The sequence below is a fragment of the Rhodobacter sp. Har01 genome, from assembly GCF_020564565.1.
Classification (GTDB): Bacteria; Pseudomonadota; Alphaproteobacteria; order Rhodobacterales; family Rhodobacteraceae; genus Pseudogemmobacter.
Genome location: NZ_JAJCTD010000001.1, coordinates 945,754 through 1,001,887, shown reverse-complemented (window position 1 = coordinate 1,001,887; position 56,134 = coordinate 945,754). Strand labels below are relative to the sequence as shown.

Here is a 56,134-nt window from a genome sequence, read left to right as displayed (position 1 = left end):
GGCTTGTACTATATCGTCGAGGAAACCCCGGTCGTGACCGGCGAGGAACTGGTCGATGCCCAGCCCAGTTTCGACCAGAACGGCCAGCCGGCGGTGAGCTTCCGCTTCGACGGTGCCGGGGCACGCAAGTTCGGCGACTACACCGCTGCCAACATCGGCGCCCCCTTCGCCATTGTGCTGGACGACGAGGTGATCTCGGCTCCGGTGATCCAGAGCCACATCCCGGGCGGCAACGGCATCATCACCGGATCGTTCACGGTCGAGGAATCGACCGAACTGGCGATTCTGTTGCGTGCCGGTGCCCTGCCAGCGAGCCTGACCTTCCTGGAAGAGCGCACCATCGGCCCGGAACTGGGCGCCGATTCGGTTGCTGCCGGCAAGCTGGCGGCGGTGATCGGAATGATCGCGGTGGCGGTCTACATGGTCGCGTCCTACGGGCTGTTCGGCGTCTTCGCCAATATCGCGCTGGCGGTGAACATGCTGATCCTGATTGCGCTGCTGTCCACCATCGGCGCCACGCTGACGCTGCCCGGCATCGCCGGCATCGTGCTGACCGTGGGCATGGCGGTCGACGCCAACGTGCTGATCTTCGAGCGCATCCGCGAGGAATTGCGCGCCGGCCTGAGCCCGCCAAAGGCGGTGGAAGCCGGCTTTGCCCGCGCCCTGTCGGCCATCATCGATTCGAACGTGACCGGCCTGTTGACGGCGCTGATCATGTTCTTCATCGGCTCGGGGCCGGTGCGCGGCTTTGCGGTGACGATGAGCCTGGGCATCCTGACCTCGATGTTCACCGCGGTCTATGTGACGCGGCTGGTGGTCGAGCTGTGGCTGAACGCGCGTCGGCCGAAAACGATCGTGGTCTAGGGGGGAAGCGGCAATGGCCTGGCGTCTGAAACTGGTTCCGACCAAGACCAACATCGACTTCTTCCGCTGGCAGTTCGTGACCTTCGGCGCTTCGGTGGTGGCGGTGGTCGCATCGCTGGTGCTGGTGGCGGTGATGGGGCTGAACCTGGGGATCGACTTCCGCGGCGGCACCACGATCCGCACCGAAAGCAGCCAACCGGTGGACGTCGGCGCCTACCGGCAGGCCCTGGCGGCGCTGAACCTGGGCGATGTCAGCATCACCGAGGTGAAGGACCCCACCTTCCGCGCCGACCAGCACGTGGCGCAGGTGCGGCTGGGCGCGCGCGAAGGCGAAGAGGCGGTGACGCCCGAAGTCATCGCGCAGGTCGAGACGGCGTTGAAGGCAGTGGACCCGGCGATCAGCTTTCCAGCGGTCGAATCGGTCGGGCCCAAGGTCAGCCAGGAGCTGATCTGGAAGGCCTTCCTGGCGGTGGCGGCGGGGTCGGTGGGCATCCTCTTCTACGTCTGGATGCGCTTCGAATGGCAGTTCGCGGTCGGCACGGTGGCGGCCCTTCTGCATGACGTGATCGTCACGGTCGGCGTCTTCGCCGCGCTGCAGATCAAGTTCGACCTCGCCATCGTGGCGGCGCTGTTGACGATTCTTGGCTATTCGGTAAACGACACGGTCGTCATCTTCGACCGGCTGCGGGAAAACCTGGCCAAGTACAAGACCATGCCCTTGCGCGAGATGATGAACCTGACCGCGAACGAGACGCTTAGCCGGACCATCATGACGGCGACAACGACCTTCATAGCGCTTCTGGTGCTGTTCATCTTTGGCGGCGACGTGATCCGCGGCTTTGTCTTCGCCATGCTGTTCGGGGTGGTGATCGGCACCTACTCCACGCTCTATGTCGCCAAGAACATCGTGCTGATGCTGGGCGTGGACCGCGGCGACAAGCCGAAGAAAGACACCGGCGAATTCGCCAGCATCGAAGCCTGAAGGGCGGGCGATGCGGCTGACCGAGATCAGCTATGGCTCGGCCCGGCCCATCGAGGGGTATGGGTCGGGCTTTTTCCGGATCGGCGGGCATGTGCTGCGCGGGGCCTGCCTGATCACGCCCTGGGATGCCGGACCCTGGGGGGGGCTTGAAGACATTGCCTCGCCGCTGACGTTGGCGGGGCGGATCGACGTGCTGTTGCTGGGCATGGGCACGACGTTGGCTTACCCGCCCAAACCCTTTCGCGAGGCGCTGGAAGAGGCGGGGATCGGCGTCGAGCCGATGGTCTCGCCCTCGGCCTGCCGCACCTACAACGTGCTTCTGGGCGAAGGTCGCCGGATCGCCGCGGCGCTGCTACCGGTGGCCTGATCCGAGTTTTCGTCGAAAACTCGGGTTCGATTTTTCGACGAAAAATCGGGCTCTTGCCACGCCTCCTGCCGGTTCCAGCTGGCTGCCGGAGGTGCGCCTATCCTGAATGGTCTGTCCCGAGTGCCTCGCGGCGCTCTGGAGGGGGTTTTGCCGAAGCGTGGTTTGCGCTAGGGCTTCGGCTCATGGAACTGGTGGTCTCGGATCTGGCGGTTGAGCGCGGCGGGCTGGTGGTGCTGGCGGGTGTGAGCTTTCGCCTGGCCGCGGGCGGTGCGCTGGTCTTGCGCGGCCCGAACGGGGTGGGCAAGACCACGCTGCTGCGCACCCTTGCGGGGCTGCAGCCGGCCGTGGCGGGCTCAGTATCGGTGCCGCCGGAGAGTCTGGCCTATGCCAGCCATGCCGATGGGCTGAAGGCGGTGCTGACGGTGACCGAGAACCTGGCCTTCTGGGCCGCGGTCTATGGCACCGGGGCGGGGGCGGTGGCCGGGGCGATGCAGCGGATGAACCTGGCGGCGCTGGCCGAGCGCCGCGCGGCCAACCTGTCGGCGGGGCAGAAGCGGCGGCTGGGTCTGGCGCGGCTGCTGGTGACTGGGCGGCCGATCTGGGTGCTGGACGAGCCGACCGTGTCGCTGGACGCGGCCTCGGTCGAGCTGTTCGCTTGGGTCCTGCGCGCGCATCTGGCGAGTGGCGGTGCTGCCCTTATCGCCACCCACATCGACCTGGGCCTGCCCGAGGCCGAAGTGCTGGAACTGGCGCCGTTCCGCGCCGACGGGCCGGCGCTCGCGGTGGCCGGCGGCTTCGACGACAGCTTTGACGGGGCCTTCGGATGATCGCCCTCCTGCTGCGCGACCTGCGGTTGTCGTTCCGTGCCGGCGGCGGCTTTGGCCTGGGGCTGGCGTTCTTTCTGCTGGTCGCGGTGCTGGTGCCGCTGGGGGTCGGCCCCGAGGGCGGCACGCTGGCGAAGATCGCGCCGGGCATCCTGTGGGTGGGTGCGCTGCTGGCGTGCCTGCTGTCGCTGGACCGCATCTTCGCGCTGGATTTCGAGGATGGCAGCCTGGACCTGCTGGCCACCGCGCCCTTGCCGCTGGAGGGTGCTGTCGCGGTCAAGGCCGCGGCGCACTGGCTGGTGACGGGGCTGCCGCTGACGCTGGCCTCGCCGGTGCTGGGGTTGCTGCTGTTCCTGCCCGAGCGGGGTTATCTCTGGCTGGTCGTCTCGCTGGCCATCGGCACCCCGGCGCTGTCCATTATCGGCGCCTTCGGGGCGGCGCTGACGGTGGGGCTCAAGCGCGGCGGGCTGCTGCTGGGCCTGCTGGTGCTGCCGCTTTACGTGCCGACGCTGATCTTCGGCGCCGAGGTGGTCAAGCGCGGCGCAGCCGGGATGGAGATCGGCACGCCGCTGGCCATGCTGGCAGCGATCACCGCCGGGGCGACCGCGCTGCTGCCCTTTGCCGCGGCTGCTGCGCTGCGCATCAATTTGCGCTAGTCAGGCACATGATATTGAATTGAGCCCGCGCCCTGGGCGAAGTAACGAGAGCACATGTCGATCTGGGAATACGCAAATCCGAAGAAGTTCATGCAGACCTCGGCCTGGGCATTGCCCGGGTTGATCGTGTTGACGGTTGTCTGCATGGCTGTGGGCCTGGTCTGGGGGTTCTTCTTCACGCCTGACGACTACAAGCAGGGCTCGACCGTCAAGATCATCTACCTGCATGTTCCCGCCGCGATGATGGCGATCAATGCCTGGGCGATGATGCTGGTGACCAGCCTGATCTGGGTCGTCCGCCGCCACCATGTCAGCGCGCTTGCTGCCAAGGCCGCAGCGCCGATCGGCCTGACCTTCACCTTGATCGCGTTGGCGACGGGCGCGCTTTGGGGCCAGCCGATGTGGGGCACCTGGTGGGCCTGGGACCCGCGGCTGACCTCGTTCCTGGTGCTGTGCCTGTTCTACCTGGGCTACATCGCGCTGTGGAAAGCGATCGAGAACCCGGATACCGCGGCCGACCTGACCGCGGTTCTGTGCGTGGTCGGCTCGGTCTTTGCGCTGCTCAGCCGGTATGCGGTGAACTTCTGGAACCAGGGCCTGCATCAGGGTGCTTCGCTGAGCCTGGACAAGGAAGAGAACGTGTCCGATGTGTTCTGGCAACCGCTGGTGATCTGCATCGCGGGCTTTGTGCTGCTGTTCGTGACGCTGGTGCTGGTGCGCACGCGGACCGAGATTCGGGCGCGGCGGCTGGCGGCGCTGCTGTCGCGGGAGCGGCTGGCATGATGCCCGATCTGGGGAAATACACCTTTGCGGTGCTGGCGTCCTATGGCGCGACCATCGTGTTGCTTGTGGCCTTGGTGGCGGTGTCGTTCTGGCAGCGGGCGCGGGTCAAACGTGCGCTGGCAGAGGTCGAGGCCCGGGCGGGGAAATCCGATGGCTAGGTGGTTGCTGGTGATTCCGCCGGTACTCTTCGCCGGGCTGGCGGCAATGTTCTATGTGGGCATGCAAGGCCGCGATCCGCATGACCTGCCCAGCGTCTTCATCGGAAAGCCGGCGCCGACCTTGCCGGTGACCGGGCTGCCGGGAACGGTCCAACTGACCGACACCGACCTGCGGGCGGGCGAGGTGACGGTGGTCAACTTCTGGGCGTCCTGGTGCCCGCCCTGCCGGGCCGAGCATCCGGTGCTGGCCGATATGGCGGCGCAGGGCATCCGGGTTGCCGGGGTGAACATGATGGACAAGGAGGCCGACGCGCTCGGGTATCTGGCCGAAGAGGGCAACCCGTTCTTCGCGTTGGCGACTGATCCGGATGGCCGCAACCGGGTGGAGTGGGGTGTGACCAACCCGCCGGAGACTTTCATCGTCGATGGCGACGGCAAGGTGCTGTTCAAGTTCATCGGACCGCTGATCGGCGGCGACTACGAACGGCGCTTTGTACCCGCGCTGAAAGACGCGCTGCAGTGACCCGGACGCTGGCCGCGGCGCTGGCCTTGGCTTCGGGGGCCGGGGCGGCGATGGCCGAAGGGACGCCGCCCGAGTATTTCACCGGGGTCTATGAGCGGGTGGGGCGCGATGGTGCCACGCCGCCGGGGCTGCTGAACGACCTGGTCCGGATGAACCCAGTGCCGGGTGGCCTGGCGGTGACGCCTTGCGCCGAAGGGGCCGAGCCGCTGTTCGTGCTGGGGTTCGAGACTTTTGGCGACATCCAGAACCTGCTGGTGGCCCGGCAGAGCATGACGGTGGTCGATCTGTGGTGCCTATACGGCAACAACGGCGCCAACTATCCGCTGCTGACCTGCGCCAGCGGCATCAGCGGCGGAACGAAGTTCATGCTGTGGCCGAAACCCGAGGCGACCTGCGGCAACTGATGCGGCGGGTCAGGCCCAGAGATTAGGCCCAGAGATTAGGCCCAGAGCAGCAGCAGGATCAGCGCCGAGAACACCGTCCATTCGCCCAGCGGCAGGGCCTTTAACGGCAAGGCGAGGGTGACGCTGCGCGACTGCGGGGCAAGGGCGGGGAAACGGGTGTCCATGGCAAGGTGCCTTTCCGGGGTGCGGTCCGGACCAGCATGGCACAGGTGGGTTTAAGGGAACTTAACAAGAACGAACGTTGCTGTTTCGGTCCCGGGCCACCGCTTTCGCCCCGCGCGCAATCGAACGGGACCCCGACCGTGGGTCGGGGTCCCGTCATGGGCCGGAGGGGCCGCAGGCCAATGGATCAGCGCGTCGCCAGATCGCGCAGCACGTAATGCAGCACGCCGCCGTTCTCGACGTATTCGATCTCGATGGCGGTATCGATCCGGCACTTGATCTGGATCGTCACCTTGCGCCCGTCGCCGTAGGTGATGGTGCAGGGCACGGTGCTGAGCGGCGTGAGAGCGCCCTCCAGACCTTCGATGCTGACGACTTCATCGCCTTTCAGGCCCAGCGATTTGCGGCTGGCTCCGCCGGTGAATTCGAACGGGATGACGCCCATTCCGACCAGGTTCGAGCGGTGGATGCGCTCGAACGATTCGGCGATCACCGCCTTGACGCCCAGCAGGGCGGTGCCCTTGGCGGCCCAGTCGCGGCTGGAGCCGGCGCCATATTCGATGCCGCCGAAGATCACCAGCGGCGTTCCGGCGGCCTGGTAGGCCATCGAGGCGTCGTAGATCGAGGTCTGCTGACCGTCCGGCCCGATGGTGTAACCGCCTTCCACGCCATCCAGCATCTCGTTCTTGATGCGGATGTTGGCGAAGGTGCCGCGCATCATCACTTCGTGGTTGCCCCGGCGCGAGCCGTAGGAGTTGAACTCGCTGACCGGAACCTGCCGTTCGGTCAGGTACTTGCCGGCCGGAGTTGAGGCCTTGAACGAACCGGCGGGCGAGATGTGGTCGGTGGTGATCATGTCGCCCAGAAGGGCCAGAACGCGGGCGCCTTCGATGTTGCGGATGACACCCGGGGTCTTGGCCATGCCGCGGAAGTAGGGCGGGTTCTGGATGTAGGTGCTGGTCGCGGGCCAGTCGTAGGTTTCCGAATCGGTGACCTTGACCGCCTGCCACTTGGCATCGCCCTTGAAGACATCGGCGTATTTCTTCTGGAACGCCTCGCGGGTGACGACGGCGTGGACGATGTCGGCGATTTCCTTGTTGGTGGGCCAGATGTCCTTGAGGAACACCGGCTTGCCGTCCTTTGACGTGCCCAGGGGTTCGGTGGTCAGGTCGATGGTCATGTCGCCGGCCAGCGCATAGGCCACCACCAGCGGCGGGCTGGCAAGGTAGTTCGCCCGCACGTCGGGCGAGATCCGGCCCTCGAAGTTGCGGTTGCCGGAGAGGACGGCGGCGGCGACCAGATCGCCCTCGGCGATGGCCTTGGAGATTTCCGGCTGCAAGGGGCCCGAGTTACCGATGCAGGTGGTGCAGCCGTAGCCCACCAGGTTGAAGCCCACGGCATCCAGGTCGTCCTGCAGGCCCGCGGCCTCAAGGTATTCGGACACCACCTGAGACCCCGGCGCGAGCGAGGTCTTGACCCAGGGCTTGCGGGTCAGGCCCAGAGCGCGGGCCTTGCGGGCCACCAGCCCGGCGCCGACCAGCACATAGGGGTTGGAGGTATTGGTGCAGGAGGTGATCGAGGCGATCACCACAGATCCGTCGCGCAGCCGGTAGTCGGCACCGGCGACGGCGGCAGACTTGCGGACATCCACCGCGGCCGTGTGGTTGGGGCCTTCCGAGGCCATGTCCTTGGCGGGGGCCGTGGCGTCCACGCCGCGGTAGTCGCTGACCACCCTGGTGAACGAGGCGGCGGCCTGGGTCAGTGGGGTATAGTCCTGCGGCCGTTTCGGCCCCGAGACGGCCGGCACGATCTCGGCCATGTCCAGGTGCAGGGTCGAGGTGTAGACCGGGTCATAGTCCGGGCCGCGCCACATGCCGTTGGCCTTGGCATAGGCCTCGACCAGCGCGATCCGCGATTCGTCGCGGCCGGTCATGTGCAGGTAGCGGAGCGTCTCGTCATCGACCGGGAAGAAGCCGCAGGTGGCGCCGTATTCCGGCGCCATGTTGGCGATGGTGGCGCGGTCGGCCAAGGGCAGGTGGTCAAGGCCCGGCCCGTAGAATTCGACGAACTTGTTCACCACGCCGTGCTTGCGCAGCATCTGCACGACCTTGAGCACCAGGTCGGTGGCGGTGGTGCCTTCGCGCATCTGACCGGTCAGCTTGAAGCCGACGACCTCGGGGATCAGCATGGAAACCGGCTGGCCCAGCATCGCCGCCTCGGCCTCGATGCCGCCCACGCCCCAGCCCAGAACGGCCAGGCCATTGACCATGGTGGTGTGGCTGTCGGTGCCGACGAGGGTGTCGGGGTAGGCCACCACGGCGCCATGCTGGTCGGTGTCGGTCCAGACCGTCTGGGCCAGGTATTCCAGGTTGACCTGATGGCAGATGCCGGTGCCCGGCGGCACCACGCGGAAGTTGTTGAAGGCGTTCTGGCCCCACTTCAGGAACACGTAGCGCTCCATGTTCCGCTCATACTCGCGGTCGACGTTCATCTGGAACGCGCGCGGATGGCCGAATTCGTCGATCATCACCGAATGGTCGATGACCAGATCGACCGGGTTCAGCGGGTTGATCTTCTGTGCGTTGCCGCCCAACGCCTTGATGCCATCGCGCATCGCGGCCAGGTCGACAACCGCCGGAACGCCGGTGAAATCCTGCATCAGCACGCGGGCGGGGCGATAGGCGATCTCGCGCGGGTTCTGGCCGCCCTTGACCGCCCAGTCGGAAAAGGCGCGGATGTCGTCGACGGTGACGGTCTTGCCGTCCTCGAACCGCAGCATGTTTTCCAGCACGACCTTCAGCGCCGCCGGAAGACGCGCGAAATCGCCCAGGCCCGCGGCTTCGGCGGCCGGAATCGAGTAGTAGGAAACGGTCTGGCCGCCGGCGGTCAGGGTCTTGCGGGTTTTCTGGCTGTCGTGTCCGACGGTGACGGTCATCTTTGATGCTCCTTGGCTCGGGGCGCTCGCGCTCGGGTGGGGCGGCAGGGTCGGAAGGGGGCTTGTCGGGCTGTCAGGCGAGTCCGGGTCTTTGTATGCAATTGTATGCCAAAAATCCAGTCCCCGTTTTCGACCTGCCCCCGCCGCCGATTCCCGTTCCTGATACAGGTCTCGTGCGGCACTCGCAAAACCTTGATTGGCCGGACCGGATGCCGTTTCCTATAAGCGAAGGACGGGCTCAGGGGACCGGGAAAGCAATGATGCGACAATTGGTCAGCGCCGCTTGCGGCCTGTGGATGACCCTTGCCCTCGGCGCGCAGGCCGAAAATCTGGTGATCGTCGAGCTTTACACTTCGCAGGGGTGTTCATCCTGCCCGCCGGCGGACGAATTCGTCGAACGGCTGGCGGCAGACCCGAAGGTGCTGCCGCTGTCGCTGCACGTCGATTACTGGGATTACATCGGCTGGGCAGACAGCTTTGCCCAGGGCCGCTTTACCGATCGGCAGAAGGCCTATGCCCGCGCCATCGGCTCGCGCACCATCTACACGCCACAGTTCATTGTCGGGGGTCTGGACCGGGTCGAGGGCTTCGCGCCGGTCGAGACGGTGGATCTTCTGGAACGCCACCTGGCCGGCAGCAGCCAGGTGCGGCTGACCGTCACGCGCGAAGGCGACCGGCTGGTGATCCGGGCCGAAGCCGACCCGCCGCTGACCGAGCCGGTGCGGGTGCAGCTGGTGCGCTATGTGCCGGAGGAAACCGTGACCATCGAGCGCGGAGAGAATGCCGGCAAGACCATCACTTATTTCAACGTGGTGACCAGTTGGGAGCATGTCGCCGACTGGGCGGGGGTCGAGCCGCTGGACCTGTCCACCCCGGCGCCCGGCAGCGACCCGGCGGTGGTCGTCCTGCAAAATGAAGGCCCGGCGGCGATTCTGGCGGCGGCTCAGGCCGACTGATCAGTCTGGTGCCTTGCGGCTGCGCCGGGTCGAGCCTTTCCAGCGGTTGTGTATCCAGAACCATTGCCCCGGGTGGGCCCGCACGCGCTGCTCCAGCGCCCGGGTGATGGCTTCGGTCATGGTCCGCGGGTCGCTGTGGGGCACCGGCGCATCCAGCTCTACCCGGAAGTCCAGCCCGTCCGGCTGGCGGATGGCGAAGAACGGGATGAGGTCGGCCTTCAGCCGCAGCGCCAGTTGGGCGGCCGAAAGAGCGGTGCGGGCGGGGCGGCCGAGAAACGGCAGAAACTCGCCCGAGGCAACGTCCTGGTCGAACAAGAGGACGAGCTGTCCGCCCTCCTTGAGATGGCGCACGAAGCCTGCGGTGCCGGCGCGCCCCTGCGGGAAGACCGGGCCACCGAAGGCCTGCATGGTCTTGACGTAGTGAGCGTTGAAGTAGCGGTTCTTGAGGTTGCGGTAGAGCCCCCCGATGTTGAACCCGCGGGCGACCAGAGCGGCACGGGCGGCCTCGTAATTCCCGAAATGCCCCGAGACCAGGATGACCGGCCGGCCCGCGGCGCGCGCGGCTTCCAGCGCGGCCAGACCGGGGCCTTCGGGGACCAGCGCTGCGGCACGGGCCGTGAACTCGGCGGTGGAGTAGTTCTCGATCAGGGTGCGGCCGGCGTTTTCCAGCGCCTGGTCTGCGATCTGGCGGCGGCGCGCGGGCGGCAGGTCCGGCCAGATCAGGGCCAGGTTGTCCAGTGCCCGGCGCCGATAGCCGGCAAGCGGCCCCAGGACGCGCCGCATCAGCCCGCCCAGGAAGGCCACGCGCAGGGTATAGGGCAGGACCAGGGCCAGCTTGATCAGGCCCCGCAGAACGAGGTTGACCGCGAAGTGGTCAGGCCGAAAGGGGGGGCGGATGTCAGGGCTGCTCATCAGGACGGCGTACCGCAGCGGCGGCAAGGGTTTCGCGGTGCCAGACATAGAGACCCGCCGCCACGATCACAAGCGCGCCGAAGATGGTCCAGCCATCGGGCCATTCGCCATAAAGGGCCGCGCCCCAGACCGTGGCGAAGACGATGCCGAGATAGGCAAAGGGGGCCACGATGCCAGCCTGGGCGATGGAAAAGCTGCGGATCAGGCAAAGCTGCGCCCCGGTGCCCAAAGCGCCGATCAGGGCAAAGCGGGCCAGGTCGGCGGCCGAGACGGGCGTCCAGACGAAGGGCAGGGCCAAGGCCGCCACGAGGGTGCCGAAGCCCGCCGCCCAGATCATCGAGGTCCAGGGCGATTCCAGCGGGCCAAGGTGGCGGGTGAGCAGCGCGTTGCCGGTGTAGCTGAGCGCCGCGCCCAAAGGCAGCAGCGCCCAGGGCGTGAACAGGCCAGCACCCGGGCGGATGATGATCAGCGCGCCGATCAGCGCCACGACGACGCCGGCGATGCGGCGGGGGCCAAGCGGCTCGCCCAGGAACAGCGCGGCACCCAGCGTGATCAGGACGGGGTTGAGGTCGGTCAGCGCGGTCGCCTCGGCCAGGCCGACGTGGCCGAGCGACAGGAAGAAGCAGGCAGTGGCGCCGAACTGGAACAGGCTGCGCCAGAGGTGCAGGACGGGGTAGCGGGTGCGCGCCAGCGCGGGAGCGCGGGCGTTGAGGATCGCCAGCACGATCAGGAACTGCACCGCAAAGCGACCCCAGACGACCAGCGGCGCCGGATAGCGCTGCACCAGCCCCTTGGCCGCCGCGTCCATCGCGGTGAACAGCAGGATCGCCAGGATCATCAGGGCGATCCCGCGGGCGGGGTTCTGCTCGGCGGCCATGGGGTGTGACCCTAGGCGCGGGGCGGGGTGGCGGCAAGGGGGCGATTTCCGCGCTGAAATCGAGCGCGGAACGCCTGCAGGGCTTGCCGCCGCGCGACAGGGCCGGGATCAGCGCGGTCTTTCCGGCGGGGAAGCGGAACTCGCGTCCGGCGCCCTGGCCGGGCGCGCATCCCGGTGCGGCCCTGGCCCCGACCGGCCTGGTCCTGTTTCCCCTGCGGACGGATCTTCGCACGGGCGGCCTGCGGTCTGGCGGCCGAGGACATCGGCGCAGCCGGCCCCGGGCCGGTGATCGGGAAGCGTGTCGGTGCAGGCAGCGCCGGTTGGCGTCCGGTCCGCCGAGGTATGATCGCCGGCGAAAGTGAACAGGTGCCAAGCGACGGGATCATCCCTTCCTGGAACAGCGCCCCGTCAAGGTCACCGATGCGCTGGAAGGAAAACGGTCAATCCTCCTCGGGCTGGACCATCACCAGTTCGCCCGAGGCTTCCAGCGTGCGGATCGCGCTGATGATGACATTCATCGCCTCTTCGGCATCCTTCTCCTTGATCTTGCCGCGGCTGGTCATCTCTTCACGGATGCTTTGCGCCATGCGTTGCGAGATATTGGCCAGGACGAATTCGGTCGCGGCCTCCAGCCCTTCCTTGCCGGTGCTATAGGCCATGGCGGTGACCAGCATGGTCTGGTCGACGATGCGAATGATCTTGGGAATGTCGCGCGGGGTGATCTTTGTCGGGATGTGCGAATAGGTGAAGATCGCCTTGCGCACCTGTTCGGCGAATTTCGCGTCGGCGTCGTCCAGGCCCTTGAGCACGTCGTCGCGCGTTGCCGCGGGCGAGATGTTGAGGATCGCCCCCACCCGTTCGACCGGGTCCTGGTCGAAGGCCCGCGGCGGCTGGCTGTCCATCTGGCCCAGCACGGCAAGGCCGATGCGGTGCACGGTTTCCGGATCGACGTTGCCGGTCAGCGACACGGCATAGGCGATGCGGCGGGCCTTTTCGCCGGGCAGCTTGCCCAGGATGTCGGCGGCGCGCTGGACATGCAGCTTGGACAGGATCACCGCCGCCACCTCGACCGCCTCGTCCTCGATGATCGGGATCAGCTTTTCGATCGGCAGGGTCAGCAGCCGCTCCCACGGGTCGCCCTTGGCCGAGACGCCGGCCTTGCGGCGCAGCCTGCTGGCGGCGGTCTGCGAGATGTGACCGTCCATCACCGACAGCGCGCCTTCCAGGCCGCCCGGGAAGGCCAGGCCGACCTGATCCAGTTCGGTGACGAATTCGTGCACCACCTGGTCCAGCGTCTGACGGTCCACCAGCCGCATCAGGCCCATGGTCTCGGCCAGGGCGGCCTGCATGTGGTCGGGCAACTGCGCCAGCGGCAGCGAGGCCCCCTCGCCCAGAAGATAGCGCACGATGACCGCCGCCTTCTCGCGAGGAGACAGGATCTTGCGCAGCCCTTCCCCTGGAACCGTCATCATCCGCTGCACGGGGGTGATGCGGGCGAGGGGGAGCCGTTCCGATGCCATGGCCTTCTCCGATTCCGATGGGTCCGGATCGGAGAATGGCCGATGGCAGTTAACGCGGGCTTTCCGTCAGCTGGTCGGCTGCAGGACGCACTGGCCCTTGGCCATGTCCCAGACCATGCCTTCGGCGCAGGACGAGGCGGTGATCTCCTTCATCCCGTCGTGGCACCCGTTGGCGGCGGCCAGCGAGGGCAGCAGAGCAAGAGCAAGCGTGGCGAGGGCGGTTCTGGTCGTCATCGGTCGTCCTCCTTGGGTCAGGGTCAAAAGGTGTAGGTCAGCCCGGTCTCGATGGCCGAAGCCAGCGCGATTTCGGCCCAGGTTCCGCTGCCGCCGTTGGCCCGGATCGCGGCCAGATGAACGCGGGCGGCGTCCGGTTCGTTCATCTCGACCAGCAACTGGCCATAGTAGCTGTGGGTCAGGATGTTGCCGGGGTTGATCCGCAGCGCCGCCTCGTAGGCCGCGATGCCGGCTTCGATCTGGCCGGACTTGCGCAGGATGAAGCCCTTGTAGGTCATCACCCGGTCGGTTTCACCTTCGGTCATGGCGGCCAGCACGGTCATCGCTTCATCGTAGCGGCCGGCCCAGGCCAGTTCGCGCACGGCACCGAAGCGGGCATCGTCATCCAGCCGGGAATCCTGCGGGGCGACGCATTTCTTTGCGGTGTCGTCCCAGACCTGGCCATCCTTGCATTCGGTCGTGGTCTGGGTGGCGGTGGGCGGCGCGCTGTCGTCCGACCCGGCGGCGAAGGCCGCGAAGGGCAGGGTGGTCAGCAGAAGAAGGGGCAGAAGGCGCATGGGGGATCTCCCTTTCAATCAAGGATAGCACGAATCCGTGCGGGTCAAATGCAGGTTTCACGGTGGATGCGGAAAACCCCGCAGACAAAGGTCCTGCGGGGCGTTGATCGCATGGAAATCGGGCAGGGGCGGTTCCCGGGGGAACAGGCGCCGTCAGCCGAAGACGCGGGCGAAGATCGTGTCGACGTGCTTGGTGTGGTAGCCAAGGTCGAACTTCTCTTCGATTTCGGCCGGGCTCAGGGCCGCGGTGACCTCGGGGTCGGCCAGAAGCTCGGCCTTGAAATCGGCACCCTTCTCCCAGACCTTCATCGCGTTCCTTTGCACCAGGCGATAGGCATCCTCGCGCGAGACCCCGGCCTGGGTCAGCGCCAGCAGCACCCGCTGGCTCATCACCAGGCCTTTGAACTTGTGCAGGTTCTTCAGCATGGTCTCGGGGTAGACCACCAGCTTTTCGATCACGCCGGCCAACCGGTGCAGGGCGAAATCCAGCGTGATCGTGGCATCGGGGCCGATCATCCGCTCGACGCTGGAATGCGAGATGTCGCGCTCATGCCAGAGCGGCACGTTCTCCATCGCCGGGACCACGGCCATGCGGACGATGCGGGCTAGGCCGGTCAGGTTCTCGGTCAGCACCGGGTTGCGCTTGTGCGGCATGGCGCTGCTGCCCTTCTGGCCGGGCGAGAAGTATTCCTCGGCCTCCAGCACTTCGGTGCGCTGCATGTGGCGGATCTCGGTCGCGACGTTCTCGATGCTGCTGGCGATGACGCCCAGGGTGGCAAAGTACATCGCGTGGCGGTCGCGCGGGATGACCTGCGTGCTGATCGGCTCGGGCGTCAGGCCAAGCGCCTTGCAGACGTGTTCCTCGACCCTCGGGTCGATGTTGGCGAAGGTGCCGACGGCACCCGAAATGGCGCCGGTGGCAATCTCTTTCCGCGCGTTTTCAAGGCGTTCGCGGTTGCGCTTCATCTCGGCGTAGAACCGGGCGAAGGTCAGGCCCAGGGTGGTGGGCTCGGCGTGGATGCCGTGGCTGCGGCCGATGCGGACGGTGTCCTTGTGTTCCAGCGCACGGGTCTTCAGCGCCGCCAGCACGCGATCGACGCCCGCCAGCAAGAGGTCGGCCGCGCGCATCATCTGGATGTTCAGCGTGGTGTCCAGCACGTCCGACGAGGTCATGCCCTGATGGACAAAGCGGGCCTGTTCATTGCCGACGATCTCGGCCAGGTGGGTGAGGAAGGCGATCACGTCGTGCTTGGTCACCGCTTCGATCTCGTCGATGCGGGCGATGTCGAATTCCACATCCCTGGCCCGCCAGACTGCTTCGGCATTGGCTTTCGGGATCACCCCAAGTGCGGCCTGGGCGTCGCAGGCATGGGCCTCGATCTCGAACCAGATCTTGAAGCGGGTTTCCGGGGACCAGATGGCCACCATTTCGGGGCGGGAATAGCGCGGGATCATCACGGACCTCTGACTGGCGGGCGGTTGCGGCTGGCCTTACGCTGTGGCCGCAAGGCGTGCAAGGCGTGCAAGGGAGGCGGGCAGGCGGCCAGCGGCGGGGCAGGCGGACTTCGCGCGAAATCCGGGCACGATTTCCGCGCGAAAATCGACTGTCGGCGGTCATTTGCGCTTCGTTAACCAGCTTCTCCTAGGGTGGCCTTGTTCCGGCCGCAGGCGCCGGACACTGGCAGGAGGTCGGGGTGCGGATCGGACGCGGCTTGAGGGCAGGGGCATGACGGTGGCAGCGCTGAAAGCGCGGCTCGCGCCGGCTGACTGGATCATGGCCGGGTTCCGTGCCCTGGCGGCTGTCGGGCCGCAAGCGGTGCGGGTTGAAACCCTGGCCCGCGAACTGGGGGCCACGAAGGGCTCTTTCTACTGGCACTTCAAGGATTTGGGCGCGCTGCACCAGGCCATGCTGGAGGCCTGGGCCGAACTGGCCACGACCGCCGTCACCGCCGCTGCACGGGCGGCCGACCTGGACCCGCGGGGGCGCGTGCTGCGGTTGGTTGAACTGGTGTCGGTCCTTCCCGAGGCCGAGGTATCGGGAGGCGCACTGGAACCGGCGATCCGCGACTGGGGCCGCACGGATGCGCGCGCCCGGGCGGTGCTGCTGCGGGTGGACCGCCGCCGGATGGATGCCCTGCGCGAATTGCTGGCCGAGGCCGGGGTGTCGCCCGAGACGGCCGAGGAAGGCGCCGCCGCCTTCTACGGCGCGTTGATCGGGCTGGAATCGCTGCGCGGATCGGCCGGGGTTGCGATGCGCGGCCCGCTGAAGCGCGTGGCCGAGGCGATCCTGACCGGGCCAGCATGAGGCGTGCCGCCGCCCTGATCGTGGTCCTGGCCGCCGTGCCGGTGCTTGCGGGCTATCTGGGGACCCTGCACCCGGCGGGCGATTCCTTCGCGGTGTTTCGTCCGCAAGGGGCCGTCGTCCTGACCTTTGCCGCGGCCCTGGCGCTGGCCTTGCGCGCCCGGGCGGCGGGCCTGGCCGGGCTGGCGCTGGCCGCCTTTGCCGGCGGGCCGCTGATCGGCGCTTCGCTGGCCGAGGGATCGGCGGGTGCGTTGCGGGTCTATCAGAAGAACATGCTGTTCCGGAACGATGATCTGGCAGGCCTTGAGGCAGATGTCCGCGCCGCAGCGCCGGATGTTCTGACCCTGCAGGAAGTGTCGTCGGCGAACGAGCTGCTGCTGGCCGCGCTGTCCGATGTTCTGCCGCACCAGGACACCTGTCCGTTCTCGGCGGTGGGCGGCACCGCCATCGCCACGCGCCTGGCTCCGATTCCCGGACGGACGGTTTGCGCCGAAGGCCTGGCGGCGATGCAGGTGCAGGGCCCGGAGGGACCGCTCTGGCTGGTCTCGATCCACCTGCACTGGCCCTGGCCGCACCGGCAACCGGCGCAGGTTGATGCGCTTGTGCCGGTGCTGGAAGGCCTGGACGGGCCGGTGGTGATGGCGGGCGATTTCAACATGGTGCGCTGGTCGGTCAGCTTGGGCCGGATGATGGCGGCGAGCCGCGTCGTTCCGGCCGGCAGGGTCCTGAACACCTATGTCGGCCTGGCCCGCTGGGCCGAACTGCCCATCGACCATGTATTTTCCCCCGGCGGCGGGCAGGTCGAACCGCGCGAGACGCTGGGGTCGGACCACCGGGGTCTGCTGGCCGAAGTCTCGCTATAGGCGGCAAAGCCGATTTCCGGCGTCCTTGGCCGGTGTCAGCCCAGGAGGCGCGGGTCGAACGGGTAGCGGGTCAGGTTCTCGGCGCCGGTTTCGGTGATCAGCACCTGGTCCTCGAGCTTGATCGAGAAATCGCCGCCCTCGGGGCTGACCAGCGCCTCGACGCAAAGCACCATGCCGGGTTCCAGCACCGCATCGAAAGCGCCCGGAATCCAGCCGTCGGGGTAGTGCACATAGGGCCACTCGTCGCACAGCCCCACGCCGTGCATCTTGCAGGCGTATTTCTGCGCCCAGTATTCCGGCGCCAATTGGTGGCCGCCGAAGACCAGTTCCTTGATGCTGACACCGGGGCGCAGCCGGGCCTGATGGTCGCGGATGTGGTCTAGTGCGTGGTGAAAGGCGCTGATCATCGCGTTCGAGGGCCGCGTCTCGCCCACCCACCAGGTGCGGCTGATGTCGATGCAGATGCCGTAGGCGCCAATCAGGTCGGTGTCGAAGGCGACGATTTCCTCGGGCTGCACGATGCGCGGGCCGCATTCCTGAAACCAGGGGTTGGTGCGCGGGCCTGACGCCAGCAGCCGGGTCTCGATCCATTCGCCGCCGCGGCGGATGTTGGCGGCGTGCAACTCGGCCCAGATCGCATCTTCGCTGACGTTGCCCTTGGGCACGTTTTCTCGGGTGAAGGCCTCCATCTCGGCAATGCCGGCCTCGCAGGCGTGATGGGCGCAGCGCATTGCCAGAATCTCGTCCGGCCCCTTGATCGCTCGCGTGCGTTCGGTGACTTCCTCGCCTTCCTCGACGGTGAAGCCGGCGCTTTCCAGCGCCCGCAGCCCGTGGACCATGATCTTGTCCACCGCCAGGCGGCGGTTGGCGCCGGCGTGGGCGCGCATCACCTCATCCACCTGGGCTGCGAAGGCGCGGGCCGAAGCCTCGCCGCGGTCGCCGGTGGAATTGTAGAAGAAGGTCGCGCCCGAGCGGAGTTCCCTGACCAGCGGGTTGAACTCCACAAGGAACGGCGCGTTCTTGTATTCCCACATCACCATGTGCCCGTCGGCGCACAACAGGCAGGCGCGGAACGGGTTGTGGGTGTTCCAAAGCTGCATGTTGGTGGTGTCGGTGGCGTAGCGGATGTTCAGGGGGTCGAACATCAAAAGCCCGCCATAGTCGCGGTCGACCAGCGCCTTGGTTAGCCGCCGCCAGCGGTAGCTGCGCATCGCCTCAAGGTTCGGCGGGGTCAGCCCGGCCGCCTGCCATTCGCGAAAGGCCAGTTGCGTCGGGCCGATCTCGACCCGGTCGTTGTCGTTCGGGCTGCCGTCGCCCAACTGCGCGCCGCGGCTGGGGTCGATCTTGCGGCGGTCGCGGTGGTAGTCGGTCATGGCTGGCCTCCCCCGGGTCAGCCCGAAGGCTGGTCCGGAAGGGCCGCGAAGTCATGCCGGAAGGCGACGGGGCATGTCGCCTTCCGGCAAGGGCATCAGCCCTTCAGCGCCTCGGCCCGGGCGGCGATCACCTGATCGGCCTCGCGGCCCGCCAGAAGCTCCAGATGGTCGAAGCCGGCGGTGTAGAAGCCGACACCAAGGGTCTGCGAGCGCAGTTCGGTGATCAGCCCGTCCAACTCGCCTTCGGGGATCAGGGCCGAGACCTCGTCCCAGCCCTTCCAGCCGGTCTTGGTGTCAAAGCCCAGCAGCTGGCCGCGCCGGGCGGTGACGATGCGCTGGGCGCGCGGGGTGAAATCGGAGGGCACCGAGATGATGACCTCCATCACCGGCTCCAGCAGCACCGGTCCGCAGGTGGGCATGGCTTCCTGCATCGCCTTGGCGCCGGCCTTCTGGAAGGCGAAGTCGGAGCTGTCGACGGTGTGATAGCTGCCATCGGTCAGCACCACGCCCACATCGACCACCGGGAACCCCAGCGGCCCGCGGTCAAGCGCGGTCTCCACGCCCTTCTGCACCGCCGGGATGTACTGCTTTGGCACCACGCCGCCGGTGATCTTGTCCGAGAACTGGAAGCCCTCGCCCCGGCCGCGCGGCGCAATCTCGACATGGATGTCGGCGAATTCGCCGTGCCCGCCGGATTGTTTCTTGTGCCGCGAATGGAACGTCGCGCTCTTGCTGATCGTTTCCCGGTAGGAAACGGTCGGCTTGGCCGTCTTGACCGAAAGCCCGGCCTCGGCCTTCAGCCGAGACAGCGCGATCTGCAGGTGAATGTCGCCCTGGCCGCGCAGGTGGGTCTCGCCGGTATCGGCCGCCCAATGGGTGGACAAGGCGGGATCTTCGTCGAAGAGACGCGACAGGGCGGTCGACAGCTTCGCCTCGTCGGCCGGATGCTCGGCCCGGATCGCGATGGCCGCCAGCGGCGCGGGCGGTTCCGGCCAGTCGCTGGCTTGGGCCGCCCCTTCGGTCAGCACCTCGCCGGCCTTGACGGTGGACATGCGGCCCAGGACGACGATCTCGCCGGGGCCGGCATGGCCCTTGGGGGTGAACTTGCGGCCCAACGCAGAGGAAACCGAGCCAACGCGATCATGACCGAGGGTTAGCCCGTCCTTGACCTCGCCGCGCCAGACGCGGGCAAAGGCCGCGCGCCCGGCCTGGCCGGACTGGAACGTCTTGATGACCTGCGCCATCGGGCCGGTGCCGTCGGACAGGCCCAGCCGGGCGGCGGTGACCGCCGGGGCCGGGCAGTCGTGGCGCAGCGCTTTCCACAACCGGCGGACGCCGTTCTCGAACTCGGCCGCGCCGAAGAAAACCGGGACCACCAGGTCCTGCTCCAGATCGCGGGCGAGCGAGGCGTAGATCTCCTGAGGCGCAGGGGTCATATCGTCCAGGACCTGCTCCATGATGCGGTCGTCGAAATCGGCCAGCGCCTCGAGCAGGCCGCTGCGTTCGACGCTTTCGTCGGCCTTCACGGCCTCGGGCAGCGGGATCAGGTCCGAGGGCTTGTGAGGGTTCCAGCGCCAGGCGCGTTCGCTGACCAGATCGACCATGCCGGTGACCTGACCGCTGGCGTCGCGCAGCGGAATCTCGCGCAGGGCAAGCGGCCGGTCGGACAGCGCCTGCAGGGCGTGGAAGGTGGCGCGGACATGCGCCTCTGGCACGTCAAGCCGGTTGATGAAGATCACATGCGGGATGCGTCGGTCATCCAGGAACCGCAACAGCGGCGAGACCGCCACGGCGCGTTCCGGGAAGGGGTCGGCGACGACGACGACAATATCGGCGATGCTCATCGCGCTTCGGGTATCGGTGAGCAATTCCACCGAGCCGGGACAGTCGATCAGGGTCCAATCCTCGTCCATGAAGCGGCAGTTGGCGAGGGTCATCTCGGTCGAGATGCCGCGCGCCCGCGCCTCGGGCGAGGCATCCCCGACGGTGGTTCGGTCTTTCACGGTCCCGCGCCGGTCGGTCATTCCGGCGGCATGCAGCAGCGATTCGAAGAGCGTGGTCTTGCCGCTGCCATGCGCGCCGACCAGCGCGGCGCATCGGGTGCCGTGGATATCGTGGCTCATTTGGTCCCTCCCATGGGCCGTGGGCGGCGCTTGGGCAGGGCGGGATCCAGAGCATCTCTGGCGGCCCGTACTGCCCGGCCGCCGGTTCGGGGGTCGCTGTCCTTGCGTCCCCATGATTCATCTTTGCCTCGGATTTTCGCTGCCGTCGCGCAAAATCGACCGAACGTGGCGCAAGGTCGCGGGCGGCGATCCCGCAGAGCCGTCGGTCCCGGTCCCGGCCGGGCCGGACGCCGCGCCCTGTTTTCGTTGTCGCGGCCCGGTTTCGTGGCGTGGGGCCGCACCACCGGGATGGCAGGGGCGATTGCCTTTAGCGCCTGCCCGGCTAGGCTGGCGGCCATGACAGAGCCGCAGGCCCTTTGCCCCCGCCGATCACACAACGCCTGCCTGGCGCAAGGCTTGTCGCGCCAGGCTGTGAGGTGGGGTGGCTTGTGCGAGGCAGCGGCGTGAGCGCGCTGCGCTGTCTTGTGGTGCTGGCACATCCGGTGCCGCACAGTCTCGCTGCCCGGCTGGCAGCCCTGGTCGCGGCTCAGGCTGGTGCGGCCGGCTGGGACGTCCGGCACTGCGATCTGTACGCGCGCGGCTTCGATCCGAACCTGAGCAAGCCGGAAAGAGAAAGCTATTACAGCGACTTCCACGGTGAAGCTGCAAGAGAGCTGGAGGAGTTGGCCTGGGCTGAAGTGATTGTCCTGGTGTTTCCGACCTGGTGGTTCGGCTTTCCGGCCATCCTGAAAGGCTGGTTCGACCGGGTCTGGGCGCCCGGCCTGGCCTATGACCATGCGCCGGCGTATGGCCCGATGATTCCGCGCCTGCACGGGCTGCGGGCGGTTCTGGCGGTCACCACGATGGGTGCGCCCTGGTGGGTGGAAACCCTGGTGATGCGGCGGCCGTTGCAGCGCATTTTGCGTCTGGGGATCGTTAGGCCCTGTGCGCCGCGGGCGCGGGTGATCTGGCGGGCGCTGCATCGGGCCGAAGCGGTCGAGCCGGACCGGCTGAAGCGGTTCGAGGCCGGGCTTCGCGCCACCCTGGCCGAACTGGACCGGAGGCTGCGCTGAGCGCGTTCAGTCGACCAGTCTGCGCAGGTCTTCGCCGTTCAGATGGGCGATTCCAGCCTTGATGGCGCCATAGGGAACGGCGACGACCAGAAGCCCATATCCAAGCGCGCTGGCAAAGGCATCGCGCACCAGGGCAAGGCGTCCGGCACCCGCGGGCGGTGACGCAACCGCCGGCTCCGTCGACGTGTCGGCAACGCAGGGCACCTCGGGCAAAGAAAGGGCCGGCGCCGGATCCATCAGGGCGCGGATTGCCACCAGTTCAGCATCGGCAGGGTCTTCGCTGCGCAGGGCGGCTTCGGCGGCAGGGGGCAGGCGGCGCACCGGCCGCGGCGCCAGCGGGGCGGCGTGAAAGATCGACGGCGCCACCGCCTCGGGGTTTGGCCGGACCACGCGCGCGGTCCGTTCCAGCAGCGCCGCGCCTTCGGTCACCGCCTGGCCGACGCGCCGGTGCGAGGGCAGGTAGCGACCGGTGCGGCCCAGCCGGTCTTCCGGGATGCGCCAGAGCCCGCCGAAGACGGCGCCGCCAAAATCGCGGGCCGAGCCGGCGCAGCGGCCCAGCAGACCGGCCAGGCCATCGCGTGCAAAGCCGACGCTGGCCAGCGCGAAGGTGCGCGGGTTCAGCGGCAGGTGCTGGCGGCCTTCCGACCAGATTTGCGGACGGTTGTCATTGCTGTTGCGCGACATCGGCCTCACCAGGCAGAAACAATCCCGTGGAAGCTGGGCGCCGGGCGCGGCGAAACCGGGGCGCGATTGCGGCGGAACCCTGGCATTGTGGCCAAAGACGAAAGGCCGCCCGGGTGGGGCGGCCTTTGTCCTTGAACCGGGGATGCCGGTGTCAGCAGGAGTAGTACATCTGGTACTCGACCGGGTGGGGGGTATGCTCGAAGGCATAGACCTCTTCCCACTTCAGCCCGATGTAGGCTTCCAGTTGGTCCTTGGTGAAGACGTCGCCGGCCAGCAGGAAGTCATGGTCCTTTTCCAGTTCCTCCAGCGCCTCGCGAAGCGAGCCGCAGACGGTGGGGATTTCGGCCAGTTCCTCGGGCGGCAGGTCGTACAGGTCCTTGTCCGAGGCCGGACCCGGGTCGATCTTGTTCTTGATGCCGTCGAGACCGGCCATCATCAGCGCCGCGAAGGCCAGATAGGGGTTGGCCGACGGATCGGGGAACCGGGCTTCCACGCGCTTGGCCTTCGGCGATTCGGTCCACGGGATGCGGACGCAGCCACTGCGGTTGCGGGCCGAGTAGGCGCGCAGCACGGGGGCCTCGAAGCCCGGAATCAGCCGCTTGTAGCTGTTGGTCGCCGGGTTGGTGATCGCGTTCAGCGCCTTGGCATGCTTGAGGATGCCGCCGATGAAGTACAGAGCCTCCTGGCTGAGGTCGGCATACTTGTCGCCGGCGAACAGCGGCTTGCCGTTCTTCCAGATCGACATGTTGACGTGCATCCCCGACCCGTTGTCGCCCTTCATCGGCTTGGGCATGAAGGTCACGGTCTTGCCGTAGGCCTGGGCGACGTTATGGATGACGTACTTGTACTTCTGGATGTTGTCGGCCTGTTCGACCAGCCCGCCGAAGATCATCCCCAGCTCGTGCTGGGCGGTGGCGACCTCGTGGTGATGCTTGTCCACGCGCATGCCCATGCGCTTCATCGTCGACAGCATTTCCGACCGCAGGTCCTGCGCCGCGTCGATCGGGTTCACCGGGAAGTAGCCGCCCTTGTGGCCCGCGCGATGCGCCAGGTTGCCGCCTTCGAAGGCCGCGTCGGTGTTCCAGGCCGCGTCTTCGGCATCGATCTGGAACGACACCTTGGACGGCGTCACCGAATAGCGCACGTCGTCGAAGATGAAGAATTCGGCTTCCGGCCCGAAGTAGGCCGTGTCGCCGATACCCGAGGCCTTGAGGTAGGCTTCCGCCTTGACCGCGGTCTGGCGCGGGCAGCGCGAATAGGCCTCGCCGGTGTCGGGCTCGACCACGTTGCAATGCACGCAGAGGGTCTTTTCGGCGTAGAACGGGTCGATATAGACCGAGGACGCGTCCGGGATCAGCTTCATGTCGGACTGGTCGATCGACTTCCAGCCCGCGATCGACGAGCCGTCGAACATGAAGCCTTCCTCGAAGAAGTCCTCGTCCACCAGGTCAGAGACCAGCGTGACGTGCTGGAGCTTGCCCTTCGGGTCGGTAAAGCGGATGTCGACGTATTCGACTTCCTCGTCCTTGATCAGTTTCAGAGCTTTCGCGACTGCGCTCATCATGCTGCCTTTCGGTTGGTTTCCGGTTTGGGGCCGTGGCCCCGGTGGTTCGGGCGGGGGTCCGAATTTTCGACGAAAATTCGGGGTCCCGGTTCAGACGGCATCGTCGCCGGTTTCGCCGGTGCGGATGCGGATGGCCTGTTCGACAGGGGTGACGAAGATCTTGCCGTCGCCGATCTTGTCGGTGCGGGCGGCGGCGATGATCGCCTGGATGGCGCCTTCGACCAGATCGTCGGTCAGCACGACCTCGATCTTCACCTTGGGCAGGAAGTCCACCACATATTCGGCGCCGCGATACAGTTCGGTGTGGCCCTTCTGGCGGCCGAAGCCCTTGACCTCGGTGACCGAGAGGCCCTGGATGCCGGCTTCCTGAAGCGCCTCTTTCACCTCATCAAGCTTGAACGGCTTGATGATCGCTTCGATCTTCTTCATGCACCGACTCCCCCGCTTCTTGGGCACCTCTCTGACCACTTCCCCCGGGCGGCTACAATTGGCTAGGGTCAAGGCGCAACGGGCCGCCTGCGGGATTCCGCCGATAATGCCTGATTTTTGTGCATTGCGCTGTCGGGTTGGGCAGTTTGCGAACGGAGCGGGGAAAACGATGACCGAACTCCTGACCGCAGCCCAGATGCGGGCGATCGAACAGGCGGCGATTGCCAGCGGTCAGGTGACCGGGCTGGAGCTGATGGAACGCGCCGGCCGCGGCGTGGTCGAGGCGATCTTCGAGGAATGGCCGGAGTTGCGTGCCACCTCGCACCGCGCAGTTGTGCTGTGCGGGCCGGGCAACAACGGCGGCGACGGGTTCGTCGTGGCGCGACTGTTGAAAGAGTGGGGCTGGGAAGTTGAGGTCTTCCTTTATGGTGACCCGGAACGGCTGCCGCTGGATGCGCGGGTGAATTGTGAGCGGTGGGCGGTGATGGGGGAGGTGAAGGAGCTGACGGAACGGGCGTTCCGGGCACCTCATCCCATTCACGGGAACGCCTACTCCGACCTTTATGTCGATGCAATCTTCGGCGCGGGCATCTCGCGCCCCCTCACGGGCGAGGCATTGGACGTCTTGACCCATATGTCAGGCCGAGGTGGTGACGACTACGCGTCGCGGACAGTGGCTATCGATGCGCCGTCCGGAATGTGCCTGGACAGCGGCTGCGCCCTGGGCAAGTCGAGCCTTGTCGACACGCGGGGCTATCAGGCGATGGCGGCCCTTACGGTGACCTTCGAGGCGGCAAAACCCGGGCATTACCTGGGTACGGGACCGGAGGCTTGCGGCAAGGTCGTGGTCAAGCCCATCGGGCTTCAGCCTTGGCTCTTCATGGACAAACCCGTCAAGCGAGGCGGGTCATGGAGCGGCGTTCTTAAACTTCAGCGGCTGCATCGGTTGTCCCTTCCGGACAAGGAATTCAATCACTTGAACCCGGGACAGTGGGGGCGGGTTGGCGTGCCGTTTCTGTTCAGGCTCGGACGTTCGCGGCAGCACAAGTATTCCCATGGCCATGCCGTCATCCTCTGCGGCCCCTCCGGGCGCGGCGGGGCGGCGCGGTTGGCGGCGCGGGGGGCGTTGCGGATTGGGGCGGGGGTGGTGACGTTGGGGTGTCCGCCGGAGGCGATCCCCGAGAACGCCGCGCGGCTGGATGCGGTGATGCTGCGGCCCATCGCCGACGCCGACGTGCTGGCGCGGGTGCTCGAGGATGCGCGGATCAATGCGCTGTGCCTGGGGCCGGGGATGGGGCTCAGCGATGAGACCCGCGCGCTGACAGCGCAAGGGTTGAAGAGCGGCCGGAAGCTCGTGCTGGATGCCGATGCCCTGACGCTCATCGCGCGCGATGCTTCGCTCTTTGCGGGCCTGCATGACGGGTGCGTGCTGACGCCCCATGCCGGCGAGTTTGCCCGGCTGTTTCCGGACATCGCCGAGAAGCTGGCAGCCCCGGCGACCAAAGGCCCGGCCTATTCCAAGGTCGATGCCGCGCGAGAGGCGGCGGCGCGGGCGGGGTGTGTGGTGCTGTTCAAGGGGCCGGACACGGTGATTGCCGGGCCGGACGGGCGATGTGCCATCAACTCGGCACACTACGACCGGTCGGCGCCGTGGCTGGCGACGGCAGGGTCGGGGGATGTGCTGGCGGGGTTCATCATCGGGCTGCTGGCGCGCGGCTTCAGCCCCTTCGACGCCGCCTGCACCGGGGCCTGGCTGCATGTCGAATGCGCGCGCAGCTTCGGCCCTGGCCTGATTGCCGAGGACCTGCCCGAGGAACTGCCGAAGGTGTTCCGTGCCCTGGGGCTGTAGCTTTCAGGCCGGCGCGGGTGGCTGGCCCAGAACGTCGTTCAGCGCCGTTTCCAGAGTGGGCACGTCGGGAACGGTCGCGTAGAGGCTGCGCACCGAGGCATCAGCGAAGCCTTCGGCGACGATGTGGTCGATCAGCGCGTTCAGCGGCTGCCAGTAGCCCTCGACATCCAGCAGCAGGATCGGCTTGCGGTGCAGGCCGATCTGCGCCCAGGTCAGCACTTCGAAAAACTCGTCCAGCGATCCCGCCCCGCCGGGCAGCACCACCACGGCGTCCGAGTTCATGAACATCACCTTCTTGCGTTCGTGCATGTCCTCGGTGACGACGAAGCGGGTCAGGTCGCGCTTGCCGACCTCGGCCCGCATCAGGTGCACCGGAATCACCCCGAAGGTGGCGGCGCCTTCGGCTTGCGCGGAACGGGCCACTTCGCCCATCAGGCCCACGTCGCCGGCGCCATAGACCAGCCGCCAGCCGTTGCGGGCGAGCATCGCGCCGGTGGCGCGGGCGACGACGGCATGGGCCGGGTTGCGGCCGGGGCGGGCGCCGCAGAAGACGCAGACGGAATGAACAGACATGGGGCGCCTTTTGGGAAAAGGATTGCCTGAGCGGGTGATATCGGGCTTCCATCGGGAAGGGAAGCGGGCGCGCGGAGAGCGACGCCCCGGATGGGAGGAAACGATGGCAGGCAGGGCCGCGAATGCCCTTGCAGGGGGGGCGGCAGGTCTGGTTCTGGCAGCCGGCGCGGCCGCCGTGCTCTGGGAGCTGGCCGGACCAGAGCCCGCGTCTCCTCCTGCGTCGCCGCCGGTCTCGCGGTCCGACTCGCCGCCGGCGGGGCTGGAGCAAGCGGCGGAAGCACCGGCTCCGCTGCCTGAAGCGTCCCCAGCACAGCCGGCGGGTGCGGCGGATGAGGCCGGGCCCGAGATCGCGGTCTGGCGGGTCGAACCGGACGGGACGGCGACGATCGCCGGCACCGCCACGCCGGGGGCAGAGGTGCGGGTGGAACTGGACGGCAAGGTGGTTGCCACGGGCACCGCCGATGCGGCGGGCGAATTCGCCCTGCTGACCACGTTGCCGCCGAACCCCGCGGCTTCGGTGTTGACGCTGGCCGAGGTTCGGCCCGATGGGCGTGCCGTCGCGGCCAAGGGCATCGTGGCGCTGGGGCCGGTGCCGGGGCCGGCGACCCCGGACGCGCCGCCCGCCGTGGCGCTGCAGGTGACCGAAGCAGGGGCAAGCCTGCTGCGGTCCGAGCCGCCGAAGGCCGCGGTGGCGCCAGGCGGGCCGGTTGCGGCGGTGACCATCGAAACAATCGCCTATGCGTCTGGCGATGCCGTGCAGATCGGCGGAACGGGGCAGCCGGGGCTGATGGTGCGGCTCTATCTCGACACCGCCTTTCTGTCCGAGGCGCCGGTATCCGCGCGCGGTCAGTGGCAGGTCAGTCTGGCCGGCATCGCGCCGGGCACCTACACCTTGCGGGCCGATCAGACGGACCAGACCGGCAAGGTGACCGCGCGGTTCGAAACGCCGTTCCGCCGCGAAACGCCAGAGGCGCTGGCCGCGGTGGCGGCCGTCGCTTCGCCGCCCGTGCCACCGGCGGGCCTGTCGGCCGCGGAAAGCCCGGCGACCGTGCCGGGCAGCGAGACCGCCTCGCCCGCCTCGGCATTGCCGGGGCTGGACCCGGTGGCCGGAGGCGAGCCGGCGCCGGGGGCGCTGGACCCGCCGCCTCCGGTCAGCGTGACGGTGCAGCCCGGGAATACGCTTTGGGCCATTGCCAAGGGGCAATGGGGCGACGGCATCCTCTACGTCCAGGTCTTCGAGGCGAACCGCGAGAAGATCCGCGATCCGGACCTGATCTATCCTGGACAGGTCTTTGTGCTTCCGTCAGCGCCCTGAGGGTGACCGGCGCTGGCCGCTTCGGCCTTCTCGACATGCGCCCAAGGCGTCTTGCCGTCAGGGCGCGGCTGACCCGGGCAAGCGGATCGCGGACTCCGCGACGCTGCGGCCGTGGCGGCAGCAGGCCACCACCTCGGGGTGCTCCATGCAGCAATCGTTCAGGAGATAGGCAATGATCGCGCCCAAGCCCCCGGCATCGACGGCATAGATCACGTTGCGTGCCACCCGCTGCGAGCGCAGCAGCCCCGCCTGTTCCAGCGCCGACAGGTGAAACGACAGGCGCGAGGCCGACAGGCCGAGGGCCCGCGCGATCTCGCCCGCCGGCAGCCCGGTGCCACCGGCCTGCACCAGCAGGCGGATCAGGTCCAGCCGGTCGCCGTGGGCCAGGGCCGACAGGGCCGCGAGGGCTTTACTCCGCTCCATGTTTCAACTACTCATGAACAGTTGAAATATTGATACCCGCGCGGCGCTGTGAAATCAACCGCCGACCGTGATCAGGACGAATCCCCCCATGCGCAGCAATGCCACCTCTGCCGACCAGCCGACCAAGCCCGCCTCGGGGTGGCAGACCATGATGCGGGTCGGCCCCTATCTTTGGCCCGCCGACCAGCCTTGGGTAAGACACCGCGTCATGATGGCGCTGGGGTTCCTGCTGGCGGCCAAGATGGTGTCGATCGTCACACCCTATATCTACAAGCTGGCCGTCGACATGCTGAGCCAGGAGGCCGCGAACGACCCGGCCTGGATGCTGACGCTGGGCGCGGTGGGGCTGACGGTGGCCTATGGCATGGCGCGGCTGGGGGCGGTGGTCTTCGGCGAATTGCGCGATGCGGTGTTTGTCCGCGTCGGCCAGCGCGCGCTGCGCAAGCTGGCGCTGGAGACCTTTACCCACATCCACCGGCTGAGCCTTCGCTATCACATCACCCGCAAGACCGGCGGCCTGAGCCGGGTTATTGAACGCGGCGTTAAGGGTGTCGATTTCCTGCTGCGCTTCATGCTGTTTTCCATCGGGCCGCTGATCCTGGAATTGAGCATGGTCTCGATCATCTTCGCGGTGGTCTTCGGCTGGCAGTATGCGGCGGTGGTGGTGGTGACCATCGCGCTCTACGTGGCCTTCACCTTCAAGGTGACCGAGATCCGCGTGCGCATCCGCCGGCAGATGAACGACCAGGACGCGGATGCCAACCAGAAGGCCATCGACAGCCTGCTGAACTATGAGACCGTCAAGTATTTCAACGCCGAGGGCCGCGAGGCCAGCCGCTATGACGCGGCCATGCAGGGCTATGAGACGGCGGCGGTCAAGACCGGGCAATCGCTGGCCTTCCTGAACGCAGGCCAGTCGTTCCTGATCACCAGCGGGTTGATCATCGTGATGGTGATGGCGGCGCGCGGGGTGCAGGCGGGCACGCTGACGGTGGGCGATTTCGTCATGGTCAACGCCTACATGATTCAGATCACCATGCCGCTGAACTTTCTTGGCACGGTCTATCGCGAAATCCGCCAGGCGCTGGTGGACATGGGCGAGATGTTCGGCCTCTTGGGCCAGCCGGCCGAAGTGGTGGACGCGCCTGACGCGCGGCCGCTGGCGGTGTCGGGCGGCGAGATCGTCTTCGACGACGTGCGGTTTTCCTATGAGCCGTCGCGCGAGATCCTGAAGGGCGTGTCGTTCCGCGTTGCCCCGGGCGAGCGGCTGGCGCTGGTCGGCCATTCCGGCAGCGGCAAGTCGACCATCGCGCGGCTGATGTTCCGGTTCTATGACGTCACCGGCGGCGCGATCCGCATCGACGGGCAGGACCTGCGCGAGGTGACGCAAGGTTCGATCCACGCCTCCATCGGGGTGGTGCCGCAGGATACGGTGCTGTTCAACGACACCATCCTGTACAACATCGCCTACGGCAAGGACGGCGCGACCGAGGCCGAGATCGTGGCGGCGGCGCGTGCGGCGCGCATCCATGATTTCATCGTGTCGCTGCCGGATGGCTATGACACCAGGGTGGGCGAGCGGGGGCTGAAGCTGTCGGGTGGGGAAAAGCAGCGGGTCGGCATTGCGCGCACGCTGCTGAAGAACCCGCCGATCCTGATCCTGGACGAGGCGACATCGGCGCTGGACACCCAGACCGAAAAGTCGATTCAGGAAAGCCTGAACGAGATGGGGCAGGGCCGCAGCGTGATCATGATCGCGCACCGGCTGTCGACCATCGCGGATGCCGACCAGATCCTGGTGATGGAGGAAGGCCGGGTGATCGAACGCGGCCGGCACGAAGACCTGGTGGCCCGGGGCGGCCGCTATGCCGCGATGTGGGCGCAGCAGGTGGCGGAAGAGGCAGCCGAGGCGGCGTGATCGCGGCGCACGGGCCTGTGAATGCCGGCCTGATGACGGCTTTTTTCCTTTGACCCGCCGCAAAGCCGCAGCCAGATTGGCAGCATTGGTCGAAAGGTTAACGCGATGCTGCGGCGCGTTTTCTTGGCTTTGTGCGTTTTCCTCGGGCTCGCCTCGGCGGCGCTTGCCGAGCGGCGCGTGGCGCTGGTTCTGGCTGCCGAGGATTACCGCAACCTTCGGCAACTGGACAACCCGGTCAGCGATGCGCGGGCGATGGAAAGCCTGCTGGAAGACCTGGGCTTCGAGGTGTTCCTGGAAACCGACCGCGACCTCAAGCGGATGCGCCGCGCGCTGGAGGATTTCAGCGCCGATGCCGCGGGGGCCGACGTGGCGCTGGTGTTCTTTGCCGGCCATGGCGTGGCCATCGAGGGGGTGAACTACCTGCTGCCGACCGACGCGGACGCCGCTTCTTCGAAAAAGCTGGCCGAGACCTCGCTGCCGCTGGCCGACGTGCAGGCGGTGCTGGACACGGTGGCGCCGGTGGCGATCATGCTGTTGGACGCTTGCCGCGATGATCCCTTTGCCGGCGGCGGTGGTGGAGGCGAGGACGACCGCGGCGCGGTCGCGCTGGCGGGCGACCCGCCGGATGCGCCTAAGCCCAGCCCCGGGCTGGGCCGGATCGGCCGCTCGGACGGTGTCCTTTTCGCCTTTTCCGCGGCGCCCGGGGAAACCGCTTCCGACGGCGAGGGCGAGAATTCGCCGTTCACCAGCGCGCTCCTGCGCCATTTCGGCACCAACGGGGTGGAACTGAAATCCGCCCTGACGCTGGTGCAGCAGGATGTCTATGACCGCTCGCGCGGCAAACAGCTGCCCTACATCGAAAGCGGCCTGCCGGAACTGGTGTTCATCAGCGAACAGGGCGATCTGCCGGAACGCGACCAGCTTCTGATGGCGATGGCCGGGCTGACGCCGGACCTGCGCGCCGAAGTGGAAACGGTGGCGGCGGCGAACGACATGCCGCTGGCGCCGCTCTACGCCGCGCTGATCTCGGGCGAACTGGAAGGCCAAAGCCCGGACGACCGTCAGCGCATGCTGGAAGAGGCGGCCCGGTCCTACCATGCCTTCCAGTCGGAACTGGTGAAATACGCCAGCGACGACCCGAAGGTGGCGGACCTGCGGGCCAAGGCCGAAGAGCAACTGACCCTGGGCGCAGTCGATGCGGCGCGGGCCCTGCTGACCGAAGCGGCCGGGATCGACAGCCAGGCCCGCAGCGCGATCAAGAACAACTACCTGACGCGGACCCTGTCCGAGGCCTCGACCCATCTTCTGAACGCCAACGCCGCCCGCACCGACCTGCGCTACGACCTGGCCATCGGCGACCTGACCAAGGCGGTCGAGCTTTACGCCGAGGTCGAGAAGGACCTGCCCGACCGCGAGACCAAGATGGGCTATCTGCTGGCGCTGCAGGACCTGGGCGACCTGCAGATGATCGCCGGCAACAGTTTCGGCGCGCTGGGCGCCCACATGACCCGGTCGGAGTTCGCGCAAGGCCAGGCCAAGGCGGACCCCACCGATCTGGGCTGGACCCGCGAGGTGATCTTCGCGCTGAACGCCGTGGGCACCGTGCTGCAGCAGCAGGGCTACCTGCGCGAGGCCGAAGAGGCCATCGTCAGCGGGCTTGAAATGACCAAGGCCCAGACCGAGCGCAACCCCGACGACGTGGACCTGATGCGCGACCTGGAAGTCATGCGCAACAAGCTGGGCGAGGTGCGCTATGCTCTGGCCGACTATCCCGGCGCGCTTGCGGCCTATACCGAGGCGCTGGCAATTGCCGAGAAGCTGCTTGAGACCGACCCGACGCTGATCCTGTATTTGCGCGACGTCAGCTACACGCAAGAGCGGATCGGCGACGTCTATGTCTCGATGGGCGACTATGATCGCGGGCGCGACGCGTTCGACGTGGCGATGCGCATCTCGCAGCAACTGGTCAACGAATTCCCCGACGACCAGGACTTTCGCTTCAGCCTTTCGGTGGCTTACGAACGGCTGGGCGACATGTCCATGGCCGAGTCCGACTATGATTCGGCGCTGGCGATCTTTCTTCAGGCGATGGACATTCGCGAGGATCTGGCGCGGCTGGACCCGGGCAACCTGATCCGCCAGCGCGACCTGTCGGTGACTTATGAGCGCATCGGTGACATCCACGCCGCGCTGGGCGATGTCGGCTCGGCCCTGATGGCGCACCAGCAGGCGCTGGACACGCGGGAAAAGCTGGTCGGCATCGACCCCAACAACAGCGGCTGGGTGCGTGACCTGACCGTCAGCTACCTGCGAGTCGGCGAGTTGCACCAGCGCGAGGGCGACTATGACGGGGCGCTGGCGGCCTATGAAAAGGCCCGCGACCTGCGCAGCGCCATCGTGGCGCTGGACCCGTCGAACCTGCCCCGGCAAAGCGACCTGTGCTTCGCCATGGAGAAGATCGCGCTTGTGCTGTGGGACAAGGGAGATCTGGCCGGTGCGCTGGCCTTGCACGAGGAAACCCAGGCGCTGCGCCGGCAGTTGACGGCGGCCGACCCGACGGTGCTGCAATACCGCCGGGATGTCGGGTATTCGCTGCTCAACATCTCGGACCTCAAGCTTGCCATGGACGACCCCGAGGGCGCGCGGGCGGCGCTGGCCGAGGCGGTGGACATCGCCCAGGCCCTGGTGAACGAAGTGCCCGGCGAGACCAGCCTGATGCGCGACCTGACCATCGCGCAGAACCAGCTGGTCTCGGCTCTGCTGACACTTGGCAGGGGGGCCGAGGCGGTGCCCGTCGCACAGGCCTCGCTGGCGGTCACCGACGGGTTGCTTGCAGTCCGGCCGACCGACCCGATGTTCCTCAAAGACCGGCTGGTTGCCGCCAACCGCCTGGGCGATGCGCAGATGGCGGTGCAGGACTACGCCGCCGCGCTTGCGACCTTCCAGACCATGGTGGCGGCAGGCTATGCGCTGTCGTCCTCGGACCCCTACAGCACGGTCAATGCCAACGACTATGCGCTGGCGCTGGAGCGCTCGGGCGATGCCAGGGCGGCGCTGAAGGACCATCCGGGGGCCCGGGCCGACTTCGAGGCCACCATCGCACTGCGGCAATGGCTGACCGGACAGGCCCCCAGTTCCGTGGTGGATCAGCGGCTGCTGGCCTATGCGTTGCAGAAACTGGCCGACACCTATTATTACGAAGAGAACTATGACACCGGCCGGCCGATTGAAGAGCAGGCCCTGGCGCTGTTGCGCTGGGTGAAGGACGCCCAGACCGACAACATCTGGAATGTGGTTGACCTGGCCACCGCGCTGGACCGCACCTCAAGCTACTACCAGGACCCCAAGCCCTATCTGTCCGAGGCGCTGGCCTTGCTCGAAGCCCTGCAGGCTCAGGGCCAGCTGCCGGCAGGCTATGACGAGACGATGCAGCGCTACCGCGACGCGCTGGCCCAGCCGTGAGGGGGGCAACCCCAGTCCGCCGCGGTTTGCCAGTGCCGGTGTCCGGTGCGGTGACGGTGCATCCCGCCGTCCCGCGGCAGGCGCACGGCGTGCAGAGAGGTCTCCCGGGGGTTCACACCGGCGGACCCTCTGGGATAGGCTTGACGGCGAAAGGCGAGGGTCATGCTCAAGGGAATCGACAACCGGCTGAATGCCGAGGTGCTGGCCTGTCTGCGGGCGATGGGGCATGGCGACGTGCTGATCCTGGCGGACAGCAACTTTCCGTCCGAGTCGGTGGCGCGGACGACGGTCACCGGCCGGCCGTTGCGGATGGAGAACCTGACCGCGGCCGAGGCGGCGGGCGCGATCCTGTCGGTGCTGCCGCTTGACACCTTCGTGCCGGATTTCGCCGGCCGGATGGAGGTGGTGGGGGCGCCGCAGGAGGTGCCACCGGTGCAAGCCGAGGTGCAGGCGCTGATCGACCGCGCCGAGGGCCGGCCGCGGCCGATGGTCGGCATCGAGCGGTTTGCCTTCTATGACATGGCGCGCCGGTCCTTTGCGGTGATCCAGACCGGCGAGCGGCGGTTCTACGGCTGCTTCATGTTCCGCAAGGGCGTGATCCCGCCGGAGGGTTGAGCACATGAAACCCATCGTGATCCTGGGGATCTTCGTCGCCGACACCAGCTATCGCGCCGTGCGGATGCCGAAGATGGGCGAGACCATCCTGGGGCAGAGCTTCGCGCTGGGGCCGGGGGGCAAGGGCTCGAACCAGGCCGTGGCGGCGGCGAAGGCAAGTGCGGGGGCGGGGGGCGCGGTGCATTTCGTCACCCGTCTGGGCAAGGACGACTTTGCGGCCATCGCAAGGACAACCTGGGACAGGGCCGGCGTGACGCCCGAAGTGACCGAAGATGCCGCCAGTTACACCGGGGCGGCGTTCATCTTCGTCGATGCCGCGACCGGGAACAATGCGATCATCGTCTCGCCCGGCGCCGCGGCGCGCATCTCGGTCGAGGATGTCGAGGCGCGCGCGGCGTTGATCCGCGGCGCATCGGTCTTCGTGACCCAGCTCGAGCAGCCGGTCCCGGCCGCGCGGCGCGGGCTTGAAATTGCCCGGGCCGCCGGGGTGCGGACGATCCTGAACCCGGCACCGGCGGCGGCGCTGGACGACGCGTTGCTTGCGCTGTGCGATGTCGTGACGCCGAACGAGACCGAGGCAGAAGCCCTGAGCGGCGTGGCGGTGACCGACGTGGCCAGTGCCGAGCGGGCGGCCGATGCCTTACTGGCCCGCGGCGTGGGGGCGGTGGTGGTCACCCTGGGCGGCAACGGGGCACTTTACCGCGACCGGCGTCAGTCTGTGCATGTGCCGGTGATCAGCGCCGGGCCGGTGGTCGAGACGACGGGTGCCGGCGATGCTTTCAACGGCGGCTTTGCCGTGGCGCTGGCCGAGGGCCGGGACGTCATTCAGGCGGTGCGCTTCGGCTGTGCCACCGCCGGGATCAGCGTGACGCGGCCCGGCACGGCGCCGTCGATGCCATCGCGGGCCGAGATCGACGCCCTTCTGGCGCCGCCTGGCTGAAGCTGCGGGCGGGTGTCGCCCGGATTTCGTGAAACTGTCATACTCTCGTTACACGGCCGACGCAGAAGCGGGACGAGATAGCGCGTGCCATGCGGCGGGCGGAGGCGAACATGAACGACATGCGGGTTTTGGAGCGCACGGTGGTCAGCGAGGCGGCAAAGATCAAGGCTGAAGGCGTGAGCGTTCATTACGGGTCGACCCAGGCTCTGAAAGAGGTTTCGGTCGACATCCTGGATCGCATGGTGACGGCCTTCATCGGCCCGTCGGGCTGCGGCAAGTCCACTTTCCTGCGGTGCCTGAACCGGATGAACGATACCGTGGCTTCGGCGCGGGTGACGGGCAGGATCACCCTGGACGGCGAAGACATCTACGCCCGCGAAGTGGACCCGGTGCAGTTGCGGGCGCGCGTGGGCATGGTGTTCCAGAAGCCGAACCCGTTTCCGAAGCCGATCTATGACAACGTGGCCTATGGCCCGCGCATTCACGGGCTGGTCCGCGGCAAGGCCGAGATGGATGCCCTGGTCGAGGCTTCGCTGCGGCGGGCGGCGCTGTGGGACGAGGTGAAGGACCGTCTGACCAGCCCCGGCACCGGGCTTTCGGGCGGCCAGCAGCAGCGCCTGTGCATCGCGCGTGCCATCGCCACCAGCCCCGAGGTGCTGCTGATGGACGAACCCTGCTCGGCGCTGGACCCGATCGCCACGGCCCAAGTCGAGGAACTGATCGACGAATTGCGCAGCGAATTCGCGGTTGTGATCGTGACCCATTCGATGCAGCAGGCGGCGCGGGTCAGTCAGAAGACGGCGTTCTTCCACCTTGGGAACCTGGTCGAATACGGCGAGACCGGGCAGATCTTCACCAACCCGGGCGACCCGCGCACGGAAAGCTATATCAGCGGCCGGATCGGATGAGGCGAGAGATGACCCTGGAACCCCATATCCTGACTGCCTTCGACAAGGACCTTGAGGCCGTTCAGGCCCAGGTCATGCGGATGGGCGGGCTGGTCGAGAAGGCACTTCTTGAGGCGGTCGAGGCGCTGGAAATGCGCGACGAGGCCCTGGCCGAAAAGGTGCGGGTCGGCGATGCGGCCATCGACGCGCTGGAAGAGCTTATCCAGACCGAATGCGCCCGCATCCTGGCCCTGCGGTCCCCGACGGCGACCGATCTGCGCACGGTGCTGACGGTGATGCGGCTGGCGGCGGCGCTGGAACGGTCGGGCGACTATGCCAAGAACCTGGCCAAGCGGGCGCTGGTGCTGATGCATATGGCGCCGGTGAACGGCGCGCCGGGGGCGATCCGGCGGATGGCTCGGGCGGTGGTTGCGCTGCTCAGCGACGCGCTGGACGCCTATATCGCGCGTGATGCGGCCAAGGCGGCCGAGGTCCGGCTGCGCGACGCCGAAGTGGACCAGATGTATGGGGCGCTGTTCCGGCAGTTCCTGACCTACATGCTGGAAGACCCGCGCACGATCACTCCCTGCATGCACCTGCATTTCATCGCCAAGAACATCGAACGGGTGGGCGACCATGCGACGGCGATCGCCGAGCAGGTGATCTATCTGGTCGAAGGTGCTGTGCCCGGGGCGGCGCGGCCCAAGGTCGACAGCGTCACCGAGGGCTGAAGGGAGACGGAGCCATGGCGCAGGACAAGCGGCCCACGGTGCTTCTGGTCGAGGACGAGCCGGCACAGCGCGAAGTCCTGTCCTACAATCTGGACGCGGAAGGTTTCCGGGTGACTTCGGCCGACAATGGCGAGGACGCGCTGCTGCTGGTCGAGGAAGAGGCGCCGGACGTCATCATCCTGGACTGGATGATGCCGAAGCTGTCGGGCATCGAGGTCTGCCGCCGGCTGAAGATGCGGCCCGAGACGCGCAGCATTCCGATCATCATGCTGTCGGCCCGGGCCGAGGAAGTGGACCGCATCCGCGGCCTGGAAACCGGCGCCGACGACTATGTGATCAAGCCCTATTCGGTGCTGGAGCTGATGGCGCGGACCAGGGCGCAACTGCGCCGGGTGCGGCCCTCGACCGTCGGGGTGGTGCTCGAGTTCGAGGACATCCGGCTGGACCCGGAAACGCACCGGGTGATGCGCGGCGCGCAGGCGCTGAAGCTGGGGCCGACCGAGTTCCGGCTGTTGTCCACGCTGATGGAAAAGCCCGGCCGGGTCTGGAGCCGCGAGCAATTGCTTGACCGGGTCTGGGGCCGCGACATCTATGTCGACACGCGGACGGTGGACGTGCATGTCGGGCGCTTGCGCAAGTCGCTGATGCAGCACGGCGGGCAAGACCCGGTGCGCACGGTGCGCGGCGCCGGCTACGCGCTGGGCTGAACCCCGACCGGGGTGATCCAGCAGAGCGGCCGCAAGCGCGGCCGCACGCCTTGTCTCTCGCCTCTGGCGCGCAGGCGCGCCAACCGGCTCGGCCGCCCTGCTTGGACGCGACGCCTTTCCTCCGGCCGGGCACCCGGCATCGACCGCAGATGCCTCCGGCGGGGATATTTGAAGGACAGATGAAACCGGCACAGCGTTTGCCCTTTCATCTGTCCTCAAATATCCCGGGGGTGCGGGGGCTGGCCCCCGCTGGCGACGACCGGGCCGAGGGATCAGGCCGCTAGCACCTCCGCCAGAGCCGACAGGAACTGATCGACGTTGGCGGTCGAGAACGGCAGCGGCGGGCGCAGTTTCAGGATATGGCCCTCGGGCCCGGTGGCCGAGATCAGCACGCGGCGGTCGCGCAGGCCGTTGACGATGCGGCCCGCGGTGGCGGCCGAGGGCGCGCCGCCTTCCAGGATCTCGACGGCCAGGAACAGACCCGCGCCGCGCACTTCGCCCAAGGTTTCGGGATGGCGCGCGGCCAACTTGCGCAGGCCTTCGGCGAAGGCCGCGCCGGTGACGGCCGCGTGGTGCATCAGGCCTTCGTCCTCGATCACCCGCAGCACCTCCATCGCCACGGCGGCGGCCACGGCATTGCCGCCGAAGGTGTTGAAGTAGCGCGCCTTTGCGCCGAATTCGGTGATCACCTCGGGGCGCAGGACCAGGCCAGCGACCGGGTAGCCGTTGCCCATCGGCTTGCCCAGAGAGACCATGTCGGGCACCACGCCATGGCGCTGGAAGCCCCACATCGACCCGCCGGTGCGGGCAAAGCCGGGCTGCACCTCGTCGGCCAGGAACAGCCCGCCTTCGGCGCGGATGGTGGCGGCGGACAGGGCCAGGAAGCCGGGCGGGTCCAGCCAGAGGCCGTCGGAGGAGAATACGGTGTCGACGATCAGCATCGCTGGTCGGAGGCCCTTTTCCCGCATCGCGGCACAGGCCCCGCGCACGGCGGCGGCGAAGCCTTCGGCGATGCCGGCAGGGTAGTTGGCGGGTGTGGGCGCGGGGATGGCAAAGACCTCGGGGCCGGGCGCCACGGCGGGGCCGATCGACATCGACATCTGCGCGGTGGCCAGTGTCACGCCGTGATAGGCGTTGTCGGTGACGATCACGCCGGTCCCGCCGGTGGCGGCGCGGGCGATGCGGTAGGCCAGATCGTTCGCCTCGGACCCGGTGCAGGTGAACATGACGTGGGCCAGCTCAGCGGGGAAGGTGGCCAGCAGCTTTTCGGCATAATCCAGAATGCCATCGTGCAGATAGCGGGTGTGGGTGGCCAGGGTCGAGGCTTGCCGGGCCAAAGCCTCGACCACGCGGGGGTGGCAGTGGCCCACACAGGCGACGTTGTTGTAACAATCCAGCCAGGGGTTGCCCTGGGCATCATAGAGCCAGACGCCCTGGCCGCGCACCAGATGCACCGGAGTTTCGTAGAACAACCGATAGGCCGGGCCGAGGGCTTGGGTGCGGCGGGCGACCAGCGCCTGATCCTGCGGCGAAAGGTGGCCCTGGCCGGGGGTATAGGCGTTGACCATCGAGCCGATGCGGGGCGAGGGGGGCATGGGGCTTACTCCGTTGCGGCGGCGAAGGCGAGGGTGGCGGCGTCGCGGCCGATTTCGGCAAAGGCGGCCAGCCCGGCGCGGGCCGAGGGCGCGTTGCGCAGGATGTAGGCGGCGTTCTCGGGGTAGCGGGCGGCGCGCCAGCCGGCGATGGTCAGGGTGGTGACCATCCGCGCGGTGATCAGGTCATAGAGCAGCGCCAGTTCGGTGCGGTCCAGCGGCAGGCGGGCGGTGTAGCCGGACAGAAAGGCTGCAAGGCTGTCCAGCGGGCGGTCGGGGTCGATCTGGTAGGACGCGGCGGTGGCCAGGTCGCAGATGCGCGGCGTGCGGACCATGTCGCCGAAGTCGAGGATGCCGGTCACCCGGTCGGGGTCGTCGGGCGCCACCAGCAGGTTGTGCGGGTTGAAATCGGCGTGGCAGACCTGTGCGGGCAGGCGGGCCAGCACCGGCGAGAGGCGGCCCTCGAAATCGGCCACGAAGGAGTCCGCCCGGGCGCGAAGGCCCGGATCGGCAAGGGCGGGCAGAAGCGGTGCCAGACGCGGCACCTGCTTGATGTCCCACAGGATCACATGGTCGTCGGCGGGGTGAGCGAAATCGGCCAGCGCGGCGGTCAGGCGGGCCAGTGCCTCGCCCACCGCACGGCGCTGGGCGTCGGTTCGCGGCGCAGCGGCAAGCGGCGTGCCGTCCAGCCAGGTCAGCAGGCGCAGGCGGCCCTGCGGCAGGTCGACCCAGGGCGCACCAAGGCGGGTGGGCACCAGCCGCGGCACCGGCAGGTCGGGGTCGCGGGCGGCGACGTGTTGCAGCGCGCGGGTCTGGAACTCGGTCATCGCCAGGGGCTCGGCCGGGTTCGCCAGCTTGAGCATGAAGCGGCCCTGTGCCGAAGAAAGCCGGTGGTTCAGGTCGCGTTCCGAGGTCAATGGCGACAGACGCCCCGCAAGGCCCCAATGCGCGGCCAAAGCGGCCGCCAGCGCCTCGGGCGCCAGCACGGGTGGCGGCAGGGAGAGCAGCGCGCCGAGCGCATCCTGGGTCTGGGTGTCGGGCATGGGTCCGGGGGCCGTTGCGGCGTCGGCTCAGATGATCACAGCCGGGTCGGTCGCGCCAGAGGGCAGCGCGGGCGTCGGCGAAGGGTCGATCATCATCTGCGCCAGCCGGGCGGCGGCCGGAGGCAGGGCGCGGCCGGCGCGGGTCAGCAGGCCGAAGGGCTCGACCACGATGCCCAGGTCGACCGGCAGGCGGACATAGGGCGCGTCGGGCGCCCGGGTGAAGGCCTGCACCACGGCATCGGCGATGGGGGCGATGGCATTCGATTGCTGCAACATCGCCAGCGTCAGCAGGAAGGACGAGGTCGACAGCCGCTGCGGCGGTTCCGGCAGGCCAAGGGCGGCCAGCCGGGCCAGCACGGTCCGGGTCAGGATCACGTCGCGCCCCGGCATCACCCAGTCATGCGCCATCAGATCGAGCGGCGCGATCGGGCCGGGGCGGTCCAGCGGGTGGGCGCGCCGGGCGATCAGCGCCACGGGCTCGCCGGTCAGGCGGTGGTCGTCCAGCAGGTCGCGGTCGGGGCCTTCGGACCGGCGGGCAAGGGCAAAGTCCAGCCGCCCGGACAGGAGTTGCTGGCACAGCAGATCGGACGGCGCCACCACGACCTCGGCGGTGATCTGCGGCAGGGTCAGGCGGGCGGCGCGCAGGGAAGGCAGCACGCGGTCCAGCGCCGGGCCGGTGACGGCGCCGATGCGGACGTGGCCGGTGGTGCCGGCGCCGATCTCGGCCAGGTCGCGGGCGGCATCGCGCAACTCCATCTGCACCCGCTGGGCGCGGCGGGCAAGCGCCTCGCCCAGGGCGGTCAGGGTCATGCCGCGGCCGGTGCGTTCATGCACTGGCTGGCCGACGATCCGTTCCACCTCGGCCAACAGGCGCGAGGCGGCGGGCTGGGCAATGCCCAGCGCCTCGGCGGCCAGGCCGATCTGGCCGGTCTCCACCAGCGCCGCCATCAGCCGCAGGTGCGACAGCTTCAGGCCGCGGGCTTGCAGCGGGTCGGGGCGGCTGGTTGGCATGGCAATTCCGGTATGAAACCCTTTGAAGACATGATTTGACGGATATGACCCCGCAAGGCAACGTCCCGCGCACGGCTTCGGGCTGCATCAGAGGAGGTGCGGGCGCAAGAGGGCCGGAAAAGCGCCGCCACAGGGGCGGCCATGGGAGGACGACCATGCACCTTTCAAGACGCGCCGTTCTGGCGCTGGCCACGGCTGCCTCGATGATCGCCGCGCCGGGCTTTGTTGCGGCACAAGACAAGGGCACCATCGGCATCGCCATGCCGACGAAATCCTCGTCGCGCTGGATTTCCGACGGCGAATCCATGGTGAAGCAGTTCACCGAGGCCGGCTATGCCACCGACCTGCAATATGCCGAGGACGACATCCCCAACCAGCTGGCGCAGATCGAGAACATGATCACCAAGGGCGTCAACGTGCTGGTGATCGCGGCCATCGACGGCACCACGCTGTCGAACGCGCTGGAAAACGCCCAGGCCGCGGGGATCAAGGTCATCGCCTATGACCGGCTGATCCGCGAAAGCGGCGCGGTGGACTACTATGCCACCTTCGACAACTTCAAGGTCGGCGTGCTGCAGGCCGAAAGCCTGGTGCAGTGCCTGAACGAGCGTTTCGGCGACGCCAAGCCGAAGAACATCGAGCTGTTCGGCGGCAGCCCCGACGACAACAACGCCTTCTTCTTCTACAACGGCGCCATGTCGGTGTTGCAGCCGATGATCGACGCGGGCGACATCGCCGTGCCCTCGGGGCAGATGGGGATGGACGTGGTCGGCACCCTGCGCTGGGACGGCGCGGTGGCGCAGTCGCGGATGGACAACCTTCTCAGCGCCAACTACGGCGACAAGGCGCTGCACGGCGCCCTCAGCCCCTATGACGGGCTGTCGATTGGCATTCTCTCGTCGGTCAAGGGCGTCGGCTACGGTTCGGGCGATCTGGCGATGCCCTGCGTCACCGGACAGGACGCCGAGATCCCCTCGGTCAAGTCGATGATGGCGGGCGAGCAGTATTCGACGGTCTTCAAAGACACCCGCGCGCTGGCCGGCGTGACCGTCAAGATGGTCGATGCCATCCTGCAGGGTGGCGAACCCGAGATCAACGACACCACCACCTACGACAACGGCGTCAAGGTCGTGCCGTCCTACCTGCTGGAGCCGATGGCGCTGGGGGTGGGCGACATCGAGAAGGTTCTGGTCGAATCCGGCTACTACACCGCCGACCAGCTGAAGTAGGCTGAACGGCAGACGGGCCCGCGCCTTGCTCCCGTTGGGGGCGGGCCCGTTCATCCGGGGGAGGGATGATGGCGACGCTTCTGGAGATGCGCGGGATCGGCAAGTCCTTTCCCGGCGTGCGCGCGCTGGACCAGGTGAACCTGACGGTCGAGACAGGCGAGATCCACGCGATCTGCGGCGAGAACGGTGCCGGCAAATCGACGCTGATGAAGGTGCTGTCCGGGGTCTACCCGCACGGCAGCTATGAGGGCGAGATCGTCTATGAAGGCCAGGCACTGGCCTTGCGCGGCATCCGCGACAGCGAGGAACGGGGGATCATCATCATCCATCAGGAACTCGCACTGGTGCCGCTGCTCTCGATCGCCGAGAACATGTTTCTTGGCCACGAGGTCGCGCGGCGGGGCGTGATCAGCTGGCCGCGCGCGTATCAGGCCGCCGAGGGCTGGTTGCGGAAGGTGGGTCTGAGCGAACCCCCCAGCGCCATCGTGGGCAAGCTGGGCGTCGGCAAGCAGCAACTGATCGAGATCGCCAAGGCGCTGGCCAAGGACGTGCGTCTGCTGATCCTGGACGAGCCGACGGCGGCCTTGCAGGAGAACGACAGTCAAAAGCTGCTGGACCTGATGCTGGAACTCAAGGCGCAGGGCGTGACGCAGATCATCATCAGCCACAAGCTGAACGAGATTTCCCGGGTGGCCGACCGGATCACCGTACTGCGCGACGGCTCCACAGTGTCCACCATCGACCGGGGGCAGATTTCCGAGGACCGCATCATCAGTGACATGGTGGGCCGCGACATGGCGCACCGCTACCCCGAGCGGGTGCCCGCGGTGGGCGAGGTGCTGCTGGAGGTCGAGGGCTGGAACGTCTGGCACCCCGAGCAGGCCGACCGGCAGATGATCCGCGACGCGGCCTTCACCGTCCGCAAGGGCGAGATCGTCGGCATCGCCGGGCTGATGGGCACCGGGCGGACGGAACTGGCGATGAGCCTGTTCGGCCGCAGCTACGGGCGCGGGCATCAGGGCCGGGTGCGGATGGGCGGGCGCGAGGTGGACGTCTCGACCGTGCCCAAGGCGATTGCGGCGGGGATTTCCTATGTCACCGAGGACCGCAAGGCGCTGGGTCTGGTGCTGGAAGAGCCGATCCTGAAGAACATCAGCCTGGCGAACCTGGCCGGCATTGCCGTCAAGGGCATCCTGGACAAGCGGCGCGAGGCGCGGGTCGCGGAAGACTACCGCCGTGCGCTGGCGATCCGCACGCCGGGGGTGCAGCAGAAGGTGGTGAACCTGTCGGGCGGCAACCAGCAAAAGGTGGTGCTGGCCAAGTGGCTCTACACCGATCCGCAGGTTCTGATCCTGGACGAGCCGACGCGCGGCATCGACGTGGGCGCCAAGTACGAGATCTACTCGATCATGAACGACCTGGCCGCACAGGGGCGCGGCGTCGTCATGATCAGTTCCGAGATGCCCGAGCTTCTGGGCATGTGCGACCGCATCTACGTGATGAACGAGGGTCGGATCGTGGGGGAACTCAGCCGCGAGGAGGCCAGCCAGGAGCGGATCATGGCGATGATCCTGCGGACGACAGGGAAGGCGGCGTGATGGCAGAGATCAGCGGCGAGAAACCCCGCGGCCTGGGATCGCATCTGGGCGGGCACCTGCGCGAAAACGGGATGCTGGTGGCGCTGGTTGCCATCGTGTTCTTCTTCACCGTCGTGGTGCGGGCGATGATCGACGTCGATTTCCTGTCGGCGCAGAACATCACCAACCTGTTTTTGCAGAACAGTTACGTCATCATCATGGCGCTGGGGATGCTGCTGGTCATCGTCTCGGGGCACATCGACCTGTCCGTCGGCTCGGTCGCGGCCTTCACCGGGGCGGTCTCGGCGGTGCTGACGGTCAAGCTGGGCTGGCCGGTGGTGGCGGTCATTCCGGCGGTGCTGGCGGTAGGGGGCCTGATCGGCGCGGCGCAGGGCTACTGGGTGGCCTACTGGCGTATTCCGTCCTTCATCGTCACCCTCGCGGGGATGCTGGTGTTCCGCGGCTCGACGCTGTGGCTTCTGGGCGGGCAGAACATCGGGCCGTTCCCGAAAGCCTTTCAGGGCATGTCGAACGGCTTTGTCCCCGACCTGCTGGGCGACTGGGACCAGGCGCTTCTGGGGATCGAGCGGCTGAACGGCACCGCGGTTCTGGTGGTGGTGGCGGCCGCGCTGGTGCTGGTCTGGCTGGGCCTGCGCGCCCGCGCCCGCGACGCCGAATTCGGCATCACGCCGGAACCCATGGGCCTGTTCTGGGCGCGCAACGTGGTGGTTTCGGCCGCGCTGATCTTCGTCGGCTGGAAGCTGGCGCAATTCCGCGGCCTGCCGAACGTGCTGGTGGTGCTGACGGTGCTGACCGTGCTCTACGCCTTCTTCACCGAGGCCACCACGCCCGGCCGCCGCATCTATGCGCTTGGCGGCAACGAAAAGGCGGCGCGGCTGTCGGGCATCAACACCAGCCGGCTGACCTTCCTGTGTTTCGCCAACATGGGCATGTTGGCCGCACTTGCGGGCATGATCGTCACCGCCCGGCTGAACAGTGCCACGCCCAAGGCCGGCACGGGTTTTGAGCTGGACGTCATCGCCGCCGTCTTCATCGGCGGGGCCTCGATGACCGGCGGTTCGGGCCGGATCATCGGCGTCGTGGTGGGCGCGCTGATCATGGGGGTGATGAACAACGGCATGTCGATCCTTGGGATCGGGATCGACTATCAGCAGGTGATCAAGGGCCTGGTCTTGCTGGTGGCGGTCATCTTCGACGTCTACAACAAGAACAAGTGAGGGCCGCAAGGTGCTGATTTCGCAGATCATCCGGCCTGACGGCAGCCTTGCGGTGGTGGCCCGTGACGGCAGCGAGGCCGCCATCGTCAAGGGCGCGGCCTCGACCTACGCGCTGGCGCAGGAGGCCATCGCCGCCGGCAGGCCCCTGGCCGCCGTGATCGCCGCGCACGGCCTGGGCGAGGCGGTGGACCTGACCCGCCTGCTGGACGAGGGCCGCGTGACCCTGCCCGTCAGCCACCCCGACCCGGCGCATCTGCACCTGACCGGGACCGGCCTGACGCACCTGGGCAGCGCCTCGGCGCGGGATGCCATGCACGCCAAACTGGCCAGTGCGTCCTCGGGCGGCGAAACCCTGACCGACAGCATGAAGATGTTCCGCATGGGCCTTGAGGGCGGCAAGCCCGACGCCGGCGCCGTGGGGGTGCAGCCCGAGTGGTTCTACAAGGGCAACGGGCACACCGCCGTCGCCCCCGGCGCCCCGCTGGTCGCCCCCGGCTTCGCCGAGGACGGTGGCGAAGAGCCCGAGGTTGCCGGCATCTACCTCATCGGCCCGCAGGGCACGCCCTTCCGCATCGGCTGGGCGCTGGCCAACGAATTCTCCGACCATGTCACAGAGCGGGTGAATTACCTGTGGCTGGCACATTCCAAGCTGCGCCCCGCGTCCTTCGGACCTGAGATTCTGGTCGGCGACCTGCCCGCCGACCTACGCGGCACCAGCCGCCTGCGGCGGGGCGGCCAGGTGATCTGGGAGAAGCCATTCCTGTCGGGCGAGGCGAACATGTCGCACAGCCTTGCCAACCTTGAGCATCACCACTTCAAGTACGGCCTCTTCCGTCAGCCGGGTGACCTGCATCTGCACATGTTCGGCACCGCCACGCTGTCGTTTGCGGACGGTATCCGCACCCAGCCCGGCGACGTGTTCGAGATCGAGGCGGCTGCTTTCGGATTGCCGCTGAAGAACCCGCTTGCGTTTGCGCCGAAAGACGCCGGCCCCACCGCCGTCTGCCCCCTGTGAGGACCACATGACCTTCAAACCCGCCCCTTGGCCCCGGAAGCTGCGCAGCCAGGAATGGTTTGCGGGCCAGTCGAAGGACGCGATCTATCACCGCAGCTGGATGAAGAACCAGGGCCTGCCGGCCGACCTGTTCGATGGCCGCCCGGTGATCGGCATCCTCAATACCTTCAGCGAGTTGAACCCCTGCAACGCGCATCTGAACGACCTCGCGCAGCGGGTGAAGCACGGGGTCTATGAGGCCGGCGGCCTGCCGGTGGATGTGCCCGTGTTCTCGGTTTCGGAATCCGGCTTCCGCCCCACCGCGATGATGTTCCGCAATCTCGCCGCAATGGCGGTCGAGGAAACCATCCGCGGCCAGCAGATGGATGGCGTGGTCTGTCTGGTCGGTTGCGACAAGACCACTCCGTCCTTGCTGATGGGGGCGGCGTCCTGCGACATTCCCGCCATCATGGTCTCGGGCGGGCCGATGCTGAACGGCTATTTCCGCGGCGAACGGGTCGGGTCGGGCACCCATCTGTGGAAATTCTCCGAGGCCGTGAAAGCCGGTGAGATGACGGCCGAGGAATTCGTCGAGGCCGAGGCCTCGATGAGCCGCAGCCCCGGCTCGTGCAACACCATGGGCACCGCCAGCACCATGGCCAGCATGGTCGAGGCGCTGGGAATGACGCTCAGCGGCAACGCCGCCATCCCGGCGGTGGACAGCCGGCGGCGGGTGATGGCGCACCTGACCGGGCGCCGGATCGTGCAGATGGTGAAGGACGATCTGCGCCCCAGCCACATCCTGACCCGCGAAGCGTTCCAGAACGCCATTCGCACCAACGCCGCCGTGGGCGGCAGCACCAACGCGGTGATCCACCTGCTGGCCATCGCTGGCCGGGTCGGCGTGCCGCTGTCGCTGGACGACTGGGATGCCTGGGGTCGCGACGTGCCGACGATCGTGAACCTGATGCCCTCGGGCAAATACCTGATGGAGGAATTCTTCTACGCAGGCGGCCTGCCCGCGGTCATCAAGCGTCTGGGCGAGTCGGGGATGCTGAACAAGGACGCGCTGACCGTCAGCGGCGGGCCAATCTGGGATGAGGTGAAGGATGCCCGCATCGACAATGACGACGTGATCCTGCCGGCCGACAAGGCCTTGGCGCAGTCGGGCGGCATCGTGGTCCTGCGCGGCAATCTCGCCCCGGACGGGGCGGTGCTCAAGCCCTCGGCCGCCAGCCCGCACCTGATGCGGCACCGCGGCCGGGCGGTCGTGTTCGAGGACATCGACGACTACAAGGCGCGGATCGAGGATGAGGCGCTGGCGATCGACGAGACCTGCGTGATGGTGCTCAAGAACTGCGGCCCGCGCGGCTATCCCGGCATGGCCGAAGTGGGCAACATGGGCCTGCCGCCCAAGGTCCTGCGCAAGGGCATCACCGACATGGTGCGGATCTCCGACGCGCGGATGAGCGGGACGGCCTACGGCACCGTGGTCCTGCACACCAGCCCCGAGGCCGCGCGCGGCGGGCCCTTGGCGGTGGTGCGGACCGGTGACATGATCGAACTGGACGTCCCCGCCCGGCGGCTGCACCTGGACGTATCCGAGGCGGAACTGACCGCCCGGCTGGCGGCCTGGACACCCGCCGTGGACCCACCCGCAAGCGGCTACGCCCGGCTATACCATGACCACGTGCAGGGCGCCGACAAGGGCGCCGACATGGATTTCCTGATCGGCTGCCGCGGCCATGCTGTGGCGCGGGAGAGCCACTGATGGCCCTGCGGGTGGCACTGGTCGGCATCGGCAAGATCGCGCTGGACCAGCACGTGCCCGCCATCGCCGCCAGCCCGGACTGGGAACTGGTGGCGACGGTCAGCCGCAAGGGCCGGGTGCCCGGCGTGCCTGGGTTCACCTCGTTCGAAGCGATGCTGGCTGCCCACTCCGAGGTACAGGTCGTCTCGCTGTGCCTGCCCCCCGTGCCGCGCTTTGCGCCGGCCGAGGCGGCACTGATGGCCGGGCGGCACGTGATGCTGGAAAAGCCCCCGGGGGCGACCCTCGCCGAGGTACAGGCGCTGGAGGCCCTGGCGGCCGCAAGGGGCCTGACGCTCTACGCCACCTGGCACAGCCGGATGGCACGGGCGGTGGCGGCCGCAAAGGGCTGGCTGTCGGGGCGGCGGGTGCTGCGCGCCCGCATCGACTGGCGCGAGGACGTGCGAAAGTGGCACCCCGGGCAAACTTGGGTGTTCGAACCCGGTGGCATGGGGGTCTTCGATCCCGGCATCAACGCGCTGTCGATCCTGACCGAGATCCTGCCCGCGCCGGTTCACCTGACCGGGGCGGTGCTCAGCTTCCCCGCCAACCGGCAGACCCCCATCGCGGCGGAACTGACCTTCACCGGGGGCGTCAGTGCCGGTTTCGACTGGCGGCAGGAGGGGCCGCAGACCTGGGACATCGAGGTCGAGACCGCGGGCGGGGGAAGGATGGCCCTGCGAATGGGGGGGAACGTGCTTGAAGTGGACGGCCATGCCGAGGCGGGCGAAGCGGACATCATGGGCGAGTATCCGGCCCTGTACGCCCGCATGGCCGCGCTGGTCCGGGCCGGGGCGCGCGAGGTCGACCTGGCCCCCATGGTCCACGTGGCCGACGCGATGACCCTGGGCCGCCGGGAGGTTGTCGAGGACTTCCATTTCTGAGGTGTCCCATGATGGGACATGATCCGGGCACAACGAAATCAATGGGTTGCCCGCGCGGTTTTACCTTTCGTTAAGGATTGGATGTATCCCCACCGCAAGCATCGTCCCCCCGGGCGAGCGAAACGGAACCTGGGCAAGGCGCTCGGCCCAGCCGAGGGCGTGCGGGCTGTTCGGAAACAGGGCCGGACGCGGGGCCGGATGCAGGCAGGCGGGACGCGGCATGGACTCGGGGCCGGGGCTGCGAGGGGATTCGGGTTGGTTTGGTTCGGGGGAGCGGGCAGGGCAGTGGGCTGGGGCCGCGTTTGCGAGGGGATGCGGGCTGGCTTGGCTCGGGGGAGCAGGCAGGGCAGTGGACTGGGGCCGGGGATGCGCGGGGATTCGGGCTGGTTTGGCTCGGGGGAGCGGACTGCGGCATGGACTTGGGCGGCGCAATGCGGGGATTGCGGGTTGGGCGGGATCGCGACGGCAGGCGGTGGCGTGGGCGCGGGACGGGGCGCGACGGGATTCGGGCTGGCGTTGCTCGGGAGAGCAGGCAGGGAAGCCGACTCGGGCCGGGGCTGCGAGGGGATGCGGGCGGCTTGGCTCGGGAGAGCGGGCAGGGCAGTGGACTGGGGCCGGGGGTGCGGGGGGATGCGGGTTGGTTTGGCTCGGGGGAGCGGGCAGGGCAGTGGGCTGGGGCCGCGGTTGCGAGGGGGTGCAGGCTGGTTTGGCTCGGGGGTGCAGGCAGGGCAGTGGACTGGGGCAGGGGTTGCGAGGGGATGCGGGCTGGCTTGGCTCGGGAGAGCAGGCAGGGAAATGGACTCGGGGCCGGGGCGCAAGGAGGTGCGGGTTGGCCTGGCTCGGGGGAGCAAACTGCGGCATGGACTTGGGCGGGGCAATGCGCGGAATGCGGGCTGGGCTGGATCGCGACGGCAGGCGGTGGCGTGGGCGCGGGCCGGGGCTGCGAGGGGATGCGGGCTGGCATTGCTTGGGGGAGCAGGCAAGGCAGTGGGCACGGGACGGGGCTGCGCGGGGATGCGGGCTGGCTTGGCTCGGGAGAGCAGGCGGTGGCGCGGGCCAGGGGTGGGGCCGCTGGGGGACTGAGCCTGGGCCTGCCGGGTTCGCGGCTTGATCCTCAACTTGGCACGGCGACACCGGTTGCTTTCCGGATGGGGAAAGCCGGGGCCTGTTGCCTGACGCAAGGGGATGGACGGCTTTGCAGGGCTCTGGACCCGGGGCACAGGGACAGGCCGGGCCCTTGCCCACCACGACAGCGCGGGTCGGCGGCAAGGTTGCCCGGGTCTGGGCGAAGGAATCAACGCGGCCCTTGGCGGCCGGGGTCTGGCACCGAGAGGTCACGCCGTGGAAACCCGGCGGCGCAGACCGTCAAGCGCATGCAGACGTGTTGGCTTGGGCGACCCAGCACCCGACCATCGCCGCCCGACCCCCCTTGGGCCGAGACCGGGCGGGCCGTTCGGGGCTGATGGAGGGGCTGCCGGCCTGCCTCTGGAACCCGGCGTTTCGCCAGAAGGGCGGCCGCATCGGCGGGGTGGTTCTGATCGGGGGGAAACGGCGCGCTGGGCCGAGACGGGGCGGGTCGTTCGGGGCTGATGGAGGGGCTGCCGGCCTGCCTCTGGAGCCCGGAGTTTCGCCAGAAGGGCGGCCGCATCGGCGGGGTGGTCCTGATCGGGGGAAATCGGCGCGCAGGGCCGAGACCGGGCGGGCCGCTCGGGGTCGATGGAGGGGCTGCCGGCCTGCCTCTGGAGCCCGGAGTTTCGCCAGAAGGACGGTTCCATCGGCGGGGTGGTGCTGATCGGGGGGAAACGGCGCGCTGGGCCGAGACGGGGCGGGTCGTTCGGGGCTGATGGAGGGGCTGCCGGCTTGCCTCTGGAGCCCGGAGTTTCGCCAGAAGGACGGTTCCATCGGCGGGGTGGTGCTGATCGGGGGGAAACGGCGCGCTGGGCCGAGACCGGGCGGGCCGTTCGGGGCTGATGGAGGGGTTGCCGGCCTGCCTCTGGAGCCCGGCATTTCGCCAGAAGGACGGTTCCATCGGCGGGGTGGTGCTGATCGGGGGGAAACGGCGCGCTGGGCCGCGCGGTGGGCGGAGGGCATTGGGAAAGGCGGGGGGGAGGGCGTTTCCTGGACCGTGGATTTCCGCCCGGCACGGTCGAGGCAGGATGGCCGGAGCCGAAGCGACTTGGCTGTGGCCGGCCAGATCGCGCGCGATGTGCCGGTCTGCCTGGAGAGGCAAGCCGAAAGAAGCCACCGGCCGCTGCCCGCGAGCCCTGCGCCAGCAGCGGCATGCGCACCGGCGTCTGTCACCCGGGCGCCCGGAAGACCGCCCAGGGCAGGACCGACATCGTCAGCCAAGGGCCAACGGCGGGGCCGGGATGGCAAGACAAGGGTCAGCGAGAACCGAGTCAGGCGCGGCAGCGGCATGTGCGCAGGCGCCCTTGACCAGACTGCCCGAATGGGTTTCCCGGGCAGGACCGGCAGGACCGGCAGGACCGGCAGGACCGGCAGGACCGGCAGGACCGGCAGGACCGGCAGGACCGGCAGGACCGGCAGGACCGGCAGGACCGGCAGGACCGGCAGGATCGGCAGGGCCACGCACAGCCGCAGGGCCAGCAGCGGGGAGAGCAAGCGCAGGGCCGGGGCCGGAAGCGGCCTGCGGGGCCGAGGGGCCGGCGGGACGACGGCTTGGGGCGGGTCCGGCTGTCCGCAGCCGCGGTTCAAGCGACAGGACCAGGCACGGGGCGCACCAGAGCGCCGGGGCCGGGGGCGCCCGCAACAGGTGCCTTGCCAGTCTGCGGCTTTCCAAGCGATGACGTCGCCGGGCAGGGTGCGCTGCGGCCTGGGGAAGGCCTGCGAAGGCGGCGGGATCAAGGCGCGGTGGCGATGCAAGCGAACTTGACCCGGGAAAGCAGGCGGCGTCGTGGCGTGGAGTGGCGTGGAGTGGCGGGGTCTAGGGGTTTGCACGCGTCCCCCGGCGAGGGGTAGAGAGGGCGGATGCTGGACTGGCTGAACTTCGCGCTTGCCCTGGGGCTGTTCCTGATCTCGCACCGGCTGCCGGCGATGCTGGGGGTGAAGGCGCGGGCCGAGGAAGCCCTGGGCGCGCGGGGCTATACCGTGGCGTTCTCGGTCGGGTCGCTGGCGCTGCTCTACTGGGTGATCGTGGCGGCGGGGCGGGCGCCCCATGTCGAGCTGTGGCCGCCGACCGGGTGGTCGCGCTGGCTGGTCAACATCGCGATGCCGGTGGCGGGGCTGCTGGCGGCCTTTGGCGTGGCGGCGCCCAATCCGTTTGCCTTCGAGGGCCGGCGGGCGGGGTTCGACCCCGACCGGCCGGGCATCGCGGGGCTGACGCGGCAGCCGCTGCTTTGGGCGCTGGTGCTGTGGTCTGGCGCGCATCTGGCGGCGAATGGCGATCTGGCGCATGTGGTGTTCTTTGGCCTGATGCTGGGGTTCTCGGTGGCCGGGATGGGGATTGTCGAGCGCCGTCGCCGCCGGGCGATGGGGCCGGCCGCGTGGCTGCGGCTGACGGCGCGGACCGGGCTGGTGCCCGGTGCAGCGCTGCTGGCCGGGTGGTGGCGGCCCGAGGGACGGCCCTCGGGGCTGCGGCTGGGCCTGTGGCTGCTGGCCTGGGCGGGGCTGTGGCATCTGCACGCGCCGGTGATCGGGTTTTGGCCGGGGGCGTGGTAATTGGCGCAAGGGCGTGACTTTTCCGCCGGTTGCTTTAGGTCTGCCGCATGAGGCTGGGACAGAGCATCGATCTGGGCATGGACGCGACCACGGCAATGCGCCGGGTGGCGCTGATCGTGCTGCTGGCGGCGCTGGGGTTCATGGTGTCGTTCTGCCAGTTGCAGCGGCAGGCCGAGGGCGTGGCGGTGGAGCGGGTGATGCTGGCGGGCGTGCCGGCGCAGGTGTTCCGGCCCGAGGGGCCGGCGAAGGGGCCGGTGCTGGTGATCGACCACGGCTTTGCCGGATCGGCGCGGATCATGGACAGCTTCGCGCTGTCGGCAGCGCGGGCGGGCTATGTCGCGGTCAGCTATGATGCCGCGGGGCACGGGCGGAACCCGAAGCCGCTGGCCGGTTCGATCACCGAGGTCGACGGCGCCACGGTGACCTTCCAGCGTGAATTCGAAGCCGTGATGGCGGCGGCGCGGGGGTATGGCGACGGACGGCTGGCGGTGCTGGCGCATTCGATGGCCACCGACATCGTGGTGCGGGCGGTCAAGCGGCATCCGGAGGTCGAGGCCACGGTGCTGGTGTCGATGTTCTCGCGGGAGGTGACGGCGAGCACGCCGCGAAACCTGCTGGTGGTGACCGGACAATGGGAGCCGCGGCTGCGGGACGAGGCGCTGCGGGTGGGCCGGCTGATGGACCCGGCGGCGGCCGAAGGGGACACGGTGGGCGCCGAGGGGAACCAGCGCCGGGTGGCGGTGGCGCCGCATGTGGAACATGCCGCGGTGCTGTTTTCCGAAACCACGATGGCCGAGACGGTGGGCTGGCTGGACCGGGTCTTCGGGATGGCGCCGCAGGGCGCTGTGGCCGACCGCGGCGGCTGGATCGTGCTGCTCATGATCTGCGGAGCGGCGCTGGCGGGGCAGGGGATGCGCCTTCTGCCTCGGGTCAGCGCAGAGCCGCGCGGGGCGGGAATGCCCTGGCGGCGGTTGTGGTGGGTGGCGCTGGTGCCGGTGGTGGCGGTGCCGGTGCTGCTGCGATTCCTGCCGACGCAGTTCCTGCCGGTGCTGGTGGCCGACTACCTGGCGGTGCATTTTGCGGCCTTCGGGGCGGCCCTCGCCCTGTGCCTCTGGGCCGCCGGGGCACCGCGGCCGGACGTTCCGCTGCGGGCGCTGGCGGCGGGGCTGATCGGCTTTGCGCTGGTGGCGGGGCTGATCTTCTGGCCGATCGACGCCTTCTTCACCAACTTCTTCCCCGGTCCGGGCCGCTGGCTGGTGATGGCGGCCATCGCCGCGGGCACCTTGCCCTGTTTCCTGGCGCTGGAATGGGCGATGCGGGGGATGGGCGCCGGCCGGCTGGAGGGCGTGGCGCTGAAGGCGGGGCTGCTGGTCAGCCTCTTGATCGCGGTGGCGCTGGATTTCGAACGGCTGATGTTCCTGGCCATCATCCTGCCGGTGATCGTGCTGTTCTTCCTGTTGTTCGGCTGGCTCTCGGCCCGGGCCTGGGGCGCGACGCTGCATCCCTTCGCCGGGGCGATCATGCAGGCGCTGGCCTTCGCCTGGGCGCTGGGGGTGACCTTCCCGCTGCTGGCGGCCTGACAATGTCCGCACGGAATTGCCCCTGCGGCGGGCCCCGCCCGGCGGAGACCATGGCCGAAGTCCGGGGAGGACGACGCGATCGCCCCAGCGGGCAGTATCCCTGCCCCCGCCGGTTCAGCCGCCGGTGTGGCTCATGTGACGGGTGACCTGGCCGGTGATGGCGGTGCGGCTGTAGTCGAAGTCGTGCCCCTTGGGCTTGCGGGCGATGGCGGCGCGGATGGCGGCGTCCAGCAGGCCGTCGTCGGGACTGGCCCGCAGGGGCGCCCGCAGGTCGGCGCGGTCTTCCTGGCCGAGGCACAGGTAAAGCTCGCCGGTGCAGGTCAGCCGGACGCGGTTGCAGCTTTCGCAGAAATTGTGGGTCAGCGGCGTGATGAAGCCGACTTTCTGGCCGGTTTCCTCGATCCGGACATAGCGCGCCGGGCCGCCTGAGCGTTCGGCCAAGTCGGTCAGGGTGAAGCGGCCCTCGTAGCTGCGGCGGAGGTCGCGCAGGTTCCAGTATTGCTCCAGCCGCGAGGGTTCGATGTCGCCCATCGGCATGACCTCGATCCAGGTCAGGTCATGGCCTTCCCGGGCGCACCAGTCGGTCAGCGGGAACAGCTCGTCCTCGTTGAAGCCCTTCAGCGCCACGGCGTTGATCTTGACCCGCAGGCCGGCGGCCTGGGCGGCAGCGATGCCGTCCAGCACCTGGGGCAGGCGGCCCCAACGGGTGATCGCGGCGAATCTCGCCGGGTCCAGCGTGTCGAGGCTGACATTGACGCGGCGGATGCCGAGGGCGGCCAGCTCGGGGGCGAAACGCGCCAACTGGCTGCCGTTGGTGGTCAGCGTCAGCTCCTTGAGCGCGCCGCTGGACAGGTGGCGCGACATGGCTTCGAAGAAGGTCACGATGCCCTTGCGCACCAGGGGCTCGCCGCCAGTGACGCGCAGCTTCTGCACGCCCATGCGGACGAAGGCGCTGCAGAGGCGGTCGAGTTCCTCCAGCGTCAGCAGGTCTGCCTTGGGCAGGAAGGTCATCTGTTCCGCCATGCAATAGGTGCAGCGGAAATCGCAGCGGTCGGTGACCGAGACGCGCAAATAGGAGATCGGGCGCGAGAAGGGGTCGATGAGAGCTGCGTCTGACATTCAGGAAAAATAGGCGCGGCGCGGCGGGGCCACAAGCACGAATGCGGCAGTTGCGGCACGCGGGGCGGCAGACTAAGGTCGTCACATGTTCAAGCAGGTGCCGGTGCTGGTGATCTTCGCTGCGGGGCTTTCGGGCTGCGCGCTGGTCGAACGCCTGGCAGGCAAGCCCGAGACGGCGGCCGGGACGGCGGAGCAGACCGCCCCGATGGCGACCGAGATCGCCGCGCCGGTCGAGACGACTTCGCTGGAGACGCTGGGCGGCGGCCAGACGCCCGAGGCGCTGGACCAGACCAGCGCCACCGAAAAGGCGGCTGCGCTGGCGGCGCCGGCGGCGGGCGGCGAGCGCGAACTGGGCCGGGCCGTTGTGGCCTTGGGCGCGCCGGCCGAGCAAGGGCTCTGGGTGCAGTCGGAGTTGGTGAAGGCCGTCGCCAAGGGGCGCGTCGTGGCGCCCAACGGCCAGTCGCTGGCGGTGGACCTGCGGCCCGGAACAGGCGCGGCGCTGATGTCGCTGGCGGCCTACCAGGCGCTGGGGATCGGCCTGACCGAGCTGCCCGAACTGGTGATCTACGGCCCCTGACCGGCGGTGAAGCAGCGGCGCGGCGCGCAGGCGCGCCGCACGGCTTTTGCCTCGTCGTCGCCTTGCAGGCTCCTCCTCGGGCGCGGGGGCGCTGCCCCCGTCTTCGCGTGCCGCGAAGACTCCCCCGGGGTATTTGGACCAAGATGAAGACCTTGCCGCTTCATCTTGGCGGAAATACCCCCGCCGGAGGCATCCGCGGCCAGTGCAATGTGCCAGGCCACAAATGAAGCGTCGCGTCGATGCCGGGCGGCCGAGCCGGTTGCGCGCTTGCGCGCAGAGGC

Annotated in this window: 50 protein-coding genes (1 of these 50 cut by a window edge); 31 read left to right on the top strand and 19 right to left on the bottom strand. The window is 68.3% G+C overall.

Annotated features, from left to right (window positions below; translation table 11 throughout):
• The 9 genes from secD to LHP98_RS04775 all read left to right on the top strand — a co-directional run.
• On the top strand, positions 1–864 hold the 3' portion of the coding sequence (secD, locus tag LHP98_RS04815) for a protein translocase subunit SecD (protein WP_227251335.1). The gene continues 804 nt to the left of window position 1, outside the view; the window shows 864 of its 1,668 coding nt (coding positions 805–1,668); its start codon lies off the left edge, out of view; it ends in the stop codon at positions 862–864.
• A gap of 13 nt (positions 865–877) precedes the next feature.
• Positions 878–1,846, top strand: coding sequence for a protein translocase subunit SecF (gene secF, locus LHP98_RS04810; protein WP_227251334.1), 969 nt, complete (start codon positions 878–880; stop codon positions 1,844–1,846).
• 10 nt (positions 1,847–1,856) lie between these two features.
• The gene (locus LHP98_RS04805; protein ID WP_227251333.1) at positions 1,857–2,213 is read left to right on the top strand and encodes an Mth938-like domain-containing protein; all 357 of its coding nucleotides are present in this window, start codon (positions 1,857–1,859) and stop codon (positions 2,211–2,213) included.
• 182 nt (positions 2,214–2,395) lie between these two features.
• Complete coding sequence (gene ccmA, locus LHP98_RS04800) at positions 2,396–3,040, top strand: heme ABC exporter ATP-binding protein CcmA (RefSeq protein ID WP_227251332.1); 645 nt, start codon at positions 2,396–2,398, stop codon at positions 3,038–3,040.
• A complete protein-coding gene (gene ccmB, locus LHP98_RS04795) occupies positions 3,037–3,693 on the top strand; it encodes a heme exporter protein CcmB (RefSeq protein WP_227251331.1) in 657 nt (218 codons plus the stop codon). Before ccmA ends, ccmB begins: the two co-directional genes overlap by 4 nt.
• Positions 3,694–3,747: 54 nt before the next feature.
• Complete coding sequence (locus tag LHP98_RS04790) at positions 3,748–4,476, top strand: heme ABC transporter permease (RefSeq protein WP_227251330.1); 729 nt, start codon at positions 3,748–3,750, stop codon at positions 4,474–4,476.
• Entirely contained in the window at positions 4,473–4,634 is a 162-nt protein-coding gene (gene ccmD / locus LHP98_RS04785) for a heme exporter protein CcmD (protein ID WP_227251329.1), read from the top strand. The genes LHP98_RS04790 and ccmD overlap by 4 nt, the downstream gene beginning before the upstream one ends.
• Positions 4,627–5,157 carry a DsbE family thiol:disulfide interchange protein gene (locus LHP98_RS04780; protein WP_227251328.1) on the top strand — a complete coding sequence of 177 codons (531 nt, stop codon included), beginning with the start codon at positions 4,627–4,629 and terminating at the stop codon, positions 5,155–5,157. The genes ccmD and LHP98_RS04780 overlap by 8 nt, the downstream gene beginning before the upstream one ends.
• The gene (locus LHP98_RS04775; RefSeq protein ID WP_227251327.1) at positions 5,154–5,561 is read left to right on the top strand and encodes a hypothetical protein; all 408 of its coding nucleotides are present in this window, start codon (positions 5,154–5,156) and stop codon (positions 5,559–5,561) included. The genes LHP98_RS04780 and LHP98_RS04775 overlap by 4 nt, the downstream gene beginning before the upstream one ends.
• 35 nt (positions 5,562–5,596) lie before the next feature.
• Here the strand turns inward: LHP98_RS04775 and LHP98_RS19465 are convergent, their stop codons facing one another.
• The gene (locus tag LHP98_RS19465) at positions 5,597–5,725 is read right to left on the bottom strand and encodes a hypothetical protein (protein WP_264473576.1); all 129 of its coding nucleotides are present in this window, start codon (positions 5,723–5,725) and stop codon (positions 5,597–5,599) included.
• Positions 5,726–5,910: 185 nt separating this feature from the next.
• Positions 5,911–8,658, bottom strand: coding sequence for an aconitate hydratase AcnA (gene acnA / locus LHP98_RS04770; RefSeq protein ID WP_227251326.1), 2,748 nt, complete (start codon positions 8,656–8,658; stop codon positions 5,911–5,913).
• Between the two features lie 296 nt (positions 8,659–8,954).
• On the opposite strand from acnA, the gene LHP98_RS04765 reads away from it, so the two are divergent.
• Positions 8,955–9,614 carry a DUF1223 domain-containing protein gene (locus LHP98_RS04765; protein WP_227251325.1) on the top strand — a complete coding sequence of 220 codons (660 nt, stop codon included), beginning with the start codon at positions 8,955–8,957 and terminating at the stop codon, positions 9,612–9,614.
• Here LHP98_RS04765 and LHP98_RS04760 read toward each other — a convergent pair whose 3' ends face one another.
• The 6 genes from LHP98_RS04760 to purB form a co-directional block, all read right to left on the bottom strand.
• Positions 9,615–10,526, bottom strand: a complete 912-nt coding sequence (locus LHP98_RS04760) for a lysophospholipid acyltransferase family protein (RefSeq protein ID WP_227251324.1) — start codon at positions 10,524–10,526, stop codon at positions 9,615–9,617.
• Entirely contained in the window at positions 10,513–11,403 is an 891-nt protein-coding gene (locus LHP98_RS04755) for a DMT family transporter (protein ID WP_227251323.1), read from the bottom strand. The genes LHP98_RS04760 and LHP98_RS04755 overlap by 14 nt, the downstream gene beginning before the upstream one ends.
• 440 nt (positions 11,404–11,843) lie before the next feature.
• Positions 11,844–12,923 carry a flagellar motor switch protein FliG gene (locus LHP98_RS04750; protein WP_227251322.1) on the bottom strand — a complete coding sequence of 360 codons (1,080 nt, stop codon included), beginning with the start codon at positions 12,921–12,923 and terminating at the stop codon, positions 11,844–11,846.
• A 66-nt stretch (positions 12,924–12,989) separates the two neighbouring features.
• A complete protein-coding gene (locus tag LHP98_RS04745; RefSeq protein ID WP_227251321.1) occupies positions 12,990–13,157 on the bottom strand; it encodes a hypothetical protein in 168 nt (55 codons plus the stop codon).
• A 23-nt stretch (positions 13,158–13,180) separates the two neighbouring features.
• Positions 13,181–13,714 carry a tetratricopeptide repeat protein gene (locus LHP98_RS04740; RefSeq protein WP_227251320.1) on the bottom strand — a complete coding sequence of 178 codons (534 nt, stop codon included), beginning with the start codon at positions 13,712–13,714 and terminating at the stop codon, positions 13,181–13,183.
• 153 nt (positions 13,715–13,867) lie between these two features.
• Positions 13,868–15,169 carry an adenylosuccinate lyase gene (purB, locus tag LHP98_RS04735; protein WP_227251319.1) on the bottom strand — a complete coding sequence of 434 codons (1,302 nt, stop codon included), beginning with the start codon at positions 15,167–15,169 and terminating at the stop codon, positions 13,868–13,870.
• A 271-nt stretch (positions 15,170–15,440) separates the two neighbouring features.
• Here purB and LHP98_RS04730 point away from each other — a divergent pair, with 271 nt between their 5' ends.
• Entirely contained in the window at positions 15,441–16,019 is a 579-nt protein-coding gene (locus LHP98_RS04730) for a TetR/AcrR family transcriptional regulator (protein WP_227251318.1), read from the top strand.
• Positions 16,016–16,879, top strand: coding sequence for an endonuclease/exonuclease/phosphatase family protein (locus LHP98_RS04725; protein ID WP_227251317.1), 864 nt, complete (start codon positions 16,016–16,018; stop codon positions 16,877–16,879). Before LHP98_RS04730 ends, LHP98_RS04725 begins: the two co-directional genes overlap by 4 nt.
• Before the next feature lie 35 nt (positions 16,880–16,914).
• Here LHP98_RS04725 and dddP read toward each other — a convergent pair whose 3' ends face one another.
• Together dddP and LHP98_RS04715 are read right to left on the bottom strand one after the other, a co-directional pair.
• The gene (gene dddP, locus LHP98_RS04720) at positions 16,915–18,252 is read right to left on the bottom strand and encodes a dimethylsulfonioproprionate lyase DddP (protein WP_227251316.1); all 1,338 of its coding nucleotides are present in this window, start codon (positions 18,250–18,252) and stop codon (positions 16,915–16,917) included.
• Between the two features lie 95 nt (positions 18,253–18,347).
• A complete protein-coding gene (locus LHP98_RS04715) occupies positions 18,348–20,375 on the bottom strand; it encodes an elongation factor G (RefSeq protein ID WP_227251315.1) in 2,028 nt (675 codons plus the stop codon).
• Positions 20,376–20,818: 443 nt separating this feature from the next.
• Here LHP98_RS04715 and LHP98_RS04710 point away from each other — a divergent pair, with 443 nt between their 5' ends.
• Positions 20,819–21,427 (top strand): NAD(P)H-dependent oxidoreductase, encoded by a 609-nt coding sequence (locus LHP98_RS04710; RefSeq protein WP_227251314.1) that lies wholly within the window; start codon positions 20,819–20,821, stop codon positions 21,425–21,427.
• Between the two features lie 6 nt (positions 21,428–21,433).
• Here LHP98_RS04710 and LHP98_RS04705 read toward each other — a convergent pair whose 3' ends face one another.
• The 3 genes from LHP98_RS04705 to LHP98_RS04695 form a co-directional block, all read right to left on the bottom strand.
• The gene (locus LHP98_RS04705; RefSeq protein ID WP_227251313.1) at positions 21,434–22,111 is read right to left on the bottom strand and encodes a hypothetical protein; all 678 of its coding nucleotides are present in this window, start codon (positions 22,109–22,111) and stop codon (positions 21,434–21,436) included.
• A 151-nt stretch (positions 22,112–22,262) separates the two neighbouring features.
• On the bottom strand, positions 22,263–23,672 hold the full coding sequence (glnA, locus tag LHP98_RS04700; protein ID WP_319638912.1) for a type I glutamate--ammonia ligase: 1,410 nt from the start codon (positions 23,670–23,672) through the stop codon (positions 22,263–22,265).
• Positions 23,673–23,765: 93 nt separating this feature from the next.
• The gene (locus LHP98_RS04695; RefSeq protein ID WP_227251311.1) at positions 23,766–24,104 is read right to left on the bottom strand and encodes a P-II family nitrogen regulator; all 339 of its coding nucleotides are present in this window, start codon (positions 24,102–24,104) and stop codon (positions 23,766–23,768) included.
• 169 nt (positions 24,105–24,273) lie between these two features.
• On the opposite strand from LHP98_RS04695, the gene LHP98_RS04690 reads away from it, so the two are divergent.
• A complete protein-coding gene (locus LHP98_RS04690; RefSeq protein WP_227251560.1) occupies positions 24,274–25,953 on the top strand; it encodes an NAD(P)H-hydrate dehydratase in 1,680 nt (559 codons plus the stop codon).
• A 3-nt stretch (positions 25,954–25,956) separates the two neighbouring features.
• Here LHP98_RS04690 and LHP98_RS04685 read toward each other — a convergent pair whose 3' ends face one another.
• Entirely contained in the window at positions 25,957–26,526 is a 570-nt protein-coding gene (locus tag LHP98_RS04685) for a TIGR00730 family Rossman fold protein (RefSeq protein ID WP_227251310.1), read from the bottom strand.
• A 103-nt stretch (positions 26,527–26,629) separates the two neighbouring features.
• On the opposite strand from LHP98_RS04685, the gene LHP98_RS04680 reads away from it, so the two are divergent.
• Positions 26,630–27,841, top strand: a complete 1,212-nt coding sequence (locus tag LHP98_RS04680) for a LysM peptidoglycan-binding domain-containing protein (RefSeq protein WP_227251309.1) — start codon at positions 26,630–26,632, stop codon at positions 27,839–27,841.
• Between the two features lie 57 nt (positions 27,842–27,898).
• On the opposite strand, the gene LHP98_RS04675 is transcribed toward LHP98_RS04680, so the two are convergent.
• Positions 27,899–28,264: an ArsR/SmtB family transcription factor gene (locus LHP98_RS04675; protein ID WP_227251308.1), complete on the bottom strand. Its 366-nt coding sequence runs from the start codon at positions 28,262–28,264 to the stop codon at positions 27,899–27,901.
• Positions 28,265–28,352: 88 nt separating this feature from the next.
• On the opposite strand from LHP98_RS04675, the gene LHP98_RS04670 reads away from it, so the two are divergent.
• The 7 genes from LHP98_RS04670 (at position 28,353) to phoB (ending at position 37,524) form a co-directional block, all read left to right on the top strand.
• Positions 28,353–30,182 (top strand): ABCB family ABC transporter ATP-binding protein/permease, encoded by a 1,830-nt coding sequence (locus tag LHP98_RS04670; RefSeq protein WP_227251307.1) that lies wholly within the window; start codon positions 28,353–28,355, stop codon positions 30,180–30,182.
• Between the two features lie 105 nt (positions 30,183–30,287).
• The gene (locus tag LHP98_RS04665) at positions 30,288–33,644 is read left to right on the top strand and encodes a caspase family protein (protein ID WP_227251306.1); all 3,357 of its coding nucleotides are present in this window, start codon (positions 30,288–30,290) and stop codon (positions 33,642–33,644) included.
• Between the two features lie 162 nt (positions 33,645–33,806).
• Positions 33,807–34,259 carry an RbsD/FucU family protein gene (locus tag LHP98_RS04660; RefSeq protein ID WP_227251305.1) on the top strand — a complete coding sequence of 151 codons (453 nt, stop codon included), beginning with the start codon at positions 33,807–33,809 and terminating at the stop codon, positions 34,257–34,259.
• 4 nt (positions 34,260–34,263) lie between these two features.
• On the top strand, positions 34,264–35,199 hold the full coding sequence (locus LHP98_RS04655; protein ID WP_227251304.1) for a ribokinase: 936 nt from the start codon (positions 34,264–34,266) through the stop codon (positions 35,197–35,199).
• A gap of 110 nt (positions 35,200–35,309) precedes the next feature.
• Positions 35,310–36,107, top strand: coding sequence for a phosphate ABC transporter ATP-binding protein PstB (gene pstB / locus LHP98_RS04650; protein ID WP_227251303.1), 798 nt, complete (start codon positions 35,310–35,312; stop codon positions 36,105–36,107).
• A gap of 8 nt (positions 36,108–36,115) precedes the next feature.
• The gene (gene phoU / locus LHP98_RS04645; protein ID WP_227251302.1) at positions 36,116–36,817 is read left to right on the top strand and encodes a phosphate signaling complex protein PhoU; all 702 of its coding nucleotides are present in this window, start codon (positions 36,116–36,118) and stop codon (positions 36,815–36,817) included.
• 14 nt (positions 36,818–36,831) lie between these two features.
• Positions 36,832–37,524: a phosphate regulon transcriptional regulator PhoB gene (gene phoB / locus LHP98_RS04640; RefSeq protein ID WP_227251301.1), complete on the top strand. Its 693-nt coding sequence runs from the start codon at positions 36,832–36,834 to the stop codon at positions 37,522–37,524.
• A 272-nt stretch (positions 37,525–37,796) separates the two neighbouring features.
• Here phoB and LHP98_RS04635 read toward each other — a convergent pair whose 3' ends face one another.
• From LHP98_RS04635 to LHP98_RS04625, 3 genes are read right to left on the bottom strand one after another with little or no spacing between them, the layout of a single operon-like run.
• On the bottom strand, positions 37,797–39,119 hold the full coding sequence (locus LHP98_RS04635) for an aspartate aminotransferase family protein (protein WP_227251300.1): 1,323 nt from the start codon (positions 39,117–39,119) through the stop codon (positions 37,797–37,799).
• Positions 39,120–39,124: 5 nt separating this feature from the next.
• Complete coding sequence (locus LHP98_RS04630; RefSeq protein WP_227251299.1) at positions 39,125–40,159, bottom strand: phosphotransferase; 1,035 nt, start codon at positions 40,157–40,159, stop codon at positions 39,125–39,127.
• Between the two features lie 27 nt (positions 40,160–40,186).
• Positions 40,187–41,170, bottom strand: coding sequence for a LysR family transcriptional regulator (locus LHP98_RS04625; RefSeq protein WP_227251298.1), 984 nt, complete (start codon positions 41,168–41,170; stop codon positions 40,187–40,189).
• Between the two features lie 155 nt (positions 41,171–41,325).
• Between LHP98_RS04625 and chvE the strand changes: the two genes are divergently transcribed.
• The 8 genes from chvE (at position 41,326) to LHP98_RS19460 (ending at position 54,157) form a co-directional block, all read left to right on the top strand.
• On the top strand, positions 41,326–42,399 hold the full coding sequence (gene chvE, locus LHP98_RS04620) for a multiple monosaccharide ABC transporter substrate-binding protein (protein ID WP_227251297.1): 1,074 nt from the start codon (positions 41,326–41,328) through the stop codon (positions 42,397–42,399).
• Between the two features lie 68 nt (positions 42,400–42,467).
• A complete protein-coding gene (gene mmsA, locus LHP98_RS04615) occupies positions 42,468–43,997 on the top strand; it encodes a multiple monosaccharide ABC transporter ATP-binding protein (RefSeq protein ID WP_319638911.1) in 1,530 nt (509 codons plus the stop codon).
• The gene (gene mmsB, locus LHP98_RS04610; RefSeq protein WP_227251295.1) at positions 43,997–45,214 is read left to right on the top strand and encodes a multiple monosaccharide ABC transporter permease; all 1,218 of its coding nucleotides are present in this window, start codon (positions 43,997–43,999) and stop codon (positions 45,212–45,214) included. The genes mmsA and mmsB overlap by 1 nt, the downstream gene beginning before the upstream one ends.
• A gap of 10 nt (positions 45,215–45,224) precedes the next feature.
• Entirely contained in the window at positions 45,225–46,229 is a 1,005-nt protein-coding gene (gene araD1 / locus LHP98_RS04605) for an AraD1 family protein (protein WP_227251294.1), read from the top strand.
• A gap of 7 nt (positions 46,230–46,236) precedes the next feature.
• Positions 46,237–47,979, top strand: a complete 1,743-nt coding sequence (araD, locus tag LHP98_RS04600; protein WP_227251293.1) for an L-arabinonate dehydratase — start codon at positions 46,237–46,239, stop codon at positions 47,977–47,979.
• The gene (locus LHP98_RS04595) at positions 47,979–48,899 is read left to right on the top strand and encodes a Gfo/Idh/MocA family protein (RefSeq protein WP_227251292.1); all 921 of its coding nucleotides are present in this window, start codon (positions 47,979–47,981) and stop codon (positions 48,897–48,899) included. Before araD ends, LHP98_RS04595 begins: the two co-directional genes overlap by 1 nt.
• A 2,988-nt stretch (positions 48,900–51,887) precedes the next feature.
• Positions 51,888–52,577, top strand: a complete 690-nt coding sequence (locus LHP98_RS04590; protein ID WP_227251291.1) for an NnrU family protein — start codon at positions 51,888–51,890, stop codon at positions 52,575–52,577.
• Between the two features lie 47 nt (positions 52,578–52,624).
• Positions 52,625–54,157: an alpha/beta fold hydrolase gene (locus LHP98_RS19460; protein ID WP_264473575.1), complete on the top strand. Its 1,533-nt coding sequence runs from the start codon at positions 52,625–52,627 to the stop codon at positions 54,155–54,157.
• Positions 54,158–54,271: 114 nt separating this feature from the next.
• On the opposite strand, the gene moaA is transcribed toward LHP98_RS19460, so the two are convergent.
• A complete protein-coding gene (moaA, locus tag LHP98_RS04580) occupies positions 54,272–55,276 on the bottom strand; it encodes a GTP 3',8-cyclase MoaA (RefSeq protein ID WP_227251290.1) in 1,005 nt (334 codons plus the stop codon).
• An 85-nt stretch (positions 55,277–55,361) separates the two neighbouring features.
• Between moaA and LHP98_RS04575 the strand changes: the two genes are divergently transcribed.
• The gene (locus tag LHP98_RS04575; RefSeq protein ID WP_227251289.1) at positions 55,362–55,853 is read left to right on the top strand and encodes a hypothetical protein; all 492 of its coding nucleotides are present in this window, start codon (positions 55,362–55,364) and stop codon (positions 55,851–55,853) included.
• Positions 55,854–56,134 lie beyond the last annotated feature (281 nt).

Bases quoted from the DNA above. Each gene is read 5' to 3' on its own strand.
- secF (WP_227251334.1), top strand. From the start codon at position 878: ATGGCCTGGCGTCTGAAACTGGTTCCGACCAAGACCAACATCGACTTC.
- LHP98_RS04805 (WP_227251333.1), top strand. From the start codon at position 1,857: ATGCGGCTGACCGAGATCAGCTATGGCTCGGCCCGGCCCATCGAGGGG.
- ccmA (WP_227251332.1), top strand. From the start codon at position 2,396: ATGGAACTGGTGGTCTCGGATCTGGCGGTTGAGCGCGGCGGGCTGGTG.
- ccmB (WP_227251331.1), top strand. From the start codon at position 3,037: ATGATCGCCCTCCTGCTGCGCGACCTGCGGTTGTCGTTCCGTGCCGGC.
- LHP98_RS04790 (WP_227251330.1), top strand. From the start codon at position 3,748: ATGTCGATCTGGGAATACGCAAATCCGAAGAAGTTCATGCAGACCTCG.
- ccmD (WP_227251329.1), top strand. From the start codon at position 4,473: ATGATGCCCGATCTGGGGAAATACACCTTTGCGGTGCTGGCGTCCTAT.
- LHP98_RS04780 (WP_227251328.1), top strand. From the start codon at position 4,627: ATGGCTAGGTGGTTGCTGGTGATTCCGCCGGTACTCTTCGCCGGGCTG.
- LHP98_RS19465 (WP_264473576.1), bottom strand. From the start codon at position 5,725: ATGGACACCCGTTTCCCCGCCCTTGCCCCGCAGTCGCGCAGCGTCACC.
- acnA (WP_227251326.1), bottom strand. From the start codon at position 8,658: ATGACCGTCACCGTCGGACACGACAGCCAGAAAACCCGCAAGACCCTG.
- LHP98_RS04765 (WP_227251325.1), top strand. From the start codon at position 8,955: ATGACCCTTGCCCTCGGCGCGCAGGCCGAAAATCTGGTGATCGTCGAG.
- LHP98_RS04760 (WP_227251324.1), bottom strand. From the start codon at position 10,526: ATGAGCAGCCCTGACATCCGCCCCCCCTTTCGGCCTGACCACTTCGCG.
- LHP98_RS04755 (WP_227251323.1), bottom strand. From the start codon at position 11,403: ATGGCCGCCGAGCAGAACCCCGCCCGCGGGATCGCCCTGATGATCCTG.
- LHP98_RS04750 (WP_227251322.1), bottom strand. From the start codon at position 12,923: ATGGCATCGGAACGGCTCCCCCTCGCCCGCATCACCCCCGTGCAGCGG.
- LHP98_RS04745 (WP_227251321.1), bottom strand. From the start codon at position 13,157: ATGACGACCAGAACCGCCCTCGCCACGCTTGCTCTTGCTCTGCTGCCC.
- LHP98_RS04740 (WP_227251320.1), bottom strand. From the start codon at position 13,714: ATGCGCCTTCTGCCCCTTCTTCTGCTGACCACCCTGCCCTTCGCGGCC.
- purB (WP_227251319.1), bottom strand. From the start codon at position 15,169: ATGATCCCGCGCTATTCCCGCCCCGAAATGGTGGCCATCTGGTCCCCG.
- LHP98_RS04730 (WP_227251318.1), top strand. From the start codon at position 15,441: ATGACGGTGGCAGCGCTGAAAGCGCGGCTCGCGCCGGCTGACTGGATC.
- LHP98_RS04725 (WP_227251317.1), top strand. From the start codon at position 16,016: ATGAGGCGTGCCGCCGCCCTGATCGTGGTCCTGGCCGCCGTGCCGGTG.
- dddP (WP_227251316.1), bottom strand. From the start codon at position 18,252: ATGACCGACTACCACCGCGACCGCCGCAAGATCGACCCCAGCCGCGGC.
- LHP98_RS04715 (WP_227251315.1), bottom strand. From the start codon at position 20,375: ATGAGCCACGATATCCACGGCACCCGATGCGCCGCGCTGGTCGGCGCG.
- LHP98_RS04705 (WP_227251313.1), bottom strand. From the start codon at position 22,111: ATGTCGCGCAACAGCAATGACAACCGTCCGCAAATCTGGTCGGAAGGC.
- glnA (WP_319638912.1), bottom strand. From the start codon at position 23,672: ATGAGCGCAGTCGCGAAAGCTCTGAAACTGATCAAGGACGAGGAAGTC.
- LHP98_RS04695 (WP_227251311.1), bottom strand. From the start codon at position 24,104: ATGAAGAAGATCGAAGCGATCATCAAGCCGTTCAAGCTTGATGAGGTG.
- LHP98_RS04690 (WP_227251560.1), top strand. From the start codon at position 24,274: ATGACCGAACTCCTGACCGCAGCCCAGATGCGGGCGATCGAACAGGCG.
- LHP98_RS04685 (WP_227251310.1), bottom strand. From the start codon at position 26,526: ATGTCTGTTCATTCCGTCTGCGTCTTCTGCGGCGCCCGCCCCGGCCGC.
- LHP98_RS04680 (WP_227251309.1), top strand. From the start codon at position 26,630: ATGGCAGGCAGGGCCGCGAATGCCCTTGCAGGGGGGGCGGCAGGTCTG.
- LHP98_RS04675 (WP_227251308.1), bottom strand. From the start codon at position 28,264: ATGGAGCGGAGTAAAGCCCTCGCGGCCCTGTCGGCCCTGGCCCACGGC.
- LHP98_RS04670 (WP_227251307.1), top strand. From the start codon at position 28,353: ATGCGCAGCAATGCCACCTCTGCCGACCAGCCGACCAAGCCCGCCTCG.
- LHP98_RS04665 (WP_227251306.1), top strand. From the start codon at position 30,288: ATGCTGCGGCGCGTTTTCTTGGCTTTGTGCGTTTTCCTCGGGCTCGCC.
- LHP98_RS04660 (WP_227251305.1), top strand. From the start codon at position 33,807: ATGCTCAAGGGAATCGACAACCGGCTGAATGCCGAGGTGCTGGCCTGT.
- LHP98_RS04655 (WP_227251304.1), top strand. From the start codon at position 34,264: ATGAAACCCATCGTGATCCTGGGGATCTTCGTCGCCGACACCAGCTAT.
- pstB (WP_227251303.1), top strand. From the start codon at position 35,310: ATGAACGACATGCGGGTTTTGGAGCGCACGGTGGTCAGCGAGGCGGCA.
- phoU (WP_227251302.1), top strand. From the start codon at position 36,116: ATGACCCTGGAACCCCATATCCTGACTGCCTTCGACAAGGACCTTGAG.
- phoB (WP_227251301.1), top strand. From the start codon at position 36,832: ATGGCGCAGGACAAGCGGCCCACGGTGCTTCTGGTCGAGGACGAGCCG.
- LHP98_RS04635 (WP_227251300.1), bottom strand. From the start codon at position 39,119: ATGCCCCCCTCGCCCCGCATCGGCTCGATGGTCAACGCCTATACCCCC.
- LHP98_RS04630 (WP_227251299.1), bottom strand. From the start codon at position 40,159: ATGCCCGACACCCAGACCCAGGATGCGCTCGGCGCGCTGCTCTCCCTG.
- LHP98_RS04625 (WP_227251298.1), bottom strand. From the start codon at position 41,170: ATGCCAACCAGCCGCCCCGACCCGCTGCAAGCCCGCGGCCTGAAGCTG.
- chvE (WP_227251297.1), top strand. From the start codon at position 41,326: ATGCACCTTTCAAGACGCGCCGTTCTGGCGCTGGCCACGGCTGCCTCG.
- mmsA (WP_319638911.1), top strand. From the start codon at position 42,468: ATGGCGACGCTTCTGGAGATGCGCGGGATCGGCAAGTCCTTTCCCGGC.
- mmsB (WP_227251295.1), top strand. From the start codon at position 43,997: ATGGCAGAGATCAGCGGCGAGAAACCCCGCGGCCTGGGATCGCATCTG.
- araD (WP_227251293.1), top strand. From the start codon at position 46,237: ATGACCTTCAAACCCGCCCCTTGGCCCCGGAAGCTGCGCAGCCAGGAA.
- LHP98_RS04595 (WP_227251292.1), top strand. From the start codon at position 47,979: ATGGCCCTGCGGGTGGCACTGGTCGGCATCGGCAAGATCGCGCTGGAC.
- LHP98_RS04590 (WP_227251291.1), top strand. From the start codon at position 51,888: ATGCTGGACTGGCTGAACTTCGCGCTTGCCCTGGGGCTGTTCCTGATC.
- LHP98_RS19460 (WP_264473575.1), top strand. From the start codon at position 52,625: ATGAGGCTGGGACAGAGCATCGATCTGGGCATGGACGCGACCACGGCA.
- moaA (WP_227251290.1), bottom strand. From the start codon at position 55,276: ATGTCAGACGCAGCTCTCATCGACCCCTTCTCGCGCCCGATCTCCTAT.
- LHP98_RS04575 (WP_227251289.1), top strand. From the start codon at position 55,362: ATGTTCAAGCAGGTGCCGGTGCTGGTGATCTTCGCTGCGGGGCTTTCG.